General features: G+C 65.3%; 52 protein-coding genes (2 of these 52 running past the window's edge). 29 read left to right on the forward strand and 23 right to left on the reverse strand.

Features of this window, described 5'->3' with window-relative positions:
* The 6 genes from ureC to WN73_RS08055 all read left to right on the forward strand — a co-directional run.
* Positions 1 to 1,672 carry the 3' portion of an urease subunit alpha gene (gene ureC / locus WN73_RS08030; RefSeq protein ID WP_028173494.1) on the forward strand. 44 nt of this gene lie to the left of the window's left edge, so only the last 1,672 of its 1,716 coding nucleotides appear in the window; its start codon lies off the left edge, out of view; its stop codon occupies positions 1,670 to 1,672.
* Between the two features lie 121 nt (positions 1,673 to 1,793).
* Positions 1,794 to 2,093, forward strand: coding sequence for a putative quinol monooxygenase (locus WN73_RS08035; RefSeq protein ID WP_011084274.1), 300 nt, complete (start codon positions 1,794 to 1,796; stop codon positions 2,091 to 2,093).
* 14 nt (positions 2,094 to 2,107) lie between these two features.
* The gene (locus WN73_RS08040) at positions 2,108 to 2,776 is read left to right on the forward strand and encodes an urease accessory protein UreE (protein WP_028173493.1); all 669 of its coding nucleotides are present in this window, start codon (positions 2,108 to 2,110) and stop codon (positions 2,774 to 2,776) included.
* Positions 2,757 to 3,485: an urease accessory protein UreF gene (locus tag WN73_RS08045; protein ID WP_074076579.1), complete on the forward strand. Its 729-nt coding sequence runs from the start codon at positions 2,757 to 2,759 to the stop codon at positions 3,483 to 3,485. The genes WN73_RS08040 and WN73_RS08045 overlap by 20 nt, the downstream gene beginning before the upstream one ends.
* 159 nt (positions 3,486 to 3,644) lie before the next feature.
* Positions 3,645 to 4,268 (forward strand): urease accessory protein UreG, encoded by a 624-nt coding sequence (gene ureG / locus WN73_RS08050; protein WP_028173491.1) that lies wholly within the window; start codon positions 3,645 to 3,647, stop codon positions 4,266 to 4,268.
* A 298-nt stretch (positions 4,269 to 4,566) separates the two neighbouring features.
* The gene (locus WN73_RS08055) at positions 4,567 to 6,225 is read left to right on the forward strand and encodes a CHASE domain-containing protein (RefSeq protein ID WP_028173490.1); all 1,659 of its coding nucleotides are present in this window, start codon (positions 4,567 to 4,569) and stop codon (positions 6,223 to 6,225) included.
* Between the two features lie 12 nt (positions 6,226 to 6,237).
* Here WN73_RS08055 and WN73_RS08060 read toward each other — a convergent pair whose 3' ends face one another.
* The 6 genes from WN73_RS08060 to WN73_RS08085 form a co-directional block, all read right to left on the reverse strand.
* Entirely contained in the window at positions 6,238 to 6,597 is a 360-nt protein-coding gene (locus tag WN73_RS08060) for a RidA family protein (protein ID WP_049832489.1), read from the reverse strand.
* Positions 6,598 to 6,706: 109 nt separating this feature from the next.
* A complete protein-coding gene (locus tag WN73_RS08065; RefSeq protein WP_039186837.1) occupies positions 6,707 to 7,315 on the reverse strand; it encodes a TetR/AcrR family transcriptional regulator in 609 nt (202 codons plus the stop codon).
* Positions 7,316 to 7,399: 84 nt separating this feature from the next.
* A complete protein-coding gene (locus WN73_RS08070; RefSeq protein WP_028173487.1) occupies positions 7,400 to 8,542 on the reverse strand; it encodes an OpgC domain-containing protein in 1,143 nt (380 codons plus the stop codon).
* A 255-nt stretch (positions 8,543 to 8,797) separates the two neighbouring features.
* Positions 8,798 to 9,253, reverse strand: coding sequence for a hypothetical protein (locus tag WN73_RS08075; RefSeq protein ID WP_028173486.1), 456 nt, complete (start codon positions 9,251 to 9,253; stop codon positions 8,798 to 8,800).
* A gap of 75 nt (positions 9,254 to 9,328) precedes the next feature.
* Positions 9,329 to 9,700, reverse strand: coding sequence for a DUF883 family protein (locus tag WN73_RS08080; protein WP_028173485.1), 372 nt, complete (start codon positions 9,698 to 9,700; stop codon positions 9,329 to 9,331).
* Between the two features lie 77 nt (positions 9,701 to 9,777).
* Positions 9,778 to 10,890, reverse strand: a complete 1,113-nt coding sequence (locus WN73_RS08085; RefSeq protein ID WP_028173484.1) for an AI-2E family transporter — start codon at positions 10,888 to 10,890, stop codon at positions 9,778 to 9,780.
* Between the two features lie 207 nt (positions 10,891 to 11,097).
* Between WN73_RS08085 and WN73_RS08090 the strand changes: the two genes are divergently transcribed.
* The gene (locus WN73_RS08090) at positions 11,098 to 11,904 is read left to right on the forward strand and encodes a L,D-transpeptidase (RefSeq protein ID WP_028173483.1); all 807 of its coding nucleotides are present in this window, start codon (positions 11,098 to 11,100) and stop codon (positions 11,902 to 11,904) included.
* Between the two features lie 17 nt (positions 11,905 to 11,921).
* Positions 11,922 to 12,572 (forward strand): DUF2865 domain-containing protein, encoded by a 651-nt coding sequence (locus tag WN73_RS08095; RefSeq protein ID WP_271552275.1) that lies wholly within the window; start codon positions 11,922 to 11,924, stop codon positions 12,570 to 12,572.
* A 364-nt stretch (positions 12,573 to 12,936) separates the two neighbouring features.
* On the opposite strand, the gene WN73_RS08100 is transcribed toward WN73_RS08095, so the two are convergent.
* Positions 12,937 to 15,030 (reverse strand): methyl-accepting chemotaxis protein, encoded by a 2,094-nt coding sequence (locus WN73_RS08100; RefSeq protein WP_271552276.1) that lies wholly within the window; start codon positions 15,028 to 15,030, stop codon positions 12,937 to 12,939.
* Between the two features lie 262 nt (positions 15,031 to 15,292).
* The gene (locus WN73_RS08105; RefSeq protein WP_271552277.1) at positions 15,293 to 17,386 is read right to left on the reverse strand and encodes a methyl-accepting chemotaxis protein; all 2,094 of its coding nucleotides are present in this window, start codon (positions 17,384 to 17,386) and stop codon (positions 15,293 to 15,295) included.
* A gap of 272 nt (positions 17,387 to 17,658) precedes the next feature.
* Between WN73_RS08105 and WN73_RS08110 the strand changes: the two genes are divergently transcribed.
* Entirely contained in the window at positions 17,659 to 17,814 is a 156-nt protein-coding gene (locus WN73_RS08110; protein WP_011084288.1) for a Thivi_2564 family membrane protein, read from the forward strand.
* A gap of 74 nt (positions 17,815 to 17,888) precedes the next feature.
* Here WN73_RS08110 and WN73_RS08115 read toward each other — a convergent pair whose 3' ends face one another.
* The 4 genes from WN73_RS08115 to cysD form a co-directional block, all read right to left on the reverse strand.
* The gene (locus WN73_RS08115; RefSeq protein WP_027544225.1) at positions 17,889 to 18,089 is read right to left on the reverse strand and encodes a CsbD family protein; all 201 of its coding nucleotides are present in this window, start codon (positions 18,087 to 18,089) and stop codon (positions 17,889 to 17,891) included.
* A gap of 130 nt (positions 18,090 to 18,219) precedes the next feature.
* Positions 18,220 to 20,385 (reverse strand): malate synthase G, encoded by a 2,166-nt coding sequence (locus WN73_RS08120; RefSeq protein WP_271552278.1) that lies wholly within the window; start codon positions 20,383 to 20,385, stop codon positions 18,220 to 18,222.
* 396 nt (positions 20,386 to 20,781) lie between these two features.
* Positions 20,782 to 22,698, reverse strand: a complete 1,917-nt coding sequence (gene cysC, locus WN73_RS08125; RefSeq protein ID WP_011084291.1) for an adenylyl-sulfate kinase — start codon at positions 22,696 to 22,698, stop codon at positions 20,782 to 20,784.
* Between the two features lie 20 nt (positions 22,699 to 22,718).
* Positions 22,719 to 23,513, reverse strand: a complete 795-nt coding sequence (cysD, locus tag WN73_RS08130) for a sulfate adenylyltransferase subunit CysD (RefSeq protein WP_011084292.1) — start codon at positions 23,511 to 23,513, stop codon at positions 22,719 to 22,721.
* Between the two features lie 245 nt (positions 23,514 to 23,758).
* Between cysD and cysG the strand changes: the two genes are divergently transcribed.
* The 12 genes from cysG to WN73_RS08190 all read left to right on the forward strand — a co-directional run bounded on the left by cysG (position 23,759) and on the right by WN73_RS08190 (position 35,080).
* On the forward strand, positions 23,759 to 25,183 hold the full coding sequence (gene cysG, locus WN73_RS08135; protein ID WP_271552279.1) for a siroheme synthase CysG: 1,425 nt from the start codon (positions 23,759 to 23,761) through the stop codon (positions 25,181 to 25,183).
* Positions 25,180 to 25,488, forward strand: a complete 309-nt coding sequence (locus WN73_RS08140) for a DUF2849 domain-containing protein (protein WP_011084294.1) — start codon at positions 25,180 to 25,182, stop codon at positions 25,486 to 25,488. The genes cysG and WN73_RS08140 overlap by 4 nt, the downstream gene beginning before the upstream one ends.
* A 28-nt stretch (positions 25,489 to 25,516) precedes the next feature.
* The gene (locus tag WN73_RS08145) at positions 25,517 to 27,172 is read left to right on the forward strand and encodes a nitrite/sulfite reductase (protein ID WP_271552280.1); all 1,656 of its coding nucleotides are present in this window, start codon (positions 25,517 to 25,519) and stop codon (positions 27,170 to 27,172) included.
* Complete coding sequence (locus WN73_RS08150; protein WP_271552281.1) at positions 27,159 to 27,674, forward strand: DUF934 domain-containing protein; 516 nt, start codon at positions 27,159 to 27,161, stop codon at positions 27,672 to 27,674. The genes WN73_RS08145 and WN73_RS08150 overlap by 14 nt, the downstream gene beginning before the upstream one ends.
* A complete protein-coding gene (locus WN73_RS08155; protein WP_271552282.1) occupies positions 27,671 to 28,402 on the forward strand; it encodes a phosphoadenylyl-sulfate reductase in 732 nt (243 codons plus the stop codon). Before WN73_RS08150 ends, WN73_RS08155 begins: the two co-directional genes overlap by 4 nt.
* A 124-nt stretch (positions 28,403 to 28,526) precedes the next feature.
* Positions 28,527 to 29,528, forward strand: a complete 1,002-nt coding sequence (locus WN73_RS08160) for a sulfate ABC transporter substrate-binding protein (protein ID WP_271552283.1) — start codon at positions 28,527 to 28,529, stop codon at positions 29,526 to 29,528.
* Between the two features lie 70 nt (positions 29,529 to 29,598).
* Positions 29,599 to 30,405: a sulfate ABC transporter permease subunit CysT gene (gene cysT, locus WN73_RS08165; RefSeq protein WP_028173473.1), complete on the forward strand. Its 807-nt coding sequence runs from the start codon at positions 29,599 to 29,601 to the stop codon at positions 30,403 to 30,405.
* A gap of 11 nt (positions 30,406 to 30,416) precedes the next feature.
* Positions 30,417 to 31,328, forward strand: coding sequence for a sulfate ABC transporter permease subunit CysW (cysW, locus tag WN73_RS08170; RefSeq protein WP_271552284.1), 912 nt, complete (start codon positions 30,417 to 30,419; stop codon positions 31,326 to 31,328).
* The gene (locus WN73_RS08175) at positions 31,318 to 32,352 is read left to right on the forward strand and encodes a sulfate/molybdate ABC transporter ATP-binding protein (protein ID WP_028173471.1); all 1,035 of its coding nucleotides are present in this window, start codon (positions 31,318 to 31,320) and stop codon (positions 32,350 to 32,352) included. The genes cysW and WN73_RS08175 overlap by 11 nt, the downstream gene beginning before the upstream one ends.
* A 177-nt stretch (positions 32,353 to 32,529) precedes the next feature.
* On the forward strand, positions 32,530 to 33,033 hold the full coding sequence (locus WN73_RS08180) for a CAP domain-containing protein (protein WP_271552285.1): 504 nt from the start codon (positions 32,530 to 32,532) through the stop codon (positions 33,031 to 33,033).
* A gap of 78 nt (positions 33,034 to 33,111) precedes the next feature.
* Positions 33,112 to 34,299, forward strand: a complete 1,188-nt coding sequence (locus WN73_RS08185; RefSeq protein ID WP_271552286.1) for a patatin-like phospholipase family protein — start codon at positions 33,112 to 33,114, stop codon at positions 34,297 to 34,299.
* The gene (locus WN73_RS08190) at positions 34,292 to 35,080 is read left to right on the forward strand and encodes a 3-hydroxybutyrate dehydrogenase (RefSeq protein ID WP_011084304.1); all 789 of its coding nucleotides are present in this window, start codon (positions 34,292 to 34,294) and stop codon (positions 35,078 to 35,080) included. Before WN73_RS08185 ends, WN73_RS08190 begins: the two co-directional genes overlap by 8 nt.
* 127 nt (positions 35,081 to 35,207) lie before the next feature.
* Here the strand turns inward: WN73_RS08190 and WN73_RS08195 are convergent, their stop codons facing one another.
* From WN73_RS08195 to WN73_RS08205, 3 genes are all read right to left on the reverse strand, one after another.
* The gene (locus WN73_RS08195) at positions 35,208 to 36,032 is read right to left on the reverse strand and encodes a sulfite exporter TauE/SafE family protein (RefSeq protein WP_028173468.1); all 825 of its coding nucleotides are present in this window, start codon (positions 36,030 to 36,032) and stop codon (positions 35,208 to 35,210) included.
* 188 nt (positions 36,033 to 36,220) lie between these two features.
* Positions 36,221 to 37,588: a flippase gene (locus WN73_RS08200; protein ID WP_028173467.1), complete on the reverse strand. Its 1,368-nt coding sequence runs from the start codon at positions 37,586 to 37,588 to the stop codon at positions 36,221 to 36,223.
* A gap of 246 nt (positions 37,589 to 37,834) precedes the next feature.
* Entirely contained in the window at positions 37,835 to 38,677 is an 843-nt protein-coding gene (locus WN73_RS08205; protein ID WP_028173466.1) for a protein-disulfide reductase DsbD domain-containing protein, read from the reverse strand.
* A 142-nt stretch (positions 38,678 to 38,819) separates the two neighbouring features.
* On the opposite strand from WN73_RS08205, the gene WN73_RS08210 reads away from it, so the two are divergent.
* Entirely contained in the window at positions 38,820 to 39,464 is a 645-nt protein-coding gene (locus tag WN73_RS08210) for a YqgE/AlgH family protein (RefSeq protein WP_011084308.1), read from the forward strand.
* Between the two features lie 162 nt (positions 39,465 to 39,626).
* On the opposite strand, the gene WN73_RS08215 is transcribed toward WN73_RS08210, so the two are convergent.
* Both WN73_RS08215 and WN73_RS08220 read right to left on the reverse strand, forming a co-directional pair.
* Positions 39,627 to 40,514 (reverse strand): TauD/TfdA dioxygenase family protein, encoded by an 888-nt coding sequence (locus tag WN73_RS08215; protein WP_161536604.1) that lies wholly within the window; start codon positions 40,512 to 40,514, stop codon positions 39,627 to 39,629.
* Positions 40,515 to 40,612: 98 nt separating this feature from the next.
* Positions 40,613 to 41,392: an SDR family NAD(P)-dependent oxidoreductase gene (locus WN73_RS08220; protein WP_271552287.1), complete on the reverse strand. Its 780-nt coding sequence runs from the start codon at positions 41,390 to 41,392 to the stop codon at positions 40,613 to 40,615.
* A gap of 99 nt (positions 41,393 to 41,491) precedes the next feature.
* On the opposite strand from WN73_RS08220, the gene WN73_RS08225 reads away from it, so the two are divergent.
* Together WN73_RS08225 and WN73_RS08230 are read left to right on the forward strand one after the other, a co-directional pair.
* Complete coding sequence (locus WN73_RS08225; RefSeq protein ID WP_028173463.1) at positions 41,492 to 42,229, forward strand: SDR family NAD(P)-dependent oxidoreductase; 738 nt, start codon at positions 41,492 to 41,494, stop codon at positions 42,227 to 42,229.
* A gap of 72 nt (positions 42,230 to 42,301) precedes the next feature.
* Positions 42,302 to 42,676: a CsbD family protein gene (locus WN73_RS08230; RefSeq protein ID WP_011084312.1), complete on the forward strand. Its 375-nt coding sequence runs from the start codon at positions 42,302 to 42,304 to the stop codon at positions 42,674 to 42,676.
* Between the two features lie 68 nt (positions 42,677 to 42,744).
* On the opposite strand, the gene WN73_RS08235 is transcribed toward WN73_RS08230, so the two are convergent.
* Entirely contained in the window at positions 42,745 to 44,457 is a 1,713-nt protein-coding gene (locus WN73_RS08235) for an SGNH/GDSL hydrolase family protein (protein WP_271552289.1), read from the reverse strand.
* A gap of 181 nt (positions 44,458 to 44,638) precedes the next feature.
* Positions 44,639 to 46,021: a lytic murein transglycosylase gene (locus WN73_RS08240; RefSeq protein ID WP_442870055.1), complete on the reverse strand. Its 1,383-nt coding sequence runs from the start codon at positions 46,019 to 46,021 to the stop codon at positions 44,639 to 44,641.
* 203 nt (positions 46,022 to 46,224) lie between these two features.
* On the opposite strand from WN73_RS08240, the gene WN73_RS08245 reads away from it, so the two are divergent.
* Positions 46,225 to 47,100: a UTP--glucose-1-phosphate uridylyltransferase gene (locus tag WN73_RS08245; RefSeq protein ID WP_011084315.1), complete on the forward strand. Its 876-nt coding sequence runs from the start codon at positions 46,225 to 46,227 to the stop codon at positions 47,098 to 47,100.
* Between the two features lie 133 nt (positions 47,101 to 47,233).
* Here WN73_RS08245 and WN73_RS08250 read toward each other — a convergent pair whose 3' ends face one another.
* Entirely contained in the window at positions 47,234 to 48,730 is a 1,497-nt protein-coding gene (locus WN73_RS08250; protein ID WP_028173459.1) for a sensor domain-containing diguanylate cyclase, read from the reverse strand.
* 153 nt (positions 48,731 to 48,883) lie between these two features.
* Here WN73_RS08250 and WN73_RS08255 point away from each other — a divergent pair, with 153 nt between their 5' ends.
* Positions 48,884 to 49,150, forward strand: coding sequence for a DUF7662 domain-containing protein (locus WN73_RS08255; protein ID WP_028173458.1), 267 nt, complete (start codon positions 48,884 to 48,886; stop codon positions 49,148 to 49,150).
* A 40-nt stretch (positions 49,151 to 49,190) separates the two neighbouring features.
* Here WN73_RS08255 and WN73_RS08260 read toward each other — a convergent pair whose 3' ends face one another.
* Together WN73_RS08260 and WN73_RS08265 are read right to left on the reverse strand one after the other, a co-directional pair.
* A complete protein-coding gene (locus tag WN73_RS08260; RefSeq protein ID WP_028173457.1) occupies positions 49,191 to 52,067 on the reverse strand; it encodes an EAL domain-containing protein in 2,877 nt (958 codons plus the stop codon).
* 139 nt (positions 52,068 to 52,206) lie between these two features.
* A complete protein-coding gene (locus WN73_RS08265) occupies positions 52,207 to 53,205 on the reverse strand; it encodes an NAD(P)H-quinone oxidoreductase (protein WP_028173456.1) in 999 nt (332 codons plus the stop codon).
* 113 nt (positions 53,206 to 53,318) lie between these two features.
* Between WN73_RS08265 and WN73_RS08270 the strand changes: the two genes are divergently transcribed.
* Positions 53,319 to 53,510 carry a DUF1192 domain-containing protein gene (locus tag WN73_RS08270; protein WP_011084320.1) on the forward strand — a complete coding sequence of 64 codons (192 nt, stop codon included), beginning with the start codon at positions 53,319 to 53,321 and terminating at the stop codon, positions 53,508 to 53,510.
* A gap of 578 nt (positions 53,511 to 54,088) precedes the next feature.
* The gene (gene rcdA / locus WN73_RS08275; protein ID WP_011084322.1) at positions 54,089 to 54,598 is read left to right on the forward strand and encodes a protease adaptor protein RcdA; all 510 of its coding nucleotides are present in this window, start codon (positions 54,089 to 54,091) and stop codon (positions 54,596 to 54,598) included.
* Positions 54,599 to 54,725: 127 nt separating this feature from the next.
* Here the strand turns inward: rcdA and rpmE are convergent, their stop codons facing one another.
* Entirely contained in the window at positions 54,726 to 54,953 is a 228-nt protein-coding gene (gene rpmE, locus WN73_RS08280) for a 50S ribosomal protein L31 (RefSeq protein ID WP_011084323.1), read from the reverse strand.
* Positions 54,954 to 55,154: 201 nt separating this feature from the next.
* Between rpmE and WN73_RS08285 the strand changes: the two genes are divergently transcribed.
* Positions 55,155 to 56,791 carry the 5' portion of an ABC transporter ATP-binding protein/permease gene (locus WN73_RS08285; protein WP_271552292.1) on the forward strand. It continues 214 nt past the right edge of the window, so 1,637 of the gene's 1,851 nt are visible here — the first part of the coding sequence; the start codon lies at positions 55,155 to 55,157; its stop codon lies beyond the right edge, outside the window.

The raw sequence follows: 56,791 nt of genomic DNA on the forward strand, positions 1-56,791 counted from the left end.
CCCGACCACTGGCGACAAGGTGCGGCTGGCCGACACCGATCTCATCATCGAGGTCGAGAAGGATTTCACCGTCTATGGCGAGGAGGTGAAGTTCGGCGGCGGCAAGGTGATCCGCGACGGCATGGGGCAGTCGCAGGTGACCAACAAGCAGGGCGCGGCCGACACCGTCATCACCAATGCGCTGATCGTGGACCACTGGGGCATCGTGAAGGCCGACGTCGCGATCAAGGACGGCATGATCTCCGCGATCGGCAAGGCCGGCAACCCCGACATCCAGCCGGGCGTCACCATCATCATCGGCCCCGGCACCGACGTGATCGCGGGCGAAGGCAAGATCCTCACCGCCGGCGGTTTCGACAGCCACATCCATTTCATCTGCCCGCAGCAGATCGAGCACGCGCTGATGAGCGGCGTCACCTCGATGCTGGGCGGCGGCACCGGTCCCTCGCACGGCACCTTTGCGACGACCTGCACGCCGGGCCCGTGGCACATGGGGCGGATGATCCAGTCGTTCGACGCCTTCCCGGTCAATCTCGGCATTTCCGGCAAGGGCAATGCCTCGCGTCCCGCGCCGCTGGTCGAGATGATCAAGGGCGGCGCCTGCGCGCTGAAGCTGCACGAGGATTGGGGCACCACGCCGGCCGCGATCGACAACTGCCTCTCGGTGGCCGACGATTACGACATCCAGGTCATGATCCACACCGACACGCTGAACGAATCCGGCTTCGTCGAGGATACGATCAAGGCGTTCAAGGGCCGCACCATCCACGCCTTCCACACCGAGGGTGCCGGCGGCGGTCACGCCCCCGACATCATCAAGGTCGCAGGGCTGAAGAACGTGCTGCCGTCATCGACCAATCCGACGCGCCCCTTCACCCGCAACACCATCGACGAGCATCTCGACATGCTGATGGTGTGCCACCACCTCGATCCCTCGATTGCGGAAGATCTTGCGTTCGCCGAAAGCCGTATCCGCAAGGAGACCATCGCGGCCGAGGACATCCTGCACGATCTCGGCGCGCTCTCGATGATGTCCTCGGACTCCCAGGCCATGGGCCGCCTCGGCGAAGTCATCATCCGGACCTGGCAGACCGCCGACAAGATGAAGAAGCAGCGCGGATCGCTGCCGCAGGACAAGGGCAAGGACAACGACAATTTCCGCGTCAAGCGCTACATCGCCAAATACACGATCAACCCCGCGATCGCGCATGGCGTGTCGAAGCTGATCGGATCGGTGGAGAAGGGCAAGCTTGCCGATCTCGTGCTGTGGTCGCCGGCCTTCTTCGGCGTCAAGCCGGACTGCATCGTCAAGGGCGGCACGATCGTCGCCGCGCCCATGGGCGATCCCAACGCCTCGATCCCGACGCCGCAGCCGGTGCACTACCAGCCGATGTTCGGCGCCTTCGGCAAGGCGCGCACGGCGTCTTCCGTGGTGTTCACCTCCAAGGCCGCGATTACCGGTGGGCTGGCGCGCAAGCTCGGTATCGAGAAGAAGCTCTATGCCGTCCAGAACACCCGCGGCAGGATCTCCAAGAAGAGCATGATCCACAACGACGCAACGCCCGATATCGAGGTCGATCCGGAGACCTATGAGGTCCGCGCCGACGGCGAGCTCCTGACCTGCGCGCCCGCCGAAGTGCTGCCGATGGCGCAGCGATATTTCATGTACTGAAATAGCGCCCCGGTCCCCGGAGCCTGTCCGGGGACGGTTTTACGGTGTTGCGTTCGATCCCGCCTGGTCTAATGTCCCGCCCGGTATCTTGAACCCAGAAGAAAAGCCGGGAGGATTTCTCGTGATTTACGTCGTTGCCACCTTGACCATCAAGCCCGAGACGCGCGCCGAATTCATTGCAGGCGCCACCGCCTGCATCAAGGAGACGCGGAAAGAGCCCGGCAATATCGCCTATGATATGCATGAAAGCGTCACCGATCCGACCAAGATGGTGTTCGTCGAGCAGTGGGAGAGCGCCGAGGCGCTGGTGCCGCATCGCGCCATGGAGCACATGAAGACGTTCGGCCGCATTGCGGTGAAATGCTTCATGGCGCCGCCGAAGGTCGAAATCATTACGCCCGAGAAGGTCGAGACACGGTAACAGGGTAGAAGCCAATGATCCGGGCGACGCAGGTTAGGGGACAGCACCGCTTCACCGAAGCACCAGCGGACACGGTCGTGCTCGATTTCGACGATCGGCACCGCCGCCGCATGGCGATGACGGGGACGCGGGGGCTCGAATTCCTGCTCGACCTGGAGAACGTCGTTGCACTGCGCGGCGGCGACGCGCTGGTGCTGGAGGACGGCCGGCTGGTCGAAGTGGTTGCGGCGCCCGAGCCGCTGCTCGAGATCCGCGGCCGCGATCCGCACCACCTCATCCGGGTCGGCTGGCACCTCGGCAACCGTCATCTGCCGACGCAGATCATGGCCAAGGCCCTGCGCATCCGCCGCGACCACGTCATCGAGGCCATGGTGAAGGGCCTCGGCGCGCGTGTCGTCGAGATCGAGGCGCCATTCGATCCTGAAGGTGGCGCCTATGCCGACGCCGGTCATGCGCATGGGCACGATGACCATGCGCATCATGATCACGGCCATCACCACCACGATCATGGCGACGATCATCATGATCACCACGGAAACGATCATCATGGCCATGATCATCACGGCCACGACCACCATGATCATGCCGCGCATGACCATGGGCACGATCATCATCATCACGACGAGCATTGCGACCATCCCGACCACCACCACGGCCACAAGCATGCTCATGACCACAAATGAGCCGGTCAATGCCGGTGACCTCGCCGCGCGCGAGGCGGCGGCGCTGTACCGGCTGATGACCTGGCTGTCGCCGGCGTTTCCCGTCGGCGGCTTCTCCTATTCCAGCGGGATCGAATGGGCTGTCGAGGCGGGCGATATCACCGACACGGCGACGCTCGCCGACTGGCTCGATGCGATGCTCGGCGACGGTTCGGGCTTCTGCGATGCGACGTTCCTGGTCCAGGCCTATCGCGCCACTGAGGCGGGCGAGGAGACCTCCTTGCGCGACATCGCTGAGCTCGCGAGCGCCTTCGTGCCCTCGCGCGAGCGGCAGCTTGAGACGACGTCGCAGGGCCGCGCCTTCATCGACATCGCCCGCGCCGCGTGGGATGCGGAGGGGCTGGACGCCATGGTTGCGGCATGCCGCACGCCATTGGTCTATCCCGTCGCGGTCGGTGTGGTCGCCGCGATGCACGGCGTGCCGTTGGCGCCGACGCTGCACGCCTTCCTGCACGCTGTGGTCTCGAACTGGATTTCCGCGGCCAGCCGCCTCATTCCGCTCGGCCAGACCGACAGCCAGCGCGTGCTGGTGCGGCTGGAAGCTGCCGTTGCCGCGACCGCCAACCGTGCGCTGAGCGCGACGCTGGACGATCTCGGCAGCGCGACATTCCGCGCCGATCTCGCCAGCCTGCGGCACGAGACGCAATATACGCGGCTGTTTCGGTCGTGAGCGCGTTGCATCACATTCTGCCGTCGTCCTCGCGAAAGCTAGGACCCATTACCACGAATGCCTGTGGTCATGGAGGGATGTGGCCTCAGTCCGCCGCGACAATGAACTTCGGTGGTAATGGGTCCTGGCTTTCGCCAGGACGACGATAGGAAAGAGTCAATGGCTACGTCTCACGGCCCCCTGCGTGTCGGCGTCGGCGGTCCGGTCGGATCGGGCAAGACCGCGCTGATGGATCTGCTCTGCAAGACCATGCGCGAGCGCTACGACATCGCGGCGATCACCAACGACATCTACACCAAATGGGATGCCGAATTCCTGGTGCGCTCGGGCTCGCTGACGCCGGATCGCATTGCCGGTGTCGAGACCGGCGGCTGCCCGCATACCGCGATCCGCGAAGATGCCTCGATGAACCTCGCGGCGGTCGCGGACATGCGCGCGAAATTCCCCGGCCTCGACCTCGTGCTGATCGAATCCGGCGGCGACAATCTCGCTGCCACTTTTTCCCCGGAGCTTGCCGACCTCACCATCTACGTCATCGACGTGGCGGCGGGCGACAAGATCCCGTCCAAGGGCGGCCCCGGCATCACCCGCTCCGACCTCCTGGTCATCAACAAGATCGATCTTGCGCCCCATGTCGGCGCCTCCCTGGAGAAGATGGAGACGGACGCCAGGCGCATGCGCGGCACGCGCCCCTTTGTCATGACCAACCTGAAGAAGAGCGAGGGGCTCGACCGCATCGTGGGCTTCATCGAGGCCAAAGGCGGCCTGAAACGGGCCGGCTGACGGACGCGACGACTTGGCACAGGCGTTTTCCGCCGTTAACGCCTGAGGCAGGACCGTATCCGCGGAACAAATTTCGGACACGGCGATTAATTACCTCCGGTACCCGGGGCAAATTCATTCCGGCCGGACGACCGGCCGGGCGGATTAAGCTTCTCAGGCGACCCAAGTTGCGTACTGATGCCTCCTCCTTCATTATCTCCGCCATCGGGGTTCATCCTGTTTCGGCACATGGCCGTTCGAGCTGCGTTCATATGCTCCGTGTTTATTGCCGACCTCCTGCTTCCGTCTGAGTAGTCGCGTGGTCCGGCTGGGTTTCATCATCGGCTTCATCGCTCTGCTCGGAGCCATGCTTTCCGGGCTTGCGGCCTATCGCGTCCACGACCAGGAGCTGGCGCTGGACCGGATCGCGCTCGCACGTGCGATCGACGTCCATGCGAGCCTGGTGCAGGACCGGCTGACCGAGCGCGAGCTGCTCGCGCGTGTCGCCTCAGGCCTGTTCCGCGCGCCATCGGTACTCAAGCCCAACATGCTGGAGCCGCTGCGCTCGGCGATCTACGCCTTCAAGACCGATTTCGTGGTGGCCGGCTGGGTCGCCCGGCTCCAGCCGAACGAGCTTGCTGCGGCGCAGGCCGCGATCGCGGCCGCCGGCTTCCCGAAGCCGCAGATCCGCGACTACGGCGACAAGCCGATCGATCCCGCAAGCCTCACCCAGCCGATCGACGTGCTGATGGATCTCGAGCCGCGCAGCGATGAGACCAAGGGGTTGCCCGGCCGCAGCTATGACCGGGACCCGGTGCGCAGCGCGATGCTCGCCCGGGCCAGGATCGAGAAGAGGTCGGTCGCCTCCGACCCGGTGCCGCTCCTGCGCAACAACGGGCCGGTCGGCGTCATCGTCGCGGCCCCCGTCATTCCCGAAGGCGCGACCGAGCCCGTCGGCTTCATCACATTCTCCTATGAGCTGGCATCACTGATGCTGACCAACGACGACATGTCGTTGTTCGCGGTCGCGCTCAAGGACCCGCGCAAGGACGGCGGCGAGCTCGTCGCCAACGACCAGGGTATCGTCTCCACGCGCATGACGGCGGCGGACGGGCCGGCGCCATCGGCGACGCGCACCGTGAGCTTCGGCGGCCGCGACTGGCAGCTCGGCTATTACGCAAAGACCAACTCGGCGCGACGCGCCGAGCAGACCGCGATCATCGTGGCGGCGATCGGCTTTGCGATCACCGCGATGGTGTGCGGCCTGTTTGGCTATGTCGCCTACAACAATCTGCGGCTCAGCCGGGAGATCCAGGTGCGGATCGGCTTCGAGCGCCGCCTGACCGCCGTCATCGACGAGCTCAACCACCGGGTCAAGAACATCCTGGCGGTGATCCAGTCGATCGTGACGCGCACGCTGCGCCACGGCGCGGACATCGACGTCGCGCGCGAGCTGCTGATCGGCCGCATCCACGCCATGTCCAACGTGGTCTCGCTGCTCAGCGAGAGCCAGTGGCAGGGCGTCAAGTTGAAGGGCCTGTTCGAGGCGCGCGCCATTCCGCATGCGGACCGCATCGCCGTCACCGGTCCCGACATCGCGGTGAGCGCGCGTGCGGCGCAGAGCCTGTCACTTCTGTTCTTCGAGCTCGCCTCGCATTCGGACGAAGGCCTGTCGCTGGTCGGCAAGCATCCGCACATCACCGCCAACTGGACGGTGACGGGCGAGGGGACCGACGAGGTCTTCCATTTCCGCTGGGAGGAGTTCAACACCAGCGAGGCGACGCGCCGTCCCGATTCCGATTTCGGCCTGATCCTGCTCGACCGCGTCGCGCCCGAAGCGCTCGGCGGCACCGCCAAGCGCTACTTTACCGACGTCTCCTATGTCTACGAGCTGATTGCTCCGATGGAGACGGTCGTCGACATGAGCGAGCGCGACCGCACGGACAAGCTCTCGGCCCCGGTGAGGCCTGTGCGATAAACCTCGCGCGCTTCAGCTCGAGGTCGGTCGAGCCGCGATTGCGGTCATCTCGAGCTTGACGCCTGAACCGAGATCGGCCACGCTGACGACGGCGCGTGCCGGCAGATGGGCTTCGGCAAAGTGCGCTTTCCAGGCCGCATTGAACGCAGCCTTCTCGCCGAGATTCGTAACGAAGACGGTCACCTGCAATACGTTGGCCAGGTCGGATCCAAGAGTCTTCAGCAGACGCGACAATTGGCCAAGCACGTCGTTTGCCTGACCTGACATGTCGAGGCTCGTGTCCTCGGCGACGATTCCGCCGATGTAAAGCACGCCTCCATGCTCGACCACTTCGTGGAGCAATCCTTCGTATGGCAAGATGCGTTTGATCATGATGAGACTGATGCTCCTGTGGGGAAAGACGTGAGATGTCCGCGCGTTCTAATCACCAAGGCGTAGAACTTGAGTCGGGGACGGACGGCGGGCATTTTCAGCGCCTGATCTAGCCCTTCGGCCGCAGCACGAGGTCGACCAGATTGCGCGCGTAAGCCGGCGTGATCGGCGCGATGCCGAAGACGTAGCGATAGAACAGGCCGCCATAGATCGCGTCGTAGAGGTCCTCGGGCGCCCCCTCGGCCAGGACGCTGCCGTCCTTCTGGCCTGCGGCGATCATCTCCACCAGCGCGTCGCGGCGGAATTGCAGGTAGCGTGCGTAGAACAGCTCCGCCGAGCCGGTCTTGGAGATGCATTCGGAGATGACGGCGAGCTGCACCTTGCCGAACTCGCCCTGGAGCGCCTCGGCATAGGCCGCGGCATGGCGGCGTGCGCGTGCCGCGGGCGTGCCGGAGCTCACCGGGGGCAGCGGCAGCATCTGCGCGGCATGGTGGAGAAAGGCGTCGATCAGCAGCGCCTCGCGCGACGGCCACCATTTGTAGATCGTCATCTTGGAGACGCTGGAGTGGCGCGCGACCGCGTCGATGGTGGTGGCGGCAAGGCCGGTCGCGGCCATCAGCGCATAGGCGCTTTCGAGGATGGCGTTGGTGGTCTCGATCGACCGCGGCCGGCCGCGCCGGGGCGCGCTGTCAGCCTCTTCACCCCCGCCTTTCGCCATCGCCACGCCCGGTCTCCTCACGCAGAGTCCCTCCGCATAGCGCAGCCACAGGTCTCGGCCTAGCAGAATCGCACGATTATGTTGTCAGGTCTGCTGCCGCAAGGCCGCAGGCAGGTCCTGCCGCTTCGACCAGGTGATGTAATAGGCGACCGCGGTCATCGCGGCGAAGCCAACGATGCTCACCGCGACCTGCATCGCCACCAGGTTCGGCCCGGTGATCAGGATGAGATGGCCGGCGAAGGAGAGGAACACCGCGACGCAGAACACCGCGAGCCATTCCTCGCCGCATATGATCACCGCCTGAAGCGGCCGCCATTTCAGGCCGGGATGATCGGCCGGAATGAGATGGGTTGCGATGAACGCGAGCGCGAGGAAGTGGACCACGCGATAGGGCGCGAGGTTTTCCTTGTCGGTCGGCGCGATGCTGTTGAGCAGCAGGTCCGGCAAATAGGCGGACAGTGCCGGCGAGTGGCGCATCAGGGTGACGGCCATCGCGAAGACGAGATAGGCGCCCGCGAGGATCCGCAACCAGGACATTCCGTGGAGCGCACGGCCGGGTGCGCCAGTCACGGCGAACCAGCCGCCCAGCACCATCAGCATCTGCCAGCACAGCGGATTGAAGGTCCACTCCTGGTCCGGATAGACCCGGAAATTCCAGTCGAACCAGCGCGCCGCGACGTACAGCGCGACCGATGCCGCCAGCGTCAGGTTCGGTCCTCGCAGCAGCCCCCACAGCACCAGCGGAAAGAACGCCATCAGCGGGATCATCAGTTGCAGCAGGTCGAGGTTCAGCGGCTCTTCCTGGAGCACCAGGCCGCGGACCAGGATTCGCAGAGGGTGCTCGAGAATGCCCGAGATGTTGTATTCGTGGATGATCTCCGGCGCCATCGATTGCGAGGCGACGTAGGCGATGGTGTCGATATAGATCACGAACAGCACGACATAGGCGGCGTAGAGCCGCCAGACGCGGCGAAAGATGCGTGTCGCCGCGACGACGTAGCCGCGCTCCAGCGCCATCCTGCCGTGGATGATGGCGACGCCATAGCCCACCACGAACACGAACAGGTCGGCGGCGCCGCTGAAGCCGAAATTGCGCAGCGTCAGCAGGTTGACGACGTTGTTCGGGATGTGGTCGACGAACACCGACCAGTTGGCGATGCCGAGCGTCAAATACAGCCTGGCGTCGTGATGGAATGCGGCGAGGTTCGCCTTGACGGACGGTTTCATGAGTAAAATAGCTTTGGGAATCAGGTGATGCTTTTACCGGCAACCGCCTGCCTATCCGAGTAGCGTTTGCGTGAGGAGGGCCGGTTTGTCCCGACTGGCGAAAAATTACGCAGGGCGCGCCGGTGCGCTCGCGTGTCCGCCCTTGACCCGCCTGGCACGCAATTTTTGCAAAGACGATCTGCTTCGCAGCAGCTCGCGCTTCCGAAGCCGGCGACCTCTGGCGGTGTGAGATTCGCAGTCCGCGCGCCCGGACCGTTACTCGGCAGGTTCAGCCGATGCCTCGTCGGAGACGCTGGTCCTACTCGCCATGATTCCGAGTGCGACGCCGGCGATCGCCAGGATCGGCAACAGTCGCCTGACCCCGATGGCGCGAACGATCTGGAGTCCCGTGGCGAGCAGCATGGGATCGGCCAGCATGCTCGCGGCCGCCGACTTCGCGGCGCGCTCGGCCGCGATTTGGGCGCGCTTCTGCACCTCGCGCTTGTAGCCCCAATAGGTGCCCGCGGCGGTGAGCGTCAGCAGGAAGAAGATGCCGGCGCCGGCGAGGCAGGCCTGCACCGGGCCGTACTTATCCAGCACCGAGATGAACGCGGCCGCGCAAAGAAAGCACGTCGTGATGAAGAGCGCGAATGCGGCGGCTGCGGCGAGCGATGTCAGACGGACCGTCGTCCCGGTCGAGGCGCTGATGCCGTCGATAATGCGCTGAAACATGCCCTTGCTCCTCAATCCCCCCACAAGCCTGAGGCGGCGGCCGCGCCGCCGCGATCCCAGGGTCCGTCCCGCGCTTTACCGGCGCCAGGCGGCGCCGATCAGGAAGCCGATGCCGAGCGCGATACCGACGGTCGCGAGCGGCCGCGCGGTGATGGCGTCTTCCAGCGTCTCCTCGATCGAGCCATAGGCATCCTGCGCCGCGCCCATCATCGCGCTGCTGCGCTCGGACATGTCGTCGAGTGTCGAATCCATGTTCTCGCGCGCTTGCTTGTAGCCGCGCCGGGCCTGCTTTCCGGCCGAATTGGCGAAGGTATTGAGCGCGTCGGTTATCTGGTCGGTGAGGGCGGCGATATCGTTTTTCACGGCTGCTACATCCTTCTCGAGGCGTTCTGCGGTGGCTTTGTCGATCCAGTCTCTCATCCTGGTTTCGCCGTCGGCTATTGACATCGCAAACTCCGAACTGTTGGCGGTGAGATGGGCGGAAAACGTTTCGTCGTGACGGAAGTTCCGTTCGTGGGAGCCCGTCACGCCTGTGGGAGCTGCGGCGAATTCTCCGGCAACAGATGCTCCTTAAGGATGAGTCCCACGATCAGGAGCGGCGACGACAGAAACGCGCCCATTGGTCCCCACAGCCAGGTCCAGAAGGCCAGCGCGATGAAGACGGCGAGTGCGTTCAGCGACAACCTGCGACCGATGATGGTCGGCGTGACGAAGTGTCCCTCCAGGAAGGTGATGCCGCCGAAGGCGAGCCCCGCCATCAGTCCGCCGCCCAGCGTCGGGAAGGCGACGAGCCCCACCACGATCAGGACGATGAACATCGCGATCGGTCCTATGATCGGGATGAAGTTGAGCGCCGCCGCGAGTGCGCCAAGCCCGGCCGGATTTGGCATGCCGGTGATCGCGCAGATAATGCCGGTCGCGACGCCCACGCCGATATTGATGACGGTGACGGTCAACAGGTAGTTGCCGAGGTGAACCTCGATCTCGTTGAGAATCCGCAGCGTGCGCAGCCGCGCGTCGCGGTCGCCGAAATTCATGATCAGCGCCCGCCGCAGGTCGCGCCAGCTCGCGATGAACAGGATCAGGGTGGCGAAGAACAGCAGGAATTCGGCGAAGGTGGGCGAGAGGAATTCCAGCGTCGGCTGGACCCATTCGGCCTTCGGCAGCGGCAGGCTTGGCAGCCCCTCTGAGCCGCCGACCATGGTTTGCAGCTCCTTCCACAGCGCCAGCGGCCGGTCGAAAACGTGCAGCTTCTCCTTCAACTGCGCGCCCAGCTCCGGCAGGCGCGAGCTCCATTCCATTGCGGGCACGGCAATCAGCGCGACGACGAAGGCGACCACCGTCGTCACCGCGGTCACGATCAGCACGGCGCCAAGCGCGCGCGGCACGCCCCGCCGTTCCAGAAAGCTTGCGGCCGGCGAGAGCATGGTACCGGCGACAACAGCCATCACCACCGGAAGGAAGAACGCCTTGGCGAAATACAGCACCCCGATCACGGCGATCAGGAGCAGGCCGGCGAGGGCGTAGGCGACGAACTCGGTGCGGCGAATGACCGGCGGCAGCTCGCTATGGCTGTCGGGGAGTGGGGCGCCTTCGCCGTTGCCGGAAATCAGACGTTCACTGGGAAGGACGCGCACAATTTCTCTCCCGCACGGAGGTGTCCGGGCGCCCATTGGTCATCAGGAAACGCCGGAGGGGTGCTGCGGTTCCATCGCGGCTTCGTGAAGTTGCGCTCGCTTGACTGTGACGTCGACGCCGCAGAAGGCGGCGGAACTTGAGTCGGCCCGGCTGCGTTTGTTGGCAAGCCGCATCACCTGAGATGCACGCACCCAATGGGGCAGCACATGACAAAGGTCTCTTTAGTCCGTCGCAGCTTCTCGCCGCGCGCCGCCGCCGCTTTTGCCTTCGCAACCGCTCTGCTCGCGGTGTCCTTCGGCAGCGCAAATGCGCAGACGCTGGGCTATGCGCCGATGCAACCGCGGGCGTATCCGATGCAACCGCAAGCGTATCAACAAGGTCCAAGCTATTCGCAGGGCTATGTCAGCGAGCCCGCGCAGACGGCCGACGAGGATGCCCAGTTGCCCGATCGGCTGCGCAAGCAGGTCGTCAGCTTCGACCGCAGCGAGCCGGCCGGCACGATCGTGATCGATACCGGCAATACGTACCTCTATTACGTGCTCGGCAACGGCCGGGCGATCCGCTACGGCGTCGGCGTCGGCCGCGAGGGCTTCACCTGGTCGGGCGTCCAGAGCATCAGCCGCAAGGCGGAATGGCCGGACTGGCATCCGCCGGCCGAGATGATCGCGCGTCAGCCCTATCTGCCGCGCTTCGTCGCCGGCGGTCCCGGCAATCCGCTCGGCGCGCGCGCGATGTATCTGGGCTCGAGCGAATACCGCATCCACGGCACCAACGATCCCACCACCATCGGCAAGTTCGTCTCTTCCGGCTGCATCCGCATGACCAACGAAGACGTCACCGATCTGTTCAGCCGCGTCAATATCGGCGCCAGGGTCGTGGTGCTGCCGAAGAACGCGCCGCTGATGGCGAAGGGCGGCGACAGGGGGAGTGATTCTTGGCGCAAGCGCCCCGCGGCGACGACGCTGCCCTCGGGCCGGCAGGCCCTGAACATCTCGACGTCGGCCGTGAACTGAGAGTTGGGTGAGATCACATGAAGAGACGTTCGATCAGCAAACTGGCCGGTAGCGCCGCGGCGTTCTTCGCCGCCGCATCTTTCGGCCTCGCGCTGACGCCGGCGCATGCGGAGGATTTCTTCTCGGCGCTGTTCGGTGGCTTCCGGATGCGCCCGCCGCCGGAGATCCGGATGCCGTTTCCCAATGACGACATGCCGCGCTACGACACGCCGCGGCAGCGGGCGTCCTATGGCGGTGGCGCCGCCTATTGCGTCCGCGGCTGCGATGGCCGTTACTTCCCGGCGCAAGGAAACGATGCCGAGAGCAAGGCGCAGTCCTGCAAGAGCTTCTGCCCGACCTCGGAAACATCGCTGGTCTATGGCAGCAACATCGACGACGCCACGACCGAGGGCGGAAAATCCTATTCCGATCTGCCGAACGCGTTCCGTTATCGCAACGAGATCGTGTCGGGTTGCACCTGCAACGGCAAGGATCCGGTCGGCCTCGCCCAGATCAAGGTCGAGGACGACCCCACCCTGCGCAAGGGTGACATCGTCGCGGGCGCCGATGGCCTAGTGGTCGCCAGCCGCAACGCTGGCGATCGCCGCGGAGTCGCGATGAACTTCTCCCCGCTGCCGGACTCGGTCCGCGCCAGATTCCGCCAGGTGCCGGTGGTGGCGAAGGAGTAGCCCCTGTCGTCCTGGCGAAAGCCAGGACCCATTACCCCGAATGCGAGTTTGGCGGCACGCAGATAACCACCAGCCTGCCCATTGCGGTGGCCGGTGATTATGGGTCCTGGCTTTCGCCAGGACGACATCTCGCGTGATGCAATGCCCGTGCCCCAATCTCCGCTGTCGTCCCCGACAAGCGCGCCCAAAGCGCGCGTAGATCCGGGATCCATAGCCACAGGGCGTGGTTTGGCGAAGACTCGGAGTTGCCAGCTCGCATCCTAACTTCTCCTTGTGGCTGGGTCCCGGCCCCCCCGTGCGCGATTGCGACTAGGCCGGCACGACACCGAAGGAGCGGCTACGGCTTTCTCTCCAACCCGCAGCCCTACGCCGCGCGGATCTTGCCCAGGAAGTCGCTGACCTGCTGGCCGAGCTGGCGGCTCTGCGTCTCCAGCGTTTCCGACGCCTGCTTGACGTTGTCAGCGGCGCCGGCGGCGGTGTCGGCGTCGGCCTTCACGCCGGTGATGTTGTCGGAGACGTTCTTGGTGCCCTGCGCTGCATATTGCGTGCTGCGAGTGATCTCCTGCGTCGCCGCACCCTGCTCCTGAACGGCGGCGGCGATGGCGGTGGCGACCTCGTTGACCTCGCCGATGATGCCGCCGATGGCCTGGATCGCGTTGATGGCGTCGCCCGCGACCTTCTGGATGTCGGCGATCTGCCCGGAGATTTCTTCGGTCGCCTTCGCCGTCTGGCTCGCCAGCGACTTCACCTCGGATGCGACCACGGCAAAGCCGCGGCCGGCCTCGCCGGCACGTGCGGCCTCGATCGTGGCATTGAGCGCCAGCAAATTGGTCTGCGCCGCGATGGTGTTGATCAGCCCGACGACCTCGCCGATCCGCCCTGCGGACTGCGCCAGCCCCTGAACGGTGCCGTCGGTCTCGCGGGCCTGGTTGACGGCCCGGCTGGCGATGCCGGCGGCATGGGCCGCCTGCTGGCTGATGTCGTTGATCGAGGCTGAGAGCTCCTCGGCGGCCGCCGCGACACTGTCCACGCTGGTGGAGGCGTCGTTGGACGCCTTGCCGGCGACCTCGACGCGCTCATTGGTCTGGCGCGACACCGCGGAAAGGTCGCCCGCGGTCTTGCGCATCTCGCCGGAGGCCTCGCTCAGCTCGCCCAGCGACTTGCGCACCACGCCCTCGAACTCGCCGACATAGCTCTCCATCGCGCGCTGGCGCGCGGCGGCGCCGGCGTTGCGCTCGCGCTCCTGCTCCTCGATCTTGAGCTTGTCGATCGCCTGCTGCCTGAAAGTCTCCAGCGCTCCCGCAAGCGAGCCGATCTCGTCGTGACGGTCGAGATAGCCGCTGTCGACGGCAAGGTCACCGCCGGCGACCTTGAGCATGGCGTCGCGAATCCGGTGCAGCGGCGTGATCACGCGGCGGCTGACCGCGAGCATCGCGGCGCCGGTCAGGACGATCGCGGCGAGGAGCAGGGCGGTATTGACGATCAGCGATTGCACCGCGGTCGCGCGCTGGGCCGCGGAATGGTCCTTGGCCGCCTCGAGCGCGGCGTCGGCGAGCTTGATCGCGCTCGCCATACGGCCAACCGAATAGGGGCTCCACTGGTTCGCCGTCATCGACGGTTTCTCGCCCTTGGCGACCGCGGCAATGATGCCGTCGCGCGTGGTGGCGTATTGCGGATCGAAATAAACCGCCTTGGCGTTCGCCATGGCCGCGGCGAGCGCCGGCGGCAATTGCATGCCGACCGTGGCGAGCTCGATCGCATTCCAGGCTGTGTCGGTGCCGCCAACGAATTTGGTATAGGCGAGCTGAAGCTCGGGCGTGATCTTGCCAGTGCCGAGCGCGTTGCCGACGATCAGCGAGGACTCGCCGGCACTCAGGCGCAAGAGCCAGGCCATCTGCTTGATCATCAGGAGCTGGTCGATGACCGCGTCCTGATGATTGACGCTCGCGCCGAGCACCGGCGCCAGCTTTTCGAGGATTGCCATCAGTCCATCCTCGGCGTCGGTATATTCCTTGGCGAGTGCTGCGCGGCGCGAAGCCTTGGGCTTGGCGACTTCGGTCCAGAATTCCGCCTGCTTCTCAAGCAACACCTTGTTCAGCCGGCCGAGGTCCGACACCATGGTCTCGCCCTGTGGCAAGTCGATGGAGGGAAGAATCTCGGTGGCGCGCGCCAGCGCCGGCATCAGGATGTCGCGGATTCCGCGGATATATCTTTCGATGTCCTGGTCCAACTGGACGTCCGAGGTGAGCTGGCGGCTGCTGGTCGAACGGTCGGCACGGATGTTCGCCATCGCCTTGAACACTTCTGCCGATGCGGCCGAGACCGCGACGATCCGGTTGGCGGCTTGCAGCCGGCCCCATGAGCTCCATGCGCTGATCGAGAAGCCGATCACGACGACGAATGCGGTGGACAGGATTACCGCCTTCAGCAGTGCGGATACGGTCAGGCGGTTGAGCATCGGACACCCCGGTACGCGTTTCGAAGTTCGTGGCCCCGAACGGCAGCCTCCACGAACTTCGAAGGACCAAAGGGTTGCACGTGACAGAAGCACCTGCCTTGCGGCAGGCGCTCGAGGCGCATTTGGCCCGAAAAGGGTAAAAACTTAGACAGTGGTGCTGCCGTAAAATTACTGGGGCATTGAGGGTTGGCACCCGCCATCGTCGTCCTGGCGAAAGCCAGGACGACATCGGGGTGTGTGGCCGGCCACGCGCCTATGAAGCCTAAGCCGCGCGGATCTTGCCAAGGAAGCCGGTGACGTCCTCGCCGAGCTGGCGGCTCTGGCTCTCCAGAGTCTCGGAGGCGTGTTTGACGTTGTCCGCGGCGGCTGCGGCGGCATCCGCATCGGCTCTGACGCCGGTGATGTTGTCGGAGACGTTCCTGGTGCCCTGCGCCGCAAATTGCGTGCTGCGGGTGATCTCCTGCGTCGCCGCACCCTGCTCCTGCACGGCGGCCGCGATCGCGGTCGCGACCTCGTTCACCTCGCCGATGATGCCGCCGATGGTCTGGATTGCGTTGATGGCGTCGCCGGCCACCCGCTGGATGTCGGCGATCTGCTCGGAGATTTCCTCGGTGGCCTTGGCCGTCTGGCTCGCCAGCGACTTCACCTCGGAGGCGACCACGGCAAAGCCGCGGCCGGCTTCGCCGGCGCGCGCCGCCTCGATCGTGGCGTTGAGCGCCAGCAAATTGGTCTGCGCCGCAATGGTGTTGATGAGGCCGACGACCTCGCCGATGCGTTCGGCGGATTTTGCCAGGCCCTGCACGGTGCCGTCGGTTTCGCGCGCCTGGGTGACGGCGCGGCCGGCGATACCCGCGGCATGGGCGGCCTGCTGGCTGATGTCGTTGATCGAGGCGGAGAGCTCCTCGGCGGCGGCGGCCACGCTGTCGACGCTCATGGAGGCATCGTTGGAGGCCTTGCCGGCGACTTGCACGCGGTCGTTGGTCTGGCGCGACACCGCGGACAGATCGCCCGAGGTCTTGCGCATCTTACCGGAGGCCTCGCTCAATTCGCCGAGCGTCTTGCGCACCGCGCCCTCGAACTCGCCGACATAGACCTCGATCGCGCGCTGGCGGGCCGAAGCGCCCGCGTTGCGCGCGCGCTCCTGCTCCTCGATCTTGAGTTTGTCGGTCGCTTGCTGCTTGAACGCCTCCAGCGCGCCGGCGAGCGCGCCGATCTCGTCCTTGCGGTCGAGATAGCCGCTGTCCACGGCAAGGTCGCCGCCGGCGACCGTCAGCATGGCATCGCGCATGGTGTTGAGCGGATGGATGACGCGGCGGTTGACCAGCATGATGGCACCGACGGCGAGGCCGACGGCGAGCGCCAGAAGTGCGAGCTGCATGACGAGTGCGCGTTGAGCTGCGGAGCGCTGTTCCAGCGTATGGCTCTTGGCGGCATCGAGAGCGGCTTCCGCCACCGCGACCGCGCTGGAGAGACGGCCGACGGTGACCGGGCTCCACTGGTTGGCGGTCATCTCGGCTTTCTCGCCCTTGACCAGCGTGTCCGCGAGACGGTCTCGCAGCGCGAGATATTGCGGCTCGAAATAGGCGGTCTTCGCCGCGGCCAGGGCGGAGGCAAGCGCCGGCGGCAACTGCATGCCCGAGGTCGTCAATTCCAGCGCCTTCCACATCGCCGACGTGCCGCCGACATATTGGGTGTAGTTGTACCGGGCTTCGGGGGTGATCTTGCCGGCGGCAAGACCGGTCGAGACGATCAGCGAGGCTTCGCCCGCGGTGTTGCGCAGCAGCCAGGCATTCTGCTTGATCGACAGCAGCTGGTCGATCACGGCGTCCTGGTGGTTGACGGTGGCGGCGAGGACGTTCGAGAGCTTGTCGAGCGTCTCGAGCAGGCCCTGCGTCGTCTCCATGTATTCCTTCGGCAGGCCCGCGCGGCGCTGGTCCTTGGGCTTGGCCACGTCCTCCCAGAACTGCTTCTGCTCCTCGATCAGCAGCTTGTTGAGGCGCGCGAGCTCCGGCACCAGCGTGCCTGATTGCGAGAAGTCGATGTTCGGCAGCAGCTCCAGCGCACGTGCCATCGCTGGCATCTGCGCATCGCGCAGCGCACGCAAATACTTCTCGATCTCGGAATCCATCGGCTCGGTCGCGTTCAGGAGCCGGTTGGTGGTCGAGCGGTCGGTGCGCAGATTGTGCATCGCCTTGAACAGATCGGCGGAGGCGTCGGCGATCTGCGAAATGCGGTTGGCGGTCTTGAGGCGATCCCAGGATTCATAGGCGGTGAGCGAGAGCGCGATCACCACACAGACCGACGTGATCGCGATCACCGCCTTCAGCAGCGCGGATACGGTCAGACGATAGAGCATCGAAGTCCCCCCAAATTCCCATTGCAAATTTCGTGAAGACGCCCGGCAACATCGGCAAACGGGGGCGCGGCAGATCGGCAATCGCACGCCGTTTGCGCTTCAGGGGCTCAAACGGTTTCTGCATCTGAAAGGAAAAGGGTAAAGTTTTAGGCAGCCGGCCTGCCGGTAGAAGTACGCATTTACTAGAAGTTGCAATGGGTTGCCCGGGTGGAACCGTCGCGCGAGACAGGCGTTAGGTTATCGTTAGCAATCTGCCTGAAGGGGGCCTCGCGATGCTGGTCGGCGTACTCGTCACCTTTCTCGTCGTCATTCTCGTGCTCTATCTCATCAACATGTTGCCGATGGACGGCCGCGCCAAGCAGATCGCGCGCGTGGTCGTCATCATCATCGGTGTGGTGTCGCTGTTGAAATATCTCACGGTATTCTAGCGGACGCGTCGCTACGATGTTTCCAAATGAAAGCCCCGGCGAAAGCCGGGGCTTGGTCTGCGTTCCCGAGCACGCTAGTGCAGCGTCTTGAGCCAGTCGTCGACGTCCTGACGAACCTGGTCCTTGGCCTTGCCGTAACGTTCCTGCAGCCGGCCTTCGAGCTGCTCGCGACGACCCTCGATCAGTTTGAGGTCGTCGTCGGTGAGCTTGGCCCACTTCTCCTTGGCCGATCCCTTGAACTGCTTCCAGTTTCCTTCGATGCGGTTCCAGTCCATGACCATCTCCCGTTGGTTGATGGCCCGACAACGCGAGCGGTGCGCAGCCGTTCCTCCTCGCGCCGCGACGTTTCGCCCAACAAAAAAGCCCCGGCTCGCGCCGGGGCTTTTGACATTTCGGTGACCGGGCTCAGCCCGCCGCCTTCGCCTCGCGGCGGCGCGCGGTGAGGATGTACTCGGTGTAGCCGTTCGGCTGCTCGCGGCCCTTGAAGATCAGGTCGCAGGCGGCCTTGAAGGCGACGCCGTCGAAGGCGGGCGCCATCGGCTTGTAGATGGCATCGCCCGCGTTCTGCTTGTCGACGACGACGGCCATGCGCTTCAGCGATTCCATCACCTGCGCCTCGGTGATCACGCCCTGGTGCAGCCAGTTGGCGAGGTGCTGGCTGGAGATGCGCAAGGTGGCGCGGTCTTCCATCAGGCCGACGTCGTGGATGTCGGGCACCTTGGAGCAGCCGACGCCCTGGTCGATCCAGCGCACGACATAGCCGAGGATGCCCTGGCAGTTGTTGTCGATCTCCTGCTTGACGTCGTCGGGCGCCCAGTTCGACTTCGACACCGGAATGGTGAGGATGTCGGACAGCTTCGCGCGCGGTCCGCCCTTGGTCAGCTCCTCCTGGCGCGCGATGACGTTGACCTGGTGGTAGTGCAGCGCGTGCAGCGTCGCGGCGGTCGGCGAGGGGACCCAGGCGGTGGTGGCGCCGGCCTGCGGATGGGCGAGTTTCTGCGCAAGCATGTCCGCCATCTTGTCGGGCGCGGCCCACATGCCCTTGCCGATCTGGGCGTGGCCGGGAAGGCCGTCGATCAGGCCCATGTCGACGTTCCAGTCCTCGTAGGCCTTGATCCAGGCCTGCGCCTTCATCTCGTTCTTGCGGATCATGGGGCCCGCTTCCATCGAGGTGTGGATCTCGTCGCCGGTGCGGTCGAGGAAGCCGGTGTTGATGAACATGATGCGCTTGGAGGCGCGCTGGATGCAGGCCTTGAGGTTGACGGTGGTGCGCCGCTCCTCGTCCATGATGCCGACCTTGAGCGTATTCTCCGGCAGGCCGAGCATCTTCTCGACGCGGTCGAAAATCTCGCACGTGAACGACACCTCGTCCGGGCCGTGCATCTTCGGCTTGACGATATAGGCAGATCCCGTGCGGCTGTTCTTGACCTTCGAATTGCCCTTGAGGTCGTGGATCGCAAGCAGGCCCGAGACGGCGGCGTCGAGCAGACCCTCCGGGACCTCCTCGCCGGTCTCGTCCAGCACTGCGTCGGTGAACATGTGGTGACCGCAATTGCGCATCAGCAGCAGGCTGCGGCCGTGCAATTTCACCTCGCCCTTGCCGTCCGGCGTCTTGTAGCTGCGGTCGGCGTTGAGCGAACGGGTCAGCGTCTTGCCGCCCTTCTCGAAGTCGGCCGAGAGCGTGCCGTTCATCAGGCCGAGCGTGTTGCGGTAGACCAGCACCTTGTCCTCGGCGTCGACCGCGGCAACCGAGTCCTCCATGTCGAGAATCGTCGAGACCGCGGCCTCCATGACCATGTCGGCGACGCCGGCGGGATCGTCCTTGCCGATCGCGCTGTTGCGGTTGATCGTCACCTCGACATGCAGGCCGTTGTTGACGAGCAGCACCGCGCTCGGCGCGGCCGCATCGCCCTGGAAGCCGGCGAGCTGCGCGGCGTTCTTCAGCGCGGTCGCATTGCCGCTCTTCAGCTTCACCGCGAGCTGGCCCGCGACGATGCTGTAGGCGGTGACGTCGGTGTGGCTGCCGGTCGCGAGCGGCACGGCGGCGTCGAGGAAGGCCTTGGCCTTCGCGATCACCTTGTCGCCGCGCGCCTTGTTGTAACCCTTGCCGCTCTCGGACGGATCGTGGGGGATCGCGTCGGTGCCGTAGAAGGCGTCATAGAGCGAGCCCCAGCGGGCGTTCGCCGCGTTCAGCGCATAGCGCGCATTGGTGAGGGGGACGACGAGCTGCGGGCCGCAGATCTTGCCGATCTCCTCGTCCACATTGGCGGTCTCGACCTTCTGCGTCGCCGGCTCCGGGACGAGATAGCCGATCTCCTTCAGGAAGGCGGTATAGGCATTGAGGTCGAACGCCTTGCCCTTGTTGGCGCGATGCCAGTCGTCGATCTTGGCCTGCAGCGTGTCGCGCAACGCCAGCAGCGCCCGGTTCTTCGGCCCAAGGTCCTTGATGATGGCGGCAACCCCGGCCCAGAACGCATCCGGCGCGATCCCCGTTTTCGGGGCCGCTTCCTTGGCGATGAAGTCAAACAGAACAGGAGCGATCTTCAATCCGTGGGCGTCGACGCGTTTCATGATGGGCTTTCTTGTTGGAAATGGCTGTTTTTTGGCTGCTTTTGACCCGACAGCAGCAAAATGCGCCCACAGGGGGCGGCTTTCGGGACCTATTAGCCCCAAAATCGGGGCGGTGAGAAGACCCCTGGGGGGTTGTCAAAATGTCAAGAAGCGGTGGGCGGGCCGGCTCGTTTTACAAACGCTTGAGCCCGGCTGGGCGCCAAGCGCACAACTGCGCTCCCTCCCCCCTTGCGGGGGAGGGCGGGGGAGAGGGGTAGCCCAGGTCGGCGAGAAGAACTCTCGCCCGCTGGAGGGAGTCCCTGTGTGGACCCCTCTCCCTAGCCCTCCCCCGCAAGGGGGGAGGGAACGCGGGAGAGCGTGGAGACAGAGTGCGGCGTCTCGTGGAAAGCACTCGCCTCAAATATTCGCGGCGAGATCCACGACTTCGTCGAACAGCACGCCGGTGGTCTTCAGCATCTGTTCGATCTCGTCGGCGGCTTCAGTGACCGTCCGTGTCGACGTGTCGATCACGAGCTCGGCCGCTTGCGGTGTCTCGTAGTCGTTGCCGATGCCGGTGAACGACGCCAGCGCGCCGGCGCGGGCCTTCTTGTAATGGCCCTTCGGATCGCGCTCCTCGCAGACGCCGGCCGGTGTCGCGACATGGATCTCGCGGAACGCGGTGTCGGCGATGCGGCGCGCGGTGGCGCGGTCCTCGCGGGCGGGCGAGACGGCGGCGACGATCGCGATGTGGCCGTTGCGGGCGAGATGCGTCGCGACCTCGGCGAGACGGCGGATGTTCTCGCTGCGGTCGGACGCGGAGAAGCCGAGATCGTTGTTGAGTCCAGCCCGCAGCGTGTCGCCGTCGAGCAGGATCGGCGAGCCGCCATTGGTGAACAGCCGCCGCTCCAGCGCCTTCGCCAGCGTCGACTTGCCGGAGGCCGGCAGGCCGGTGAGCCAGACCACGGCGCCGTTGTGCTGATAGCGCGCAGAGCGCTCGTCGGGGCGGAGCGCCGATTCCACCGGCACGATGTCGACCGGCACGGCGCGCTGGCCGGCATCGACCGACAGCACGAGACCGCCGCCGGCGATGCGCCCGGAGACCTCGATCACCAGACGTCCGGTGCGCGGATTCTCGGTGTAGGGATCGGTGGCGATCGGATTCGAAAGAGAGATGTCGATCTCGCCGACATGGTTGCGGCCGATCGCCTTGTTCTCGACGCTCGACAATTCGCCCGGGTCGACCGCCTTCTCGATCGCCACCACGGTGGCGCGGCTTTCCTTCGGCCCGCAGCGGACCAGGAGCTGGTCGCCCTTGGCCAGCGGCTTGTCGTGCAGCCAGAAGATGCGCGCGCGCAAGCGGCGCGTCTCGCGCGGGGCACTGCCCGCATGCGCGACGATGTCGCCGCGCTCGATGAACAATTCGCGGTCGAGCGTGATGCCGACCGAGCGGCCCGCGCCCTGCCGTCCGGCAATCGGCGTCGCCGGCCAGCTCTCGACCGTCTTGATCTTGGCGATCTTGCCGGCCGGCATGATCACGATCTCGTCCCCGGCAACCAGGCTGCCGGATTCGATGCGGCCCGCCACGATGCGGCGGTCGTCGAACTTATAGATCGCCTGCACCGGCAGCCGCAGCGCCAGCGCTTCCAGCGGGCGCGCCGGCTCGAGCTGGTCCAGCGCCTCGACCACGGTCGGTCCCTTGTACCAGCCGATGCGGTCGGTGCGCGTCGCGACGCCATCACCGTCGCGCGCGGAGATCGGGATCACGGCAGTCGGCGTCACGCCGAGGCCGTTGAGATGCGCGGAAATCTCGTCGCTGATCGCCTGGAAGCGATCGGCGGAGAAATCCACGCGGTCCATCTTGTTGACGACGATCGCAACCTGCTTCACGCCGAGCAGATGCAGGAGATAGCCGTGCCGCCTTGTCTGGTCGCGCACGCCCTCGAGCGCGTCGATGATCAGCACCGCGCCGTCGGCCTGCGAGGCGCCGGTGATCATGTTGCGCAGGAATTCGGCATGGCCGGGCGCGTCGATCAGCACGATGTCGCGCGAATTGGTGCGGAAGCGGATCTGCGTGGTGTCGATGGTGATGCCCTGGTCGCGCTCGGTCTGGAGCGCGTCGAGCAGGAACGACCATTCGAACGGCATGCCGCGCCGCGCGCTGACGGCCTTCAGCATCTCCAGCTTGCCGTCGGGCAGGCTGCCGGTCTCGTGCAGGAGGCGGCCGACCAGCGTCGACTTGCCGTGGTCGACATGGCCGACGATGACGATCCGGACCTGCGGGCGCGTGGTGCCGTTCGGGGTCGCGGGCGAAGCGGGGGTGACGATCATGTTCATGGCCGCGTTGCGTCCTGAGGTCAGAGATAGCCGGCGACGCGCAGTCGCTCGAAGGCGTCTTCGGTCTCGTGGTCGAGCGCGCGTCCCGCGCGCTCCGGCACCTTGGTCTGCTCGAGCTCGACCAGGATCTCCTCGATGGTCGACGCAGTCGAATTCACCGGATTGGTGATGTCCTGATCGCCCAGCGAGCGGTAGCGCTTGCCGTTTTGCGACAGGTAGAGCGGGATGATCGGGATGTTCTCGCGCTTGGTGTAGGCCCAGATGTCGGCCTCGGTCCAATGCAGGATCGGATGGATGCGCAAATGCGCGCCTTGCGGCGGCGAGGCGTTGAAATGATCCCAGAACTCAGGCGGCTGGTCGCGCACGTCCCAATTGCCTTCGAGACCGCGCGGCGAGAACACGCGCTCCTTGGCGCGGGTGGCCTCCTCGTCGCGGCGGATGCCGGCGATCAGGCCGTCGAAGCCGTATTTGCCGAGTGCCATCTTGAGGCCTTCGGTCTTGCGCGCGGCGGAACGGGCGGCCGGCGGCAGCGTTGGGTCGACGGCATCGATGGGCGGGCAGGGCTCGACCCGCAGGTCGAGATCCCACTCCTTCCCGTAATGATCGCGGAAGCGATACATCTCCGGAAACTTCTTGCCGGTGTCGACATGGAGGGCCGGGAACGGCATGCGGCCGAAGAACGCCTTGCGCGCCAGCCAGATCATGACGTTGGAGTCCTTGCCGAGCGACCACAGCAGGGCGATCTTCTTCAGACGGGCGAAGGCCTCGCGGAAAATGTAGATGCTCTGCGCCTCGAGCTGGTCCAGATGGTCCATGCTGGGCGCAACATCAGCAGAAAATTCTTGCGAGCCCGAGCGCCCGGTGAGGGCGGGGCTGCTCACTCCGACAGCTGCGGAATCGTCCTTGAGAAGATGCATCTCTGCCACTTTGCGTTTGGAGGCGAAAATTCTATAGTTGCAGCGCAGGAGAGAAGAAAAAATTTTCTCTTTGCGCGCTCGAAACGACACATATATAGAAAATAATTCCAGTCAACCCCGGATGTGGGGGAAGCGAGTATCGTATGCGGTTCTTGCCGGTGTTCCTCGATCTCAAGGCCGGTCCGGTGGTCCTCATCGGTGCGGGTGAGCTTTTGCGCGCCAAGCTGCGCGTGCTCACTGCGGCCGATGCGCGCGTCCGCGTGCATGCGATCGACGGCAATCAGGACATGGGCCTTAGCTCCGAGGACGCGGCGCGCGTCGACATCGCGACCGGCGATCCGCTCATCGCCGATCTCTCAGGCGTCATCGCGATCGTCTGCGCCGGGGCGGGCGATGTCGGCGTTGCGATGTCGGCGCGGGCGAAGGCGCTCGGCCTGCCGGTCAACGTCATGGACGATCTCGAGCATTCCAGCTTCATCTTCCCGGCCATCGTCGATCGCGGCGATGTCGTGGTCGCGGTCGGCACCGGCGGCACCTCTCCGGTGGTGGCGCGACGCGTGCGCGAGAAGATTGAGGCGCTGCTGCCGGCGCGCATTGGCGAGCTCGCCGAGTTCATCGGCGGCTTCCGTAAGTCCATCAACGAGCGCATTGCCGAGTTTCCGCTGCGCCGCCGCTTCTGGGAGCGCGTCATCGACGGCCCCATCGGCGCCTCCGTGCTCGCCGGCCGCAAGGGCGAGGCGGCCGCGGCGCTCAAGGCCATTGCCGATCCCGCCGCGTTCGCGCGTGCCGACAAGCCGGAAGGCTCCGTTGCGCTGGTCGGCGCCGGCCCGGGCGATCCCGATCTTCTCACTATCAAGGCGCTGCGCGCGCTCCAGGACGCCGACATCGTCTTCCATGACGAGCTGGTCTCGTCCGAAATTCTCGATCGCATCCGCCGCGACACGACGCGCGTTGCGGTCGGCCGCCGCGTCGGCAAGCCCGGCATCGGCCAGGACGCCATCAACACGCGCATGATCGAGGCCGCGCAGTCAGGTCAGCGCGTGGTGCGGCTGAAGGGCGGCGATCCCTTCGTGTTCGGCCGCGGCGGCGAAGAGGTCGAAGCGCTGCGCTCGGCGGGCGTTGTCTATTCGATCATTCCCGGCATCACCGCCGGGCTCGGCGGCGCCGCCGATTTCGAGGTGCCGCTCACCTATCGTCATGAAGCGACCCGCATCACCTTCCTCACCGCGCACAAGGCGCGCGATGCGGAAGCCGTGGACTGGTCGACGCTCACCGACACCAAGATGACCGTCGTGGTCTACATGGGCATGACCGCGGCGCCGGCCGTGCGCGCAGGCCTGTTCGCCGCGGGGCGTTCGCCCGAAACGCCGGTCGGCGTGTTCGCCCGCGTCACGCGGCCCGATGCGCAAGGCGCGATCGGCACGCTGCGCGACCTGCCCGAGCTCGTGCGGCGGATCCATGGCGGTCCTGCCATCCTCATCATCGGCGACGTGGTCCGGCATGCCGGCTCGCTTCGCCGCCAGACACCCAAGCAAATCATCTCCGACCTATTGGATGCTGCCGAATGACCTCTCCTCTGCAACAAAAGCTGAAAATTACGGGTCCCTCCGTTGTGACCGCCAACCGGACCTGGGACGGCGTCGTCGTCTATCGCACGGCTGCCAGGGGCTGGTCCGTGGAACTGACTGATGCCGCGATCGTGCGAAACTCGGACGAAGCGAAAGCGTTGCTCGCCGAGGCCGTGGCCGATGACGTCGGCGCGATCGGCCCCTATATCGCGCCGGTGCAAGTCGACGAGGCCGGCAAGATCCTGCCGGGTAATCTGCGTGAGCAGATTCGCCGCGATGGCGTGACGATCGGCTTGCCCGTCTGAATGTTGGCAGAGCTGTAAGGCATCCTTCATGTACGCTTACGACGAAATCGACCGCACGCTGGTCAACGAGCGCGTCTCGGAATTCCGCGACCAGGTGCAGCGCCGTCTCTCCGGCGAGCTCACCGAAGACGAATTCAAGATGCTGCGCTTGCAGAACGGCGTCTATCTGCAACTCCACGCCTACATGTTTCGCGTCGCGATTCCCTACGGCACGCTGGCGTCGAACCAGTTGCGGGCGCTTGCCCATGTCGCGCGCAAATACGACCGCGGCTACGGCCATTTTACCACGCGCCAGAACATCCAGTTCAACTGGATCAAGCTGTCGGACCTGCCGGACGCGCTGGCCGATCTCGCCGAGGTCGGCATCCACGCGATGCAGACATCCGGCAACAACATGCGCAACGTCACCTCGGACCAGTGGGCCGGCGTCGCGCCCGGTGAGATCGAGGATCCCCGCATCTGGTCGGAGCTGATCCGCCAGCACACCACGCTGCATCCGGAATTCTCGTTCCTGCCGCGCAAGTTCAAGATCGCGATCACCGCGTCGGACCACGACCGTGCCGCGATCAAGGTTCACGATATCGGACTGCGCCTGATCAAGAACGAGAAGGGCGAAACCGGCTTCGAGGTCCTGGTCGGCGGCGGTCTCGGCCGTACGCCGTTCATCGGCAAGACCATCAAGCACTTCGTGCACGGCCGCGATCTCCTGAGCTACATCGAGGCCATCCTGCGCGTCTACAATCAGTACGGACGCCGCGACAACATCTACAAGGCCCGGATCAAGATCCTGGTGCACGAGCTCGGCATCGAGAAATTCTCCCGCGAGGTCGAGGAGGAGTGGCAGCACATCCGCAACTCCTCGCTCCAGATCGACGACGAGGTAATCGAGGACATCCGCTCGCGCTTCATCTATCCCGCTTACGAGAAGCTGCCGCACATGCCGGACGAGCTGCGGCAGGCCGCGGCCGATCCCGAGTTCGAGGCGTGGCGCAAGAACTCCGTCGCCCCGCACAAGAACCCGGGCTATTCCATCGTCACGATCTCGCTGAAGCCGATCGGCGCGCCTCCGGGTGATGCCACCGCCGAGCAGATGGATGCGCTCGCCGATCTCGCCGACAGATATTCCTTCGGCGAAATCCGCGTCGGTCACGAGCAGAACCTGGCGCTTCCGCATGTCGCCAAGCGCGATCTGCCGGCGTTGTGGAAGGCGCTCGACAAGCTCGGGCTGGCGACGCCGAACGTCAATCTGATCACCGACATCATCGCCTGCCCGGGGCTCGACTATTGCTCGCTGGCGAATGCGCGCTCTATCCCGATCGCGCAGGAATTGACGCGGCGCTTCGCCAATCACGAGCTCGCCAACCTGATCGGCCGGCTGCACATCAACATCTCCGGCTGCATCAATGCCTGCGGCCATCACCATGTCGGCCATATCGGCATTCTCGGCGTCGAGAAGAACGGCGAGGAGGTCTACCAGATCACCATCGGCGGCCGTGCCGACGAGAGCGCCGCGCTCGGCAATCTGATCGGCCCCGGCGTCAAGTTCGACGAGGTCGCCGACGTCGTCGAGGACATCGTGGAAGCCTATCTCGCGCTGCGCGAGCGCCCGGAGGAGCTGTTCATCGACACGGTGAAGCGCCTCGGCGTCGAACCCTTCAAGGAGCGTGTCTATGCCACTCGTTAATGGCGGAAAAATCGTCGACGACAGCTTCGTCAAGCTGGCGGTCGACACGCCGCTGCCGGAGGGCGGCGACATCCTGGTGCCGGCCGAGCGTTTCGTCGGTGAGGCCGATGCGTTGCTCAAGCGTGCCGGCAAGGTCGGCGTGATCTGGCCGAACAATCGCGACATCGACGAGCTCGTGCCGTATCTCGGCAATGTCGCCGCCGTTGCGCTGGTGTTCCCTAGCTTCCGCGACGGACGCGCCTACAGTCAGGCGCGTCTGCTGCGCGAGCGCTACAACTATCGCGGCGAGCTGCGTGCCACCGGGCAGGTGCTGCGCGACCAGTTCGTGTTCATGCTGCGGGCGGGCTTCGATTCCTTCGAGGTCAAGAAGCAGGCCGACGCGGAAGCCTTCATGCAGACCGCTAAGCGCTATTCGGTGTTCTACCAGCCGACCGGCGACGGCCGGATCACGGCGCTGCACCGGCGCATGCAGTTGCGTCATTCAGAAGGTGTCGGCACGTGAACGCAATCGCGCCTCAGGTATCTCCGGTGTCCGTTTCCGCGCTGCCCTCGGCCGCGGAACTCGATCGCGCCTTGCGCGATGCCTCGCCCGCAGAGGTCATCGCCGCGGCCCTGAAGGCGGTCGGCCGCGACAAGCTTGCGCTGGTGTCGTCCTTCGGCACGGAATCGGCGACGCTTCTGAAGGTGATGGCGGACGTCGATCCGTCGATCCCCGTGATCTTCCTCGACACCGGCTGGCTGTTCGAGGAGACGCTCGCCTATCGCGACACGCTGATCGCGACGCTGGGGCTCAAGGACGTCCGCTCGATCAAGCCGGCGGAGGAGACGCTGTCGCGCGAGGATCCCGATCGCGACCTCTGGTTCTCCGATCCCGACGCCTGCTGCCGCATCCGCAAGGTGGAGCCGCTGGCGCGCGCGCTGAAGCCGTTCGATGCCTGGATCAATGGCCGCAAGCGCTTCCAGGGCAATGCGCGGGCCGACATTCCGGTGGTCGAGGACGACGGCGCGCGGTTGAAGTTCAACCCCTTCGCCAACGTTTCGCGCGAGGAACTCGAGGCGATTTTCGTCCGCGCCAAATTGCCGCGTCATCCACTGGCCGCCTCCGGTTTCCTGTCGGTTGGGTGTATGCCTTGCACCAGCAGAACGGCCGAAGGCGAGGATGCGCGCGCCGGTCGCTGGCGCGGCCGGGCCAAGACAGAATGCGGCATCCACACGATGAAGACTTCGTAGCACAGTCAGGCTGCGACGCCGCGAACAAGAAAATCCGGTTCCGTTGACTTAGGAGCGGTTTGTCCCGAGTTATGCCCGTGTGCCATCGGCGACATCGACGTCGCTGAGGTGAATGGAGATGGACATGATGCGCCGTATCGTTCTGCTCGCGGCAGGCCTCCTGGCGACAGGCTTCTTGGCAAGCTCGGCTCTCGCTGCTGACATCAATCTTCTGAACGTGTCGTACGATCCGACGCGCGAGCTCTATGGCGAGTTCAACAAGGCGTTCGTGAACGCCTATCAGAAGGAAACCGGCAAGAGCGTCGAGATCAAGCAGTCGCATGGCGGCAGCGGATCGCAGGCGCGCGCGGTGATCGACGGATTGCAGGCCGATGTGGTGACGCTCGCGCTCGCCTATGACATCAATGCGATCGCGAGCAAGGGCCTCATTACGGCCGACTGGCAGAAGCGTCTGCCGCAGAATTCATCACCCTACACGTCCACCATCGTGTTCCTGGTGCGCAAGGGCAATCCGAAGGGCATCAAGGACTGGGACGACCTGCTCAAGCCGGGCGTCGCCGTGATCACGCCCAACCCGAAGACGTCGGGCGGCGCGCGCTGGAACTATCTGGCGGCCTGGGGCTTTGCGCAAAAGAAATACGGATCGGCCGACAAGGCCAAGGACTTCGTCGGAAAGCTCTACCAGCAGGTGCCGGTGCTCGATACCGGCGCGCGCGGCGCCACCGTGACCTTCGTCGAGCGCGGCGTCGGCGACGTGCTGCTCGCCTGGGAGAACGAGGCCTATCTCGCGCTCAAGGAATTCGGTCCGGAAAAATTCGAGATCGTGGCGCCGCCGCTATCGATCCTGGCCGAGCCGCCGGTCGCGATCGTCGACAAGGTCGCCGATAAAAAAGGCACCCGCAACGCCGCCGATGCCTATCTTCAGTACTGGTACACCAGAGAAGGCCAGGAGATCGCCGCGCGCAATTTCTACCGTCCGCGCGATGCCGCGATCGCCAAAAAGTATGAAAACTCGTTCGCCAAGGTCGAGCTGTTCACGATCGACGACGTTTTCGGCGGCTGGACCAAGGCGCAGAAGGAACATTTTGCCGACGGCGGCATTTTCGATCAGATCTACAAGAACTGATCGGGCGCTGTCTTAGGAGGCTGTAGCAGGGGGCCTGGTGAGCGCAGTTGTAGCAGCACGACGCCGGACATTGCCGGGCTTCGGTCTCACCATGGGGCTGACGCTTTCCTGGCTATCCATCATCATCCTGATTCCACTCGCCGGCCTGTTCCTGAAATCGCTCGAGCTGAGCCCCGAGCAGTTCTGGAACATCCTCTCCAGCCGCCGCACCCTGAATGCGCTGCGGGTCTCGTTCGGGCTCGCCTTCGCGGCGGCCTGCGTCAATCTGGTCATGGGCAGCATCATCGTCTGGGCGTTGGTGCGCTACCGGTTTCCCGGCCGGCGCCTGTTCGACGCCATCGTCGACGTGCCGTTCGCGCTGCCGACGGCAGTCGCCGGCGTCGCGCTGACCGCGCTGTTTGCCGAGAAGGGCTGGCTGGGCGCGCCGCTCGCCGCGCTCGGCATCAAGGTGGCGTTCACGCCGGTCGGCATCTTCGTCGCCATGATCTTCATCGGCATCCCCTTCGTGGTGCGCACCGTGCAGCCGGTGCTCCAGGATCTCGACCCCGAGATCGAGGAGGCCGCGGGCAGCCTGGGCGCGAGCCGCTGGCAGACCATTATCCGCGTGATCCTGCCCTCGCTCGCGCCGGCGCTGCTCACGGGCCTCGCGCTCGCCTTCGCCCGCGCGGTCGGTGAATACGGTTCGGTGATCTTCATCGCCGGCAATTTGCCGAACGTCTCCGAGATCGCGCCATTGCTGATCGTGATCCGGCTCTCCGAATTCCGCTACGCCGATGCGACCGCCATTGCGGTGGTCATGCTCGTCGTCTCCTTCGTCATTATCTTCGCCGTCAATCGGCTCCAGCGCTGGGCGCAGAGCCGGATCCCGGCGCGCTGAGGGCGGATGCGATGACGATGCAGATGGCAGATTCCGTCTCGCTCTCGGCCTCGGACGCCAGGGCGCGCGCGCATGCGGCGGCCGCGCAGGACAACCTTCGCACCGAACCGCGCGCGGTGCGCATCGCCATCATCACGCTGGCGGTGCTGTTCCTCTCCGTCTTCGTCGTGCTGCCGCTGGTCGTCGTGTTCGCGCAGGCGTTCTCGAGAGGCATTCTGGCCTATCTTTCCGCGCTCGCCGACCCGGAGGCGTTGTCAGCGATCAAGCTGACGCTGCTGGTCGCAACGATCTCGGTCGGCCTCAATCTCGTATTCGGCCTCGTCGCCGCCTGGGCCATCGCCAAGTTTGAGTTCAGCGGCAAGACCTTCCTGATCACGCTGATCGACCTGCCGTTCTCGGTGAGCCCGGTGATCTCGGGTCTCGTCTTCGTGCTGCTGTTCGGCGCGCAGGGCTATTTCGGCGGCTGGCTTAGGGATCACGACATCCAGATCCTGTTCGCTGTGCCCGGCATTGCGCTCGCGACCACCTTCGTGACCTTCCCCTTCGTGGCGCGCGCGCTGATCCCCCTGATGCAGGAGCAGGGCACGCAGGAAGAGGAAGCCGCGATCTCGCTCGGCGCCTCGGGCCTGCAAACCTTCTTCCGCGTCACGCTGCCGAACATCAAATGGGGCGTGCTCTACGGCGTCCTGCTCTGCAACGCGCGCGCGATGGGCGAGTTCGGTGCGGTGTCGGTCGTGTCGGGCCACATTCGCGGCGAGACCAACACCATGCCGCTGCTGGTCGAGATCCTCTACAACGAGTACCAGTTCGTCGCCGCATTCGCGATCGCCTCGCTGCTGGCGATGCTGGCGCTGATCACGCTGATCGCAAAGACCGTTCTCGAACGTCATCTGGACGAAGGACAGGACGCAAGTGACCATTGAAGTCAGGAATCTCGTCAAGAAGTTCGGCAGCTTTGCCGCCCTCGATGGCGTCAACCTCAAGGTCGACAATGGCGAGCTGCTGGCGCTGCTCGGGCCTTCGGGCTCCGGCAAGACCACGCTGCTGCGCATCATCGCTGGCCTCGACTGGCCCGACTCGGGCGAGGTCTCCTTCAACGGCGAGGACGCGCTGGCGCAAGGCGCGCGTGAGCGGCACGTCGGCTTCGTGTTCCAGCATTACGCACTGTTCCGCCACATGACGGTGTTCGAGAACGTCGCCTTCGGCCTGCGCGTGCAGCCGCGCGCGGTCCGGAAAGAGGAAGCCAGGATCCGCGCCCGGGTGAAGGAGCTGCTCGATCTCGTGCAGCTCGACTGGCTTGCCGACCGCTATCCGAGCCAGCTCTCCGGCGGCCAGCGCCAGCGCATCGCGCTCGCCCGCGCGCTCGCGATCGAGCCGCGCATCCTGTTGCTCGACGAGCCCTTCGGCGCGCTCGATGCGAAGGTGCGGAAAGAACTGCGCAAATGGCTGCGCTCGCTGCATCACGAGATCAACGTCACCTCGATCTTCGTCACCCACGACCAGGAGGAAGCGCTGGAAGTCGCCAACCGCGTCGTGGTGATGGACAAGGGCAGGATCGAGCAGATCGGCTCGCCCGAAGACGTCTATGAAAGCCCGGCGACTGCTTTTGTCCACGGCTTCATCGGCGAATCCATCGAGCTCCCGGTCAGGATTGACGACGGCGTGGTCCGGCTCGGCGAGCGGCCGCTCCGGCTTGCGGCGGACGGACTTGCGCCTGGCGCGTCGCGACTGTTCGTGCGGCGACATGACATGCTGGTCGGTCCGCCCGGCAGTGGCGCCTTCGAGGGCGCCGTGCGGCATGTCCGGAATTTCGGCCCGGTGCAGCGGGCCGAGGTGGCGCTGTTCGGCGGCGAAACCATCGAGATCGACGCTCCCCGCGACAAGGAACTCCGCGCCGGAGACAGGGTCGGCCTCGAGCCCCGCCGATACCGGATATTCGCGGGTTAACGCCCCGTCATTCCGGGGCGCGCGTCAGCGCGAACCCGGAATCTCGAGATGATAGAGCGAGCTTCCGGGTTCAGTGCCGCGCACTGCCCCGGCATGATGGGCACGATTTTCCTCAAAATTCACCTTTCAGCCACGGTTGGTATGCAACAACGGCCCTTCATTTGGGGGCCCCGATTCATGCGCGCTGCGGCCGCAATACTCGTTACTTTGCTGCTCGCCGGCTGTGCCGGCAACGAAGCACCGGTCCAGCAGCCGTCGATGTATGCCGATATGGCGGTCCCGGGCGCCAAGCTCGACGCGCCGGCGGCCGCGGTGATGATCTCGCAATACCGCCAGAACAATGGGCTCGGCACCGTCGTGATCGACCCCGACCTGATGCGGCTCGCCGAATCCCAGTCCCAGGCGATGGCGGCGGCCAACAAGATGGACCATGACGTTCGCGCGCCCCTGGCCAAGCGCCTCAGTGCCGGCGGCTATCCGGCCAGCGTGGCGGTCGAGAACGTCTCGGCCGGCTATCATACGTTGGCGGAAGCGTTTTCCGGCTGGCGCGACTCGCCCCCGCACCGGGCGAACATGCTCAAGAGCGGTGTCACAAAATTGGGCATCGCGGCGGGCTATGCTCCAGGCACCAAGTACAAGGTGTTCTGGACCATGATCCTGGCCTCGACGGATCCCCGATAAGCCAGACTTGATCCCGGGATGCATTGACGCCGCGGCGAACTGTCGCCACGGTCGCTCGCCATCTGCTATTGTTCCCGCATGACAGATCATACCAGCCCGGAAACCGCCAGCGTCCCCGCAAATGCGCAACGTGTCCTGGTGTTGCAGGGCGGCGGTGCGCTCGGCTCCTATCAGGCCGGCGCCTATCAGGCGCTGTGCGGCTATGGCTTCGAGCCCGAATGGGTCGCCGGCATCTCCATCGGGGCGGTCAACGCCGCCATCATCGCCGGCAATGAGGGCCACACCCGCGTCAAGCGGATGAAGGAATTCTGGGAGATGGTCTCGGCGCCGGTGCCGTGGAAGCCGATCGGCAAGAGCGACCACAGTCGCGAGCTGTTCAACTCCACCAGCGCCGCGCTGATCGCGACCTTCGGCGTCCCCGGCTTCTTCGTCCCGCGCGTGCCGCCCGCGCCGATGTGGCCGCCGGGCCATCCCGAGGCGGAAAGCTACTACGACACGTCGCCCCTGAAGAAGACGCTGGAGCGTCTGGTCGATTTCGACCGCATCAACGACCTCAAGACGCGCTTCTCCGTCGGCGCCGTCGGCGTCACCTCCGGCAACTTCAAATATTTCGACAATTACGAGTTCAAGAAACTCGGCAAGAAGATCGGTCCCGAGCACATCATGGCCTCCGGCGCGCTGCCGCCGGGCTTTCCGTCCGTCGTCATCGACGGCGAGCATTACTGGGACGGCGGCATCGCCTCCAACACGCCGCTCGACTACGTGCTCGATGCCGAATTGGCTCGCGACATGCTGATCTTCCAGGTGGATCTGTTCAGCGCCCGCGGCGACCTGCCGAATTCGCTGTTAGAGGCCACCGAGCGCGAGAAGGACATCCGCTTCTCCAGCCGCACGCGGATGAACACCGACAAGAACAAGCAGATCCACAACGCCCGCAGGGCGGTGCGCGACCTGATTTCCAAATTGCCCGATTATCTCAAGAACGACCCTTCCGTCGAATTTCTTGCGAAGGCATCTCGTGAGAGCACGGTCACCGTGGTGCACCTGATCTACCGCAGCAAGAACTACGAATCCTCGTCCAAGGACTATGATTTCTCGCACGTGGCCATGGTCGAGCATTGGGAAGCCGGCGTGCGCGACGTGCATCTCTCGATGCGCCACAAGGACAGGCTCGATCAGCCGCAATCCGGCGAGACCATGGTGACCTACGATCTCACGGGGGACGTCTCCGCGCCCCCGGCAAAAAGGAGCGAAAAGAATGGGTAGTCTGTCAGGCAAGAACGCCGTCGTGACCGGATCGACCAGCGGTATCGGGCTCGCCTATGCGCGTGCCTTCGCGGCGGCCGGTGCCAACGTCGTCATCAACGGCTTCGGCTCGGCCGAGGACATCGAGAAGGAACGTGCGAAGATCGAGGCGGACTTCGGCGGGAAGGCGATCTACTCGCCCGCCGACATGACCAAGCCGGCCGAGATCGCCGGGATGATCGCGCTCGGCGAGAAGACCTTCGGCTCGGTCGACGTCCTCGTCAACAATGCCGGCATCCAGTTCGTCTCGCCGATCGAGGAATTCCCGCCGGAGAAATGGGACCAGATCATCGCGATCAACCTGTCCTCGGCCTTCCATGCCATTCGCGCCGCGGTGCCCGGCATGAAGAAGAAGGGCTGGGGTCGCATCATCAACACGGCGTCGGCGCACTCGCTGGTCGCCTCGCCCTTCAAGTCGGCCTACGTCTCGGCCAAGCACGGCATCGCCGGTCTTACCAAGACCGTGGCGCTGGAAGTCGCGACCCACAAGATCACCTGCAACTGCATCAGCCCCGGCTATGTCTGGACGCCGCTGGTCGAGAAGCAGATCCCCGACACGATGAAGGCGCGCAATCTCACGCGTGAGCAGGTCATCAACGACGTGCTGCTCGACGCCCAGCCGACCAAGGAGTTCGTCACCTCCGAGCAGGTCGCCGCACTGGCGCTGTTCCTGTGCAGCGACGATGCCGCGCAGATCACCGGCACCAACCTCTCGATCGACGGCGGCTGGACGGCGGAGTAGGCACTCGATGCCGTAGGGTGGGCAAAGGCGCGTCAGCGCCGTGCCCGCCATACTTTCTCAGATTGACGAAAGGCGGTGGGCACGCTTCGCTTTGCCCACCCTACGACTTCTCGCACGACGTTTCCGTTCAATGCGTCCAGGCCAGCGCCGTCACGAACGCGGATGACAGGTTCAGCTCCGCAAACATGATCTTGCCGGCGACCACGAACAGCACGCTGGCAAGCGTCAGGCGCAGCACCGTCTCGGGGACTCGCGTCGCGCTGAAGCTGCCGACGATGATGCCGGGCAGCGAGCCCAGCAGCAGCACCCCCATCAGCCCCCAATCGACGTCACCAAGCGCCCAATGTCCGATGCCCGCGACCAGCGTCAGCGGCACCGCATGGGCGATGTCGGAGCCGACGATGGTCGCCATCGGCAGGCGCGGGTAGAGCAGCAGCAGCACGGTCACGCCGACCGCGCCGGCGCCGACGGACGAAATCGACACCAGCACACCGAGCACGATTCCCGTGACCACGGTCGCAATCGCCGTGGTGCGCTCGTCGACGCGCTCCCGCTTCCTGCGGTAGCGTTCCATGATCGCCTTGCGGAAGATCAGGGACGTTGCGGTCAGCAGCAGGGCGAAGCACAGCACCAGATTGACGAGGCTGCGCTCGGCATCGCTCCTGAGATCGAGCTGCCACAGCACGAGCAGCGTCAGCGCGCTTGCCGGAAGGCTGCCGCAGGCGAGCCGAAGCACCGCCGGCCAGTGCACGCTGCGCGACCAGCCATGCACCACGCTGCCGCCGGTCTTGGTGGCGGCGGCATAAAGCAGGTCGGTGCCGACAGCGGTGGACGGATGGACGCCGAACAGCAGGATCAGCAGCGGTGTCATCAACGAGCCGCCACCCACGCCGGTCATCCCGACAAGCAGGCCGACGCCAAAACCCGAGGCGACGTAAAGCGGATCAATCATGGTCTGGGGAATCTTAGGTTTATCTCGTCAGTTGGGCAATATGACGTAGAATAAATTTTCCCTGGGAGGCAACCTCTTGGACCAAATAAGAAAAATCATGCTACCGGCCGGCGAATGGCAGTCGTTTCGCCTCGTTTCCGAGCCTGTCACGCAATAGGCGTTCCCCAAGGGGCAGGGCAGGCGAGCGGTTATTTTCCAAACGCCAGAACATGCAGGCCGAGGCGCTGCCGCACGATCCAGAACAGCAGCACCGTCTCGAAGCTGAGCGAGATCGAGGTCGCGGCCGCGGCGCCATGGCCGCCGAAGCGCGGCACCAGCGCGACGCAGAGCACGACGTTCATCACGAAGGCCAGCGCATAGGCCAGCGCGCAGATCTTCTGCTGCCCGAGCATGTTGAGCAGCCGCTCCACCGGGCCGATGGCGGCGCGCACGACCAGCCCGATCGCGGCGACGAACATGATGTCGTAGCCGACCGTGAATTGCGGCCCGAACAGCCAGAGCAGCGGCTTGCCGAACGCGAGCAGCACGATGGTCGCCGCCAGCGACGGCCAGAACGTCCAATTGATGGCATGTGCGACATAGGCCGACAGGCGCGCTTTGTCCCCCAGCGCATTGTATTCGGCGAAGCGGTGCGCGGTCGTCGCCGACATCGCGTAGTGGATGAACGAGACCAGCGCCAGCGTCTTCACCACCGCGAAGTAGACGCCGACCTCGTCGGAGGGGCGGAACTGCTGAAGCACCAGCACGTCGGTGTAGGACAGCAGCAGATAGAAGCTCTCCACCAGCAGGATCGGCAGCGAGACGGCGAGCCAGCCGCTGATGTCATAGGCCTTCGGCCCGGGCTCGATATGGCCGGCGAGCTTACGGTTCAGCACCACCATCTGCCCGGTCATTGCGATCCACACCGCACCCAGGCTCGCGACCATCGCGGCGACCGCGCCGATATGATAGCCGAGCAGGAAGGCAGAAGCCGTGATGCCGATGATCAGCGCCTGGCGGATGATGAATTGCGGCATCAGGCCGAGCTGCATCCAGTCATGCGAGCGGGCGATGCCGTCCTGGGTGTTGGCGACGACGAAGGCGGGCAGCGTCATGCAGCCGATATAAAGCGGCAGCGCCTCGGCCGGATCGATCCAGGGCGACAGCAGCCTGACGATGCCGGCGAGGCCGAGCGACACCAGCGCGGAGACGGCAAAGGTCAGCCAGCGGCTGCCGGAGAGAAAGCCGCGCAGCAGCGCATGCTCGCCGTCGGTGCGATACTCCGGAATGATCTTCTGTGCGGAGGCCGAGATGCCGAAATCCATCATGCTGCCGAGCAGCAGCACCCAGGTCCAGACATAGACGTAGATGCCGTAGTCGGACGTGCCCATCCAGCGCGCGAGCAGAACCTGCGAAAAATAGGCAAGGCCCGCGCTGATGACGCGGATGATGAAGATGGTGCCGGCCAGCCGCCGCGTCAGCGACGCTTCGCTCGATCCGCCCGAGAGCCTAGCCCGCAGCCGCGCGATCAGCCCGTCCGGTCCGGTCGTTGCGGGTTGTGCATCCATCACGGCCAATTCGAAAATCCCCAGGGCGTTCCGCATGCCACGGCAGCCTTGCTGCAGCAGCCTTGGGAATTAGCAACCATTCGTTAAGATTCGGTTGGGTGCTTTCCGTCGTCGTCCTGGCGAAAGCCAGGACCCATTACCCCAGGGAGAAGTTTGGCGAAGGCCCGGGGTTAGCAGCTTCGCGTCACGACTGCTCCCAGGGGTAATGGGTCCTGGATCGGCGCTCCGCTTCGCTACGCTTGTCCAGGACGACCATCACTCCAAATTCGTGTTGAACTCATACGACTTCTCCGGCCCGACTAGCGTGAACTTCAGCGCCGCCCCGTCGGGCTTGGCGCCCGGCGGCAGCCCGTCGAGCTCGAAGGAGAAGCGCTTCACGCCGGGCGGGCTGGGCTCGACCGGCGCGGGAATCGGCAGCGACCAATCCGGCGTCGGCCCTTCGACGAACAGATTGACCTTGCGCGCATCCGCCGGCGCGACGACGTCGACCACCACGTTCTTGGGCCCGTCGCGCTTGACGTCGCGGATCGTCAACGGATTGGGGTCGCCGATATTGGCGGGCTTCGGCACGGTGTCGAGCGCTGCACGCAGGTTGGCGTCCTCGGTCGAGGCGACGCTGTTGAAGCCGAGCTCGGCGCTGGCCTCGACGGGAATGCAGAGCTTTTCGCACACCGCGTAGTTGATCTCGGCGCGCAAGGTCACCGGCTTGTCGGCGGCCTTGGCGACGATGCGCAAGGGCAGCACGATCTGGTCGTGATAGCCGATCGAATGGCCGCCCGCGCCGTCGTCGAACTTCAGCGGCGCCGGCCACATGATCGTCACAGCCTCGACATTCTCCGATTTCGAGAAGTCGAACCGCGGCGGTACGCCGGAATCCCCGGGCGTACGCCAGTACGTCTTCCAGCCCGGCTGGAGCTGGAAGGCGATACCGCCGAGCAGCACGGCGCCGCTGCGTGATCCCGCCAATAGGCGCACCGCGGAATGTCCGTCGTGCTGCCAGGGCGAGGCGTCGTCGGCGCGGGCTGCGAGGGCCAGTGACGACGCAAGCAGGGTTGTCGCGACGCCGATCGCCGCACGCAGGGGAACTCTTGTGAGCATGGTACGTCTTTACAGGGGCAACCCGGGTCAAACCATTGAATTGCTTGTGATGGATGCACTCGAATCAAGTCTCTGCAAGCCTTGATTTGACAGCGGCCGGGCCCAACATCAGGATAGGAATTGAAACCGGAGTGCTTCACCGATGGCTCCCACAGGCAAGAGGACGGGCGAAAGCACCCGCAGCACGGGTCCCGCGCCCCCCAGTTCGGCCGGCTACCTCGACGGCCGCCTCCTGATCGCCATGCCCGTGATGGGCGATGCGCGCTTCGAGCGCTCGGTGATCTATCTCTGCGCCCATTCGGCCGAAGGCGCGATGGGCATCATCGTCAACCATCCCGCCGGCAGCATCGACTTCCCCGAGCTGTTGGAGCAGCTCGGCATCATCAGGAAGGGCGAGCACATCAAGCTGCCGGAGAACGCCGAAAGCATGAAGGTGCTGCGCGGCGGCCCGGTCGATACCGGGCGCGGCTTCGTGCTGCATTCCAGCGATTTCTACATCGAGAACGCGACGCTCCGGATCGACGACGGCGTCTGCCTCACCGCAACCGTCGATATCCTGCGCGCGATCGCCAACGGCTCCGGCCCCAAGCACGCCATCCTCGCGCTCGGCTATGCCGGCTGGGCGCCGGGCCAGCTCGAGACCGAGATCCAGAGCAACGGCTGGCTGCATTGCGATGCGGATGCGGACCTGATCTTCGGCGACGACGTCGACGAAAAATACGGCCGCGCGCTTCGCAAGATCGGCATCGATCCCGGCATGCTCTCGAACGAGGCAGGGCACGCGTAGCTGGTGTGCCGTCGTCGGCTGTCGTGCCTCAGCCTCCGCTGTCATGCCCCGGCTTGACCGGGGCATTCGGTACGCCGCAGCTTCTCGATTCTTTCACTGCTGCCTCTGGAATACTGGATCGCCCGGTCAAGCCGGGCGACGACACCGATTGCTGAGTAGCGCCTACTCCGCCGCCTGCCGCTGCACCGTCGGCTCCGTCCCCGCCACCGTCGCGCGGCGCATGTCGCGGGGCTGGGACTGGTCGTAGCGGCGGACGCGGTGCATGGTCTGGCGGTTGTCCCACATCACAAGGTCATGCAGCTTCCATTTGTGGACGTAGACGAACTCGGCCTGTGTCGCGTGCTCGTTGAGATCGCGCAACAGCAGCCGTCCCTCCGGCACGCTCATGCTGACGATCTTGCCGGCATGCGATGAGAGGTACAGCGACTTGCGGCGGTGGACGGGATGGGTGCGCACGAGGCGTTGCAGCACCGGCTTGAACATCTGCTTCTCTTCGTCGGTGTACTCGGTGAAGCCGAGCGAGCCGCGCGAATACATCAGCGAGTGCTCGCAGACGAGGTCCTCGATCTCGGCCTTGGTCTCGTCGTCGAGCGCGTCATAGGCCGCGCGCATGTCGGCGAATTCGGTGTTGCCGCCCGTCGGGTTCACCACGCGCGCCGACAGCAGCGAGAATTTTGCGGGAATGGGACGGAACGAGCTGTCGGAGTGCCAGAGGCAGTTGCCGAGGTTGAACAGGTGCGTGCGGCTGTCCTTGGCCAGCGGCTTGCCGTCCTTGCCGAGATTGGAGACGTCGTTCAGGCCGGATTGCAGCCGGTAGTCCTTCTCCTTGGTGACCGTGCCGCCGCGCGCGTCCTCGCGCTGGCCGAAGTTCAGCGCGAAAGCCATCTGCTGCTCGTCGGTGATGTCCTGGTCGTGGAAAACGAGCACCGCGTATTTGTCCATGGCGGACTCGACTTCGCGGGCCTCATCCGGCGTGAGCGGCTTTCGCAAATCGAGGCCGGAAACCTCGCCGACAAAATGCGTCTGAAGCTGCCGGATGGCGATCGTCATGGCGTTTTCTCCCGCGGACCGCGAGCGGTTGCTCCCGCTCTGTTGACAAAAAAGCTACTCCGGCAACCGCAGATGTCAACGCTTGCTCAGCATACCTCTTACGCGTTGCGCGCCATCAGGCCGCCGTCGACCGGGATCACCGCGCCGGTCAGGAACGACGCGGCCGGTAGGCACAGGCTCAGCGTCATGTGCGCGACCTCCTCGGGATCGCCGTAGCGGCCGAGTGCCGTCCGGCGCTTGGCGTAGATGGTCTTGTGCTCCTCCGAGATGCGGTCGGTGATCGCGGTGTGGATCGGACCCGGGCAGATGCAGTTGACGGTGATGCCTTCGCGGCCGAGCTCGACCGCGAGCGAGCGGGTCAGGCTCGCCACGCCGCCCTTCGCCGCCGAATAGGGACTGTGCAGCGCGGTGGCGCCGAGCGCCTCGGTCGAGGCAATGTTGACGATGCGCGGGCTCTTCGATTTGCGCAAGTGAGGCAGCGCGGCGCGGATGATGCGCGGATGCGCCGTCAGCATCACGGCGATGCCCTTGGCCCAGGCATTTTCGTACGTCTCGTCATCGATCGCGACACGCACGGAGATGCCGGCATTGTTGACGACGATGTCGAGCCCGCCGAAATGCGCTGCAACGTCATGGACCACGCGCTTGATCTCGCCGCCGTCGGCGACATCGAGCTTCCAGGCCTTCGCCGACCCGCCGCTCGCTGCGATCTCCCTCGCGACGGCTATCGCGCCTTGCTCGTCGTAATCGGTCACCGCGACGTTCGCGCCCTCGGCGGCGAACACGCGCGCCGTCGCGCGTCCCATGCCGCTGGCGGCGCCGGTGACGAGAACGGTCAGGCCCTTCACGGACCGGCTCAGCTGTTTGAATTCGGACATGCTGTTTCCTCGCGTCCTTCTGTTTCTTGTTATGAGATTGACAAGGCTGGCATCGATCCGCAGACAGGTCAAACAAGCAAAATAAAAGGGGAGGTCGCGATGGCGAACGAGCTCGATTTCACAGGCAAGCAGGTGCTGGTCGTCGGCGGCTCCAGCGGCATCGGCAACGGCATCGCGCAGGCCTTTCGCGCCAGGGGCGCGCATGTCGCGGTCTGCGGCACGCGTGCTCACGCAACGGAATATTCGGCTGAGGAAGGCTCCGATCTCACCGGCCTTGCTTACGCGCAACTCGACGTCAGCAATCCCGCTGCGATCGAAGCCTTCAAGCCGTCCTTCGACTGGCTCGACATCCTCGTGCTTGCGCAAGGCGCTGTGATCTATCGCCGGGGCGAATTTGAAATGACCGGCTTCCGCAAGGTCGTCGAGGTCAATCTGATGAGCCTGATGGCGTGCGCGACGCGGTTTCATTCCATGTTGCGGGATGCGAAGGGCGCGCTGATCATGGTGTCCTCGACCGCGGCCTATCATTCCACCATGGGCAATCCCGCCTACAACGCCTCGAAGACCGGTGCGGTCGGATTGACGCGCACGCTAGGGGAGGCCTGGGCCGAGGACGGCATTCGCGTCAACGGTATCGCGCCCGGCCTCGTCGATACCAAAATGACGAAGGTCACGACCGACAATCCCAAGCGGCTCGAAGGTGCCTTGTCGCGCATTCCCCTGCGGCGATTGGGCACGCCGGCTGACATGGCGGGCGCGGCGCTGTTTCTGGCATCGCCGCTGTCGTCCTACATCATCGGCCAGACGCTGGTCGTCGATGGCGGACTCATTCTCTAGGCGATTGCTCTAGGCGATTGGAACTGCGCTGCGCCTGATCGGTTACTCCGGCTGACCCCCGAGGAGGACCACATGGACAAGGATCGAATTGTTGGATCGGCCAAGGAATTCGCTGGCCGCGCGGAAGGCGCAGTCGGAGATCTGGCGGGCGATGCGCAGACACAGGCGTCGGGCAAGGCGCGCGAGGCTGCCGGCACCGTGCAGAATCTCTACGGCCAGGCCAAGGACGCCGTGCGTGAGGCCAGCGAGACCGCGGCCGGCTACGCCAAGGATGCCTACGACAACAGCGGCGAGACCTTCCGCGATGGTTCGCAGGCGATTGCCAGGAAGGTGCAGGACAATCCGCTCGGCGCACTGCTCGTCGCTGGCGGCATCGGCTTCGCGCTCGCGCTGCTGATGTCACGGCCGGCACGCCGCCCGCCGCCGCGCTGGCGCTATTACGGCTGAGCCACCCCGCCTCGTCATTCCGGGCTCGCGCTTCGCGCGCCCGGAATCGCATCACATCAGAAATCCAGCTACCGGATCACTTCCGCCGATCGGCCGACATTGCCCGGCGGACGCGGGATCGCGGGGTTTTGGGCCGGATTGCGCGGCCCTGGTGCCGGCGCCAGCTGACGCGGTGCCGGCTGCGGCGAGCCGAAGCCGAAGAAATCACGGAACGACGGCGTCGCCTGGGCCGGCTGCTGCACCACCGGCGGTTTCTTCGGTGCGAGCTTTGGCGGCGCGATCGCAGCAGCCGCCGCGCCCGGCGCGCCGGGAGCAGCAGCGCCGCCGTCGGGCGTCGTCGTGGCCATCGGCGTATCGCCCTTGGCCTGCTCGCGGCCGACTTCGCGGCGCGGCCAGGCATAATCGTCCGCACGGCCTGCGGGGGCCGTCAGCGGCTCGCCTTTCACCATCGTCTTGGCAGCGAGCGCATCGACGGCGGCAGGACGCGAGCCCGGACCGCCCAGCAATTGATCGGTCGAGATCGAGGCCGCGACCAGCGGCACGATCGGGCCGGCGAGCGGACGCGGCGCGGGCTTGCCGGGCTCGACGCTGGTGTCGGGCGTTGCCGGCTCGCTCGGCAGCGCGATCGGGCCGGAGCGGCCTGCGAGCAGGCGCGTGATCTCGCGCTCGACATAGTGCGCCAGCTTGCGCGCGCCGGGCTTGGTGAAAAAGACGCCGTCATAGGTGCGGAGCTGACGGATCTGGCCCTCGAAGTCAGGACCCTTCTGGAGGAAACGGCCGGCTTCGTCGACGAAGCCGTCCCAGACATCGACATAGGTGATGCCGGCCTTGGCCGCGCCCTCGCGATAGAGCGAATCCAGGAAAAGCATGTCCGCCGTGCCCTTCGGGCCGCGGATCGCGGGCAGGCCGACCCAGAGCACCGGCACGCCCTTGGCTTTCAGGACGTTGGCCAGCTCCTCGATCTTCTTGGCGTAGAGCTCGACCCAGCGGTCGTCGCGGAATTCGTAGAGGCCGTTCGGGTTGCGTGCGGTCTTCTCGGGAGCAGCGACCTGCGGCGCGTCGGCGTTGTCGGCGTCATCCTGCGGCAGGTCGGCATCGGCCGGCTTGTCGTCCGGCTTCGCCGCGATATCGGGCTTGGCGTCGCCGGGTTTCGCGTCAGGCTTTCCTTGCGGCTTGGCGCGCGCGCCCTTGTCGTTCTTCTTGTCCTTGTCCGAAGCCTTGTCGGATTTCTCAGTCACCGGCTCGCGGATCGAGATACGATCGTTGAGGCCGAGCATGACGACGATGACGTCAGGCTTCTCGGTCTCGAGGATGCCCTTGGCCGCCGCCGCCCAGTCCGAAGGTTCGCCCTTCGGCTGGTACTTGATCAGGCCGGACGTGGTCTTGTGCTTGCGGATCACGCCCATGTCGGGCTGCTCGCTGTAGGCATCTTCCAGGCCGTAGGCGAGCCAGTCCGCCATGGCGTCGCCGATCACCAGCACGTTCTTGTCGGGAATGGTGTCACGCTTGCTAGGTGCCGGCGCGCGCGAGAAATCCTGGCGCGGCGCCTGCGGCTGTTGCTGCTGGAACGGTGCGAAGAAGTCGCCGCCGAACCAGCCGCCACCACCGCCGCCTTGGCGCGGCGGCGGGGCCGAACGTTGCGGCGGGCCGCCGAAGCCGGGGAAGTTGAAGAATTGCGCCGAGGCGGGTCCTGCGACCGATACCAGAATCGCAAGCGCCGTCCCCAGCGCAATCAGCGGGCCGGTCTCGGTCAGCGCCTTGAACAGGGACTTCTTCGACATGCGATCTCGGGCACCCGCAACGGGTCTGGAAGTGGCTCGATATAATAACGGAATCAGGCGCCAAACGGGCAGATTCTATTGCAGATTCTCTCGCAGATTCTTTGGCCATACACCGGGGAACCGCCGCCCCCGTCAAGGCCGGCGCGCAAAATCCCTGTTCAGGGTTACTTTCGGCGCGATTTCACCGTCCGCGCAGCCGTTCCAGCACGTCGGAGGACGCAAAACCGTCCGCGGGGACCCCGATCGAGGCCTGGAAGTTGCGCAAGGCCTCCCGGGTCTGGCCGCCGAACTGGCCGTCCGGGGTGCCTTTGTAGAAGCCGCGCTGGGCCAGCAATTGCTGGAGTTCCAGCCGTTCCGTGCGGGCCAGCTCCCGTTCCTGCCGCGGCCAGGGCTGCACGAAGGGCTGCCCCCCACGCAGGCGGTCGGCGAAATGGCCGATCGCCAGCGCATAGGCCTCGGCCGGGTTGTACTTCATGATGACCCGGTAGTTCTGAAGCATCAGGAAGCCCGGCCCCTGCGCGCCCGCCGGCGCCAGCAGATAGGCTTTCTCCGCCGGGTGCGGGAAGGGCTGGCCCGTCGCGCGCTTGAGGCCGAGCTTTTCCCACTGCGCGATCGTCATCGCCTTGGCGCGGTCGGCCAGCATGTAATTGAAGCCCTGGGGTACCACGACCTCAAAGCCCCAGGTCTGGCCGGCCTGCCAGCCGTCCTTCTTCAGGTTGTTGGCGGTGGAGGCGATCAGGTCGGTGGGATTGTCGACGACGTCGCGCCGTCCGTCGCCATCGCCGTCCACGGCAAAGCGCTTGAAGGCGGTCGGCATGAACTGGGTCGGGCCGAAGGCGCCGGCCCAGGAGCCGCGCATCTGCTCGGGCCTGAGATCGCCGCGATTGAGGATCTCCAGTGCGGAGAGGAATTCGTCCTTGAAATATGCCTGGCGGCGGCCGATGCAGGCGAGCGTCGCGGTCGATTGCAGCACGCTGCGGTCGCCCATCTGCGTCGAGTAATTGGACTCGATACCCCAGATCGAGGCGATGATGTAGCGATCGACGCCAGTGGCCTTTTCGGTGGCGTCGAACTGCGCCTTGTACTTGGCGAGCACCTCGCGGCCCTTGGCGAGGCGGTTGTCGTTCACGAGAATGTCGAGATAGTCCCAGATCGACTTGGTGAACTCCGGCTGCGAGTCCATCAGGTCCATGATGCGCAGGTCGGGCGCGAGCCCTGCGGTGAAGCGCTGAAAATTCTCCTGGGTGATGTTGCGGCGTGCGGCATCGGGCCACATCCCCGCAACGCAATTGTTGAAATTGGAGGCGGCCTCGCGGATCGCGGCCGCCGTCATCAGCGGATGGCCGGAAGCGCCGTCCTCGCCGCTCCAGGGTTGCGCGCCGCCGGGACCTGGCTGGGCTTGCGAGGGAGCAGGGTTCGAGCCGGAGAAAATACCGCCGAACAGGTTCGACAGGCCGTTCTGCGCCTGTGCCTGCGCGCAAGCCGGCAGCAGCAAGGCAGCCGCAACCAACGCCACGCTGGTCACGGATCCAGCACGTTTTGCCAGTCCTGCCACTGATTGCATCATGTCCCACCTGTCAGGCCAAAAATCCGCCATCAGGAGGCCCGGTTGCGGTTGCCAATAGCTTAACAAAGATGAAATTTTGGTGTCGGCCTTTTTCTCAACTCTGTAACGGCGAGGCCCCACATCCGCCTTTGTTAGCGGTTGCAAACAAGCTAGCAAGATCACATTGCTCCGTTCACGTCCTCAGGTATTCGATCGATCCCATGAAAATCCGCAAAGCCGTATTCCCCGTCGCCGGCCTCGGCACCCGCGTCCTGCCCGCCACCAAGGCGATGCCGAAGGAAATGCTGACCATCGTCGATAAGCCGCTGATCCAGTACGTCTATGACGAGGCGAGGGAAGCCGGCATCGAGCACTTCATCTTCGTCACCGGCCGCAACAAGAATGTCATCGAAGATCATTTCGACAAGATGTTCGAGCTCGACGCGACGCTGGCTGCGCGCGGCAAGAAGGCCGAGCAGGAGATCCTGGCGCAGAACCAGCCGGAAGCCGGCGCCGTCAGCTTCACCCGCCAGCAGGCGCCGCTTGGTCTCGGTCACGCGGTCTGGTGCGCCCGCGACATCGTCGGCAACGAGCCGTTCGCGGTCGTGCTGCCCGACGAGCTCGTGCTCAACACGCCCGGCTGCCTGAAGCAGATGATCGAAACCGCGTCCTCGCTCGGCGACAAATCCAACCTGATCGCGGTCGAGGCGGTGCCCGACCATCTCACCCATCAATACGGCATCTGCGGCGTCGGCAAGCGCACCGGCAAGATGTTCGAGGTCGACGGCATGGTCGAGAAGCCGGCCAAGGGCACCGCGCCCTCCAACCTTTCCATCACCGGCCGCTACATCCTCCAGCCGGAGATCTTCAAGATCCTGGAGACCCAGGAGCGCGGCGCCGGCGGCGAGATCCAGCTCACCGACGCCATGATCGGCCTCGCCAGGTCGCAGAAATTCTACGGCGTCGAGTTCGAGGGCGAGCGCCATGATTGCGGCTCCAAGCCCGGCTTCCTCCGCGCCAACATCGCCTACGGCCTGAAGCGCCCCGAGCTGCGCGACGGGTTGATCGCGGAGATGAAGAAGTATCTGGGGCAGTGACATCGAAGGCGGACGCCGTCGATGTCATCCCGGGATGGTCCGAAGGACCAGACCTCAGGTGCGCAATTGCGCACCGGGGGATCTCGAGATTCCGGGTTCGGCTCTTCGAGCCGCCCCGGAATGACAGCCTAGATCACGCCACCAGCGACAGCTTCGGCAAGCTCGCGACCACGGACTGGTTACGCCCGCCCGCCTTCGCGGCATAGAGCGCCTTGTCGGCGGCGGCGACCAGGATCGACCAGTCCATGCCGGCGGCGGGGACGAGACTGGCGATGCCGCAGGAGACCGTCGAGGTCGCCGCATCGTCGGACCAGCCCTGCACCTTGCCGCGGATCGCCTCGGCGATCCCGAAGGCTTCGGTGGCGGAGGTGTTCGGCAGCAGCACGGCGAATTCCTCGCCGCCATAGCGCGCGGCGCAGTCGCCGGCGCGGCTCACCGAATCGGAAATGCAGATGGCGATGCCGACCAGCAGCTGGTCGCCGGCCTGGTGGCCGAACGTGTCGTTGTAGGCCTTGAAGTGATCGGCATCGATCATCAGGAGCGCGACCGGCGTCTTCTGGCGCATCGCGCGCCGCCATTCGACATCGATGACAGCATCGAACTTGCGGCGGTTCTTCAGGCCGGTGAGCGCGTCGGTCGTTGCCATCTCCTCGAGCTTGCGCTCGGCCTCGGCGCGTCGGTCGATCTCGCGTGCGAGCACGAGCGTCGATCCCAGCACGAACAGTGCAAGCGCCAGCACCACGGCGCCGATGCGATAAGCTTCCTTCTGCCACAGCGCGAACACGGCGCTCAGCGGCTTGCCGGCCACCACGAACAGCGGACTGGACCCGCCGCTGCGGACATAGAGCCGCGGGGTCGCGTCGACCGGGCCCTTGCCCGCAAAGGAGCCTCCGACCTGGAGGTTTTCCGGTTTCCAGTCCGGTCGCGTGCCGAGGTTCTTGCCAATGACGTCGAGATCGAACGGCCGCCGCATGATGATGGTGCGGTCGCGCCTGAGCACGGTGATGGTGTCTTCAGGGTCGAGGCTCAGGCGCTCGAACAATTCGTGGAAATAGCTGAAGCGGATCGAGCCGGCGACGACGCCAAGGAAGCCGCCGTCGGTGTCGCTGATGCGCCGGCTGAGCACGATGGAATAGGTGCCGCGGAACAGCATCGGCCGGCTGATGAAGAGGCCCGCTTCCGGATTGTCGTGATGAACCCTGAAGTAGTCCTCCTCGCTCCGGCTCTCCGGCAGGGGATCGAGCGTGGAAGCGTCGATGGTCAGCCTGCCCTCGGCATCGAACACCTGGATCGCGCCGAAATGCCGTGCCGTGGTCGCATGGTCGAACAGGATGAGGTGGCGGACCGTCTTGGAGACCGTCGCGAGCTCGGGCAGCAGCATGTTGTTGGCGACCGCCTTCAGCGACAGGTCGTAGATCTCGATGTTGCGACTGACGTCGGACTCGATGGTCGTCGCCAGGTTTTCCAGCGTCTGGCGGGCGAGTGCCTCCTCGCCGCGGCGCATGTCGAGCATGACGTTGACGCAAATGGTGGAAAAGCCGATCACCGTCACGACGGACGAGATGATCAGAAGTTTCGCCGAGATCCGCCACGGCCGGCGGGCCGTGACTTCGCGCCATCCAGACAGCATCGTTTGCTCCCGATCCTAGTGGATGCGCCCGAAAGCTTGAGTAGTGTTTAAGGTAGGACGGCACTGCCGCAATGAGTTAAGAAACGGTTGATGCGGCTCACGGTTTTGGGCAGGCCCGATCGGGCAAATCCGGCTTCGGACGAGAGGACGACGGTGAACGACTACGACGCGTTGCGCGACTATCTGCTGCGGCAGAAGCAGGACGAATTCGTGCTGAGCTTTGAACAGATCGAGGAGATCATCGGCGCGGCCCTGCCGCGTGCGGCGAATCGTGCCTCGTGGTGGGACAGCCTGCGCAGCCCCGACATCCAGATGCCGCAGCGCGAGGCCTGCCTCGCCGCCGGGTTCGTGGCGACACGGATGCCGGACGGCGCGAGCGTCAGGTTCACGAAAAAGAAGAAGAACGACCGGCGGCGGTGAGTGCCGACCTCGAGGTTGATGTGGCGCGCGAGTCGCGAGTTCAGCTCGCCGCTTCCAGCCGCACTTCCGTCAGCAGGCGCATCGCCGCATCGGCGTCCATCGGCTCGCCGAAGGCAAAGCCCTGCGCGTATTCGCAGCCCATCTGGTAGAGCTCGACCGCGTCGGAATCGGTCTCGGCGCCTTCGGCGACCACGTCCATGCCGAGGTCGTGCGCGAGCGCGATGATCGACTTCAGGATCACCGGACGGGTGCCGCGGTTGGTGGTGCGCACGAACGACTGGTCGATCTTGATGGTGTCGAACGGGAAGCGCTGGAGATAGGCCAGCGAGGAATGGCCGGTGCCGAAATCGTCGAGCGACAGCCCGGTGCCGAGCTCGCGGATCCGCGTCAGCATCTGCGCCGCGTGCTCCGGGTTCTCCATCACCAGCGATTCCGTCAATTCCAGCTTCAGCGTGCCGCGCGCCACCGACGAGCGCGACAGCACGGTGCGGATGTCGTGGATCAGGTCGTGGCGCAGCAATTGCCGCGAGGAGACGTTGACGGAGGCGAAGATCGGCTCGCGCGAGCGCATCGCGCGCTGCCAGATAGAGAGCTGCTTTGCGGTCTGGTCGAGCACGAACATGCCGAGGTCGACGATCAGGCCGGTCTCTTCGGCGATGGTGATGAATTCCGACGGCGCCATGCGCCCGAGCTTGGGGTGGTCCCAGCGCGCCAGCGCCTCGAAGCCGGCGACGGAGCGGTCCTCCAGCCGGACGATCGGCTGGTAGAGGATGGTGAGCTCCTGCCGCTCGATGGCGCGGCGCAGCTCGCTTTCCAGCGTCAGGCGGTCGGTCTTGCGGGCGCGCATCGCCGGCTTGTAGACGTCGATGCGATCGCCGCCGATGCGCTTGGAGTGATACATCGCCAGCTCGGCATCCTTGATGATCTCGTCCGTCAATTGCGTCTGAGGATCGGAAAGTGCGAGCCCGATTGAGGCCGTGAGAAAAATCTCGCGCTCGTTGAAGGCGATCGGCGCGCGGATGGTCTTGCGGATGGTCTCGGCGAAGGCGGTGATGCGGGCGGGATCCTGCTCCGACAGCAGGATCAGGCCGAACTGGTCGCCGGCGAGCCGCGCCAGCGTGTCCTGCGGCTTCAGGATGCGGGTGAGGCGGCGGGCCAGCGTCAGCAGGATGGAATCGCCGACCGCAATGCCGACGGAATCGTTGACCTGCTTGAAGCGGTCGAGGTCGATCACCATCAGCGTCGGCCGCAGCGTCGGCATGGTCTTGGCGAAATGCGCGACCGCACCCAGCCGGTCCATGAACAGCTTGCGGTTGGGCAGGCCGGTGAGGTTGTCATGCACGGAATCGTGCAGCAGGCGCTCCTCGGCATTGCGCAGCTCGGTGACGTCGGTGAGCGTGCCGACCACGCGCGAGACCTCGCCGTCGGAGCCGACCACGGGACGCGCCTTCAGCGCGAACCACATGAAATGACCGTCCGGGGTGCGCAGGCGGAAGTCCTGCACCAGGCGGCCGCGGCGCTGGTCGAGCACGCTGTCGAGCGCGGCGCGGAAACGGTCCTGGTCAAGCGGATGCAGCACTTCCAGCCAGGACGCCGCCGGGCCTTCCAGCGTGCCGCGCTTGAGGCCGAGCAGGGCTTCGGTCTCGGGGCTGGTGAAGACCTTGTCGGCGGAAACGTCCCAGTCCCAGATCAAATCGCCGGAACCGGCGAGCGCCAGTGCGCGCCGCTCGATGTCGGAGACGACGCCGGTGGTGGCGCCGCCGCCGGCGAAGGCGTGCTGCATCACCGTGAAGCCGATCAGCATCACGATCAGCACGAGGCCGCCGAGCAGCGCCGGGCCGACGATGTCGTTGGTGACGGAGCCCGCCACCGTCATGCCGGCCGCGACCACCCAGACCACCAGGAGGAACCAGGTCGGAATCAAGAGCACCGCGCGGTCGAAGCCGTGGGTGGAGAGATAGACGATGAGCGCGAAGCCGGCGAAGGCGATCAGCACCAGCGAGATGCGCGCGATGCCGGAGGCCACCGCCGGGTCGAACAGCGCCAGTGCGACCAGCGAGCCGAGGAAGGCGAGCCAGCCCACCGTGATGTGCGAATAGCGCACATGCCATCGACTGAGGTTGAGATAGGCGAACAGGAACACCAGCAGCGTCGCCGCCAGGATCGCTTCACCCGCCGCGCGCCAGATGCGCTCGGCGTTGTTCGACATGTCGAGCACCTTGCCCCAGAAGCCGAAATCGACGCCGATATAGACCAGCACCGCCCAGGCCAGCGCCGCGGCCGCCGGGAACATGATGCTGCCCTTCACCACGAACAGAATCGTGAGAACGAGCGCCAGCAGCCCCGAAATGCCGATCACGATGCCCTGGTAGAGCGTGAAGGAATTGACCTTGTCCTTGTAGGCTTCCGGCTCCCACAGATAGAGCTGCGGCAGCTTGTCGGTGCGCAGCTCCGCGACGAAGGTGATGACGGCGCCGGGATCGAGCGTGACGCGGAAGACGTCGGCGGTCGGGCTTTCCTGCCGCTCCGGCCGGTCGCCGGTCGAGGGCGTGATGGTCGCGATGCGCGATAGGCCGAGGTCGGGCCACAGCAGGCCTGACGAGACGATGCGGTAATGCGGGGCGACGATCAGGCGGTCGAGCTGGTCGTCGGTGTTGTTGGCGAGCGCGAACACCACCCAGTTCTGGCCGCCCTCGCGGGCGCGCACCTCGATGCGGCGGACGATGCCGTCGGTGCCGGGCGCGGTCGAGACCTGGATACGGTCGGCATCGCTGCGCTGATGCTCGAGCACGCCGGTGAGGTCGATCGCGGGCGCGTCACCGCGGACGCTGACGGCGTCGAGCGCGCGCGCCGGAAGCGCGGCGACAAGAATCATGAGGCCCAGCGCGATGGGCGCGAGGCACCTGATCAGACGCAAGGTCAGTTCTCCGCGTTCGACGCAAACTTCGTGTGCAAGGCGATTTCAGACCGGACGGAATTGGTTCGGTGCGTCGCGATAGATGCCACGAAAGCAAGGAAAATCAAAGGGTTTCCGGCGTCCCCTATGGGTCAGAGGCCTAGGCCTCCAACACAATTTTGCCAATATGTGCGCTCGTCTCCATGCGCCGGTGGGCATCGGCCGCCTTTTCCAGCGGGAAAGCGCTGTCCATCACCGGTTTGACCCGGCCTTCGCGCAGAAGCGGCATCACTTTCGCCTCGATCGCGGCCACCATCGCCGCCTTGTCCGCATTACTACGGGGGCGCAGCGTCGAGCCGGTATGCGTCAGGCGCTTGACCATGACCTTGGCGATGTTGACGCTGACCTTGGGGCCGTTGAGGGTCGCGATCTGGACGATGCGGCCGTCAACCGCGGCAGCGTCGTAGTTGCGGTCCACATACTCGCCGGCGACCATGTCGAGGATCAGGTTGACGCCGGCATTGCCGGTCTCCGCCTTCACCACGGCGACGAAGTCTTCGGTCTTGTAGTTGATGGCGCGGTCGGCCCCGAGCTTGAGGCAGGCATCGATCTTGTCCTGCGAGCCGACGGTGACGAACACCTTCGCGCCGAACGCCTTCGCAAGCTGGATCGCCATGGTGCCGATGCCGGAGGAGCCGCCGTGGATCAGCAGCGTCTCGCCGGCCTTGAGGCCGCCGCGCTCAAACACGTTGTGCCAGACCGTCATCAGGGTTTCCGGCAGCGCGCCGGCTTCCTTGATCGACAGCGCCGGCGGCACGCTCATCGCCTGGGCGTCCTGGGCGATGCAGTACTGCGCATAGCCCCCGCCGGCGACCAGCGACATCACCTTGTCGCCGATCTTGTGCCGCTTGGCATTGCTGCCGACGGCGACGACTTCACCGGCGATTTCCAGGCCCGGCAGGTCGCTGGCGCCGGGCGGCGGCGGATAGGCGCCGGAACGCTGCGCCACGTCGGGCCGGTTGACGCCGGCGGCCTGCACCTTGACCAGGATCTCGTCGGGACCGGGCTGCGGCACGGTCCGTTGTTCCGGCACCAGCACCTCCGGTCCGCCGGGCTTGGAGATGGCGACCACGGTCATTTGCGCGGGCAGCTTGTCCATGATGTGTCCTTGAGCAAAGGTGCGGGAGGAGACGAGGCCATTGCTTAGCCAGCGCGGTCCAAGCTGGCAACCGCCTCAGCCGTGTGCCCGGTGCGAACGCAGGAGGAACGATCATGGCGACGGAAGACGACGACCGCCCGCGCAAGAAGATCACGCATGAAATCGGACAGGATCTCTCACTGTTGTCCGTGGAGGAACTGACCGAGCGCGTCGCCCTGCTCAAGACCGAGATCGCAAGGCTGGAAGAAGCCGCCGCCAAGAAGCGCGCCTCGCGCGACGCGGCGAACAGTATTTTCAAGTCGTAGCGGCTGTCGCTCCACTCTCGTGTCCAGGACGTGGCGCCCGAACTCTCCTCGTCGTCATTCCGGGGCGGCGCGATAGCGCCGAGCCCGGAATCCATAACCACCGGCTTTTGCAGGGGGCAGGCTGACAGAGCCGGGTCGCCTCATCCGCTCGTGGTTATGGATTCTCAGATGCACAATTGCGCATCATAGCTCGCGACTTCGGCGCGCCCCGGAATGACGAGGGGGAGTTTGTTCCGCAGTGCACTCGGCCACTGACCGACATGGCTAACGAACCCTCAAAAAATTCGCTCGTTTACCGTCGATTAAGCTTTCGGCTTTATGACTGGAACTGTCCTCGTTTGGACACCGAGTGGCTCCTGTCCACTCTGTTTGACGCCTCCCTGTTATCAACTTTCAAAGCCGCCGGTCTTCCGGCGGCTCTTTTTTGCGTCTCGTTGCGGTTGAATTCCGAGGAAAGACCCGCGGAAACCATATCCGAGCTTGTCGCTGGACTCCGCGTCCCGCCCGCGCAATGATTTGTTCATCATAAAGCCGGCGCAAAGCCGGACAGGTAAACAGTTGCGTAAGGGGCGTTAACCATGGAACGTTTGCAAGCCGACGGCGCTCTCGTTCAACTCAGCGAGCGGTTCACCAATTCGGCTGCGTTCGGCACGCTGTTCCGCGAGGGCATGGACCTCGTCGAAGAGACCGCAGCCTATCTCGACGGCGCCGGCCGCACCGAGGCCAAGGCACTCGATCGCGCCGTCAGCCTCACCTACGCGACCGAGAGCATGCGCCTCACCACCCGCCTGATGCAGCTCGCCTCCTGGCTGCTGCTGCACCGCGCGGTGAAGGAAGGCGAGATGACGCTGGTCCAGGCCAACCGCGAGAAGACCAAGGTCAAGCTCAGCGCGGCCGATCCCGGTCCCGCCGACACCATCGAGAAGCTGCCCTCGCAGCTGCAGGATCTGATCCATCGCTCGATGAGCCTGCAGACCCGCGTGCGCCGCCTCGACACCACCATCCACACCCCGCCGGCCGAGCACATCGCGATCGGCAACCCGCTGGTGCCGCACCTCAACGCGCTGAAGGCCGCGTTCGAGCGGTAAGCTCTATCGACAATCTCGGTCGTCATTCCGGGCTCGCGACTTCGTCGCGTCCCGGAATGACAGCCGGAAAAACAAAAACGCCCCCGGTCTCCCGGGGGCGTTTTTCGTCGCGGCCGAAACGGCCGGATCAATCCTTCTTGAGGAAACCCGAGAACTTCTTCTGGAAACGCGAGACGCGGCCGCCGCGATCCATGATCTGGGCGTTGCCGCCGGTCCAGGCCGGGTGCGACTTCGGGTCGATGTCGAGGTTCAGCGTGTCGCCTTCCTTGCCCCAGGTGGAGCGGGTCAGGTACTCGGTTCCGTCGGTCATCACGACCTTAATCGTATGATAATCCGGATGAATTTCGGCTTTCATGGCAATTCCTAGGGCGACCTGCGCCTTGCTTGAGTGGCTATCGAATGACGGATTTGGCCGGCTCTATACCCCAGCGGACCCTTCAAAACAAGCCATTGTGGGCAAAGGAGAACCGGGCCGTCCCCTAAGGGACATCCCGGATTTGCCACTCCCCCCGCACCGGCCTATGTGGAGCACATCTGTCTCCCTGGGTCCGATCTCATGAGCGCTGTGGAACGGCTTGACGACCAGTACCGCGACGAGCGCGATGCCGCGCCGCCTGAGGCCCCGTCCATCGAAGCCGAGCTGATCGAGCAGCCCGCCAAGGGCCGCGCCAAGCTGCGGCCGCTGCTCGCGCTCGCGCCCTATGTGGCCCGCTATCGCGGCCGGGCCGCGCTCGCCTTCGTCGCGCTCACGATCGCCGCGCTGACCACGCTGCTGGTGCCGGTCGCGGTGCGCCGGATGATCGATTTCGGCCTGACGCCTGAGGGCATCGAGCTGATCAACAGCTACTTCTCGGTGATGATCGCGGTCGTCGCCGTGCTCGCGCTGGCAAGCGCCGCGCGCTACTACCTCGTGATGACGATCGGCGAGCGCATCGTCGCCGACCTCAGGCGCGATGTCTTCGCCCATTTGCTGTCGCTGTCGCCCGCCTTCTTCGATTCCGCGCGCAGCGGCGAATTGATCTCGCGGCTCACCGCCGACACCACCCAGCTCAAATCCGCCGTCGGCGCCTCGGTGTCGATCGCGCTACGCAACCTGATGATGTTCTTCGGCGCGGTGGCGATGATGGTCATCACCAGCCCGAAGCTGTCGGGCTTCGTGCTGCTGGCCATTCCCCTGATCGTGCTGCCGCTGGTCGCCTTCGGGCGCTGGGTGCGGCGTCTGTCGCGCAATGCGCAGGACACGCTCGCCGAGGCCTCCGCCTATGCGGGCGAGCTGGTCGGCGCGATCCGCACCGTGCAGGCCTATACCAGCGAAGGGTTGGCTGCGAAGCGCTTCGGCGGCGAGGTCGAGCAAGCCTATGAAGCCGCGCGCACCTCGACGCAGGCGCGCGCCGTGCTCACCGCCATCATCATCTTCATCGTGTTCGCAAGCGTGGTCGCGATCCTCTGGATCGGCTCGCATGACGTGCTCACCGGCGCGATCTCGCCGGGCCGGCTCGGCCAGTTCGTGCTTTATGCCGCGTTCGCGGCCGCCGGCCTCGGCCAGCTCAGCGAGGTCTGGGGCGAAGTCTCGGCGGCCTCAGGCGCTGCCGAGCGGCTGTTCGAGATCCTGCATGTGCAGCCCGACATCAAGGCGCCCGCCTCACCGCGCGCGCTGCCGGTGCCGGCGCGCGGCGAGGTCGGGTTCGACCAGGTCAGCTTCGCCTATCCGGCACGGCTCGACGTCAAGGTGCTCGACGCCGTGTCGTTCACCGTGCGCCCCGGCGAGAAGGTCGCGATCGTCGGTCCCTCCGGCGCCGGCAAGAGCACGATCTTTCATCTGCTGCTGCGCTTCTACGATCCGCGCAGCGGCGCGATCTCGCTCGACGGCGTGCCGGTCAGGTCGGCGGACCCGCGTGATTTCCGTTCCCGCATCGCGCTGGTGCCGCAGGAATCGAACGTGTTCGCCGCGAGTGCCCGCGAGAACATCCGCTTCGGCCGGCCCGATGCGACCGACGCCGAGGTCGAGCGCGCCGCCGAGCTCGCGCATGCCGCCGAGTTCATCCGTCGCCTGCCCGAAGGCTTCGACACCCCGCTCGGCGAGCGCGGCGTGACGCTGTCCGGCGGCCAGCGCCAGCGCATCGCGATCGCGCGCGCGATCCTGCGCGATGCGCCGCTGCTGCTGCTCGATGAAGCCACCTCCGCGCTCGACGC

This window comes from Bradyrhizobium sp. CCBAU 45394, from assembly GCF_028128655.1.
In the GTDB taxonomy this organism is placed as follows: domain Bacteria; phylum Pseudomonadota; class Alphaproteobacteria; order Rhizobiales; family Xanthobacteraceae; genus Bradyrhizobium; species Bradyrhizobium diazoefficiens.

Coding starts and splice junctions, on each gene's coding strand:
- WN73_RS08040 (WP_028173493.1), top strand. CDS start 2,108: ATGATCCGGGCGACGCAGGTTAGGGGACAGCACCGCTTCACCGAAGCA.
- WN73_RS08045 (WP_074076579.1), top strand. CDS start 2,757: ATGCTCATGACCACAAATGAGCCGGTCAATGCCGGTGACCTCGCCGCG.
- ureG (WP_028173491.1), top strand. CDS start 3,645: ATGGCTACGTCTCACGGCCCCCTGCGTGTCGGCGTCGGCGGTCCGGTC.
- WN73_RS08060 (WP_049832489.1), bottom strand. CDS start 6,597: ATGATCAAACGCATCTTGCCATACGAAGGATTGCTCCACGAAGTGGTC.
- WN73_RS08065 (WP_039186837.1), bottom strand. CDS start 7,315: ATGGCGAAAGGCGGGGGTGAAGAGGCTGACAGCGCGCCCCGGCGCGGC.
- WN73_RS08070 (WP_028173487.1), bottom strand. CDS start 8,542: ATGAAACCGTCCGTCAAGGCGAACCTCGCCGCATTCCATCACGACGCC.
- WN73_RS08075 (WP_028173486.1), bottom strand. CDS start 9,253: ATGTTTCAGCGCATTATCGACGGCATCAGCGCCTCGACCGGGACGACG.
- WN73_RS08080 (WP_028173485.1), bottom strand. CDS start 9,700: ATGTCAATAGCCGACGGCGAAACCAGGATGAGAGACTGGATCGACAAA.
- WN73_RS08090 (WP_028173483.1), top strand. CDS start 11,098: ATGACAAAGGTCTCTTTAGTCCGTCGCAGCTTCTCGCCGCGCGCCGCC.
- WN73_RS08095 (WP_271552275.1), top strand. CDS start 11,922: ATGAAGAGACGTTCGATCAGCAAACTGGCCGGTAGCGCCGCGGCGTTC.
- WN73_RS08100 (WP_271552276.1), bottom strand. CDS start 15,030: ATGCTCAACCGCCTGACCGTATCCGCACTGCTGAAGGCGGTAATCCTG.
- WN73_RS08105 (WP_271552277.1), bottom strand. CDS start 17,386: ATGCTCTATCGTCTGACCGTATCCGCGCTGCTGAAGGCGGTGATCGCG.
- WN73_RS08110 (WP_011084288.1), top strand. CDS start 17,659: ATGCTGGTCGGCGTACTCGTCACCTTTCTCGTCGTCATTCTCGTGCTC.
- WN73_RS08115 (WP_027544225.1), bottom strand. CDS start 18,089: ATGGACTGGAACCGCATCGAAGGAAACTGGAAGCAGTTCAAGGGATCG.
- WN73_RS08120 (WP_271552278.1), bottom strand. CDS start 20,385: ATGAAACGCGTCGACGCCCACGGATTGAAGATCGCTCCTGTTCTGTTT.
- cysC (WP_011084291.1), bottom strand. CDS start 22,698: ATGAACATGATCGTCACCCCCGCTTCGCCCGCGACCCCGAACGGCACC.
- cysD (WP_011084292.1), bottom strand. CDS start 23,513: ATGGACCATCTGGACCAGCTCGAGGCGCAGAGCATCTACATTTTCCGC.
- cysG (WP_271552279.1), top strand. CDS start 23,759: ATGCGGTTCTTGCCGGTGTTCCTCGATCTCAAGGCCGGTCCGGTGGTC.
- WN73_RS08140 (WP_011084294.1), top strand. CDS start 25,180: ATGACCTCTCCTCTGCAACAAAAGCTGAAAATTACGGGTCCCTCCGTT.
- WN73_RS08145 (WP_271552280.1), top strand. CDS start 25,517: ATGTACGCTTACGACGAAATCGACCGCACGCTGGTCAACGAGCGCGTC.
- WN73_RS08150 (WP_271552281.1), top strand. CDS start 27,159: ATGCCACTCGTTAATGGCGGAAAAATCGTCGACGACAGCTTCGTCAAG.
- WN73_RS08160 (WP_271552283.1), top strand. CDS start 28,527: ATGATGCGCCGTATCGTTCTGCTCGCGGCAGGCCTCCTGGCGACAGGC.
- cysW (WP_271552284.1), top strand. CDS start 30,417: ATGACGATGCAGATGGCAGATTCCGTCTCGCTCTCGGCCTCGGACGCC.
- WN73_RS08180 (WP_271552285.1), top strand. CDS start 32,530: ATGCGCGCTGCGGCCGCAATACTCGTTACTTTGCTGCTCGCCGGCTGT.
- WN73_RS08185 (WP_271552286.1), top strand. CDS start 33,112: ATGACAGATCATACCAGCCCGGAAACCGCCAGCGTCCCCGCAAATGCG.
- WN73_RS08190 (WP_011084304.1), top strand. CDS start 34,292: ATGGGTAGTCTGTCAGGCAAGAACGCCGTCGTGACCGGATCGACCAGC.
- WN73_RS08195 (WP_028173468.1), bottom strand. CDS start 36,032: ATGATTGATCCGCTTTACGTCGCCTCGGGTTTTGGCGTCGGCCTGCTT.
- WN73_RS08205 (WP_028173466.1), bottom strand. CDS start 38,677: ATGCTCACAAGAGTTCCCCTGCGTGCGGCGATCGGCGTCGCGACAACC.
- WN73_RS08210 (WP_011084308.1), top strand. CDS start 38,820: ATGGCTCCCACAGGCAAGAGGACGGGCGAAAGCACCCGCAGCACGGGT.
- WN73_RS08215 (WP_161536604.1), bottom strand. CDS start 40,514: ATGACGATCGCCATCCGGCAGCTTCAGACGCATTTTGTCGGCGAGGTT.
- WN73_RS08220 (WP_271552287.1), bottom strand. CDS start 41,392: ATGTCCGAATTCAAACAGCTGAGCCGGTCCGTGAAGGGCCTGACCGTT.
- WN73_RS08225 (WP_028173463.1), top strand. CDS start 41,492: ATGGCGAACGAGCTCGATTTCACAGGCAAGCAGGTGCTGGTCGTCGGC.
- WN73_RS08230 (WP_011084312.1), top strand. CDS start 42,302: ATGGACAAGGATCGAATTGTTGGATCGGCCAAGGAATTCGCTGGCCGC.
- WN73_RS08235 (WP_271552289.1), bottom strand. CDS start 44,457: ATGTCGAAGAAGTCCCTGTTCAAGGCGCTGACCGAGACCGGCCCGCTG.
- WN73_RS08240 (WP_442870055.1), bottom strand. CDS start 46,021: ATGCAATCAGTGGCAGGACTGGCAAAACGTGCTGGATCCGTGACCAGC.
- WN73_RS08245 (WP_011084315.1), top strand. CDS start 46,225: ATGAAAATCCGCAAAGCCGTATTCCCCGTCGCCGGCCTCGGCACCCGC.
- WN73_RS08250 (WP_028173459.1), bottom strand. CDS start 48,730: ATGCTGTCTGGATGGCGCGAAGTCACGGCCCGCCGGCCGTGGCGGATC.
- WN73_RS08265 (WP_028173456.1), bottom strand. CDS start 53,205: ATGGACAAGCTGCCCGCGCAAATGACCGTGGTCGCCATCTCCAAGCCC.
- WN73_RS08270 (WP_011084320.1), top strand. CDS start 53,319: ATGGCGACGGAAGACGACGACCGCCCGCGCAAGAAGATCACGCATGAA.
- rcdA (WP_011084322.1), top strand. CDS start 54,089: ATGGAACGTTTGCAAGCCGACGGCGCTCTCGTTCAACTCAGCGAGCGG.
- rpmE (WP_011084323.1), bottom strand. CDS start 54,953: ATGAAAGCCGAAATTCATCCGGATTATCATACGATTAAGGTCGTGATG.